Raw genomic sequence first — 54,046 nt, 5'->3', positions numbered from 1 at the left:
GCGCGTGCTGCGACACGGCGAGCACACGGTGCGGTCGAACCACCGGCGCTTCCAGGAGGGCCGCCCCGACGAGCAGGACATCGCGGATGCGCGGGCGATCCTGACGCCGCCGGTGACGTGGGAGCGGGCGAACGGGGAGCTTCGCGCCGCACGGGCCGCCGACCTGGTGGCCGCGACCGAGCGCCAGGAGCAGGCGCTGCAGTACTTCAGCGCGCACCCCCGACTGCTCGTCGAAGGCCCGGCCGGGACCGGCAAGACGAACGTCGCCGTGCGCGCCGCGCAGCAGCTGGCGAACCGCGACGAGCGCGTGCTGCTCACCTGCTTCAACACCCTGCTCGAGGCCGACCTGCAGCGCCGCTTGCGCGGTCGCGACGAGGTGACCGTGGCCCGCGTGCACCAGCTGATGCTCGCCTACAGCCAGCTGCCCGTTCCTGACGATGCCGACGATGCCTGGTGGAACGAGACGCTGCCCTCCGCCACGCTCTCCGTCACGCGCGCGCCCGGCTTCACTCCCCCGTTCACGAGCCTCGTGGCAGACGAGGCGCAGGATCTGGCTCGGGACTCGACCCTCGACGTGCTCGACAGCCTGCTCGTCAACGGGCTTGCCGGAGCCCGCGTCGTCCTTACGGGCGACTTCACGCGACAGGACATCTATCGCCCACGCGATCGCTCATCGGCCGCCGGGACGGCCCCCGCTCCGCTGGTCGAGGAGGCCGCGGACGAAGGCGGCACCCGACTCACGGCGATCCGAAGGCGCCTTCCCGACGCCGCCACCATGACCCTCGAGATCAACGTGCGCCAGACGCCGCCCCTCGCGCGCTTCGTCGAGTCGCTGCTCGAGGCCGACGTCTACACCGACTTCGGCCGCGAGGATGACGAGGCGGAGTGCGCGGATGTTTTCGTCTACCGCTCGCACGAGGAGCAGGCAGAGCTGCTCCAGCAGACGCTGCAGACCCTGTGGGCCGAGGGGTGGGACGCCGCGGACATCCTCGTCCTCGCCCCGAGACGCGACTCCGCGTGTGCTCGAGCGACCGGGGCGGTCGCGGATGCGCTCGCGCAGGCGGGCGGGACGCCCGGCATCCGATGGGGCACCATCCACCGCTACAAGGGCCTCGAGGCGCCCGCCGTCGTCCTCACCGACGTCGATGGTTCGTCGCAGGGGTGGCAGGACCTCCTCTACGTCGGTGCGACACGCGCGACCGAGCGGCTAGTCGTGCTCACTTCACGAAGCGAGCTTCGGGAGGGGCACTGAAGGTCAACGCACCAGCAACCGTATGAGGGGGCGGCCACCGCCCGAGGGACTTGGTGGTTCGCCTCGCCACCGACACCTCAACCCGATACTGGCTAGGCAGCGGCAAACTCCGCGTACTTGAGCGCCAGGAGATCACGTGCGGGCCAGTCAGCCTTCTTGGCAGGAAGGAGCAGCGCACGGTCCTGCATCTCCTGGATCCCATGCTTCAGCATCGGCCCGTCTACCTCGGCGAGTAGCGCTGGCTGAATCTCGACTCGATAGTCCGGTGTGATACCCAGCATGTTGCGATCGAACGCGGAATGATGAATCTTGCATAGGGCCAGACCATTCGAGGTGCGTGGGGCACCGAGCTCGTGCTTGTCTCCCATGATGTGCGCCGCATCGAGGAGAGACGCGTGGCCTAGTGAGCACACAGCACAGCGCTCGACATACGCCGACATCACCAGACCCCGAAAGGCCGGTTGGTGCACGCGCTGCCACATTCGACGCTCTACGTACGAACGATCGGGGTATGCCGACGGCACGCTGTCTTCGCCGAATAGCTCGACGCGCTCCATGGACAAATGCACCCGCCGCGCCGCTGGGTCATCGGTGACGTAGACGGGGTACGACGAGGTGTACCAGTTCGGCGATACCTTCGTGAAATAGACGATCGGCAGCTGCAACTCCGCAGCGGCTCGCAGCTTCAGGTTTGGACCACCTTCGCCAACTTGATAGGAGTAAGAGACGGTCCCAGTGACGAGGTCGACCGTATCTTCGTACTCTTGAGTGCGCCGCGCGTCCAGGCTCGTCATCACCGACAAAGTGCCAATGAGAGCGGCCGGGTTCCAAATGCCGCGGCTCTGGTCAACGAGCGGGATACGCTGCCCATCCAGCTCAATGCCCTGCCGCAGAAAGTCTCGATGATGGCGAGATTCACCGGCGAGCTTTCGCCGCGTCAACGCGAGGAATACCGCTTCCCGCACGGCCGCGTCCGCCGCTAACTGCAAGTCCGTCGCCATTTGATCCTCCGCATCAGACGCTAACCCAGGCATCGAGGAAAGCCAAGAATTACTCGAGTAGCCCGTCGATGCGGTACGTCTCGTCACGCAGCGTCACATGCTCGCGCCGCCGTTGCACGTGCGGGACAATGTCTGATAGCTCGTCGTCGTGGCCGAGCCAACCAGACCATCCCTCAGGGCGCCGACCGCGCCCCCGCTTGGAGTTCCATGATCTCGATCGAGCACGTCAGCCGCCGCTTCGGCGACGGCCCCGACGCCGTCGTCGCGCTCGACGACGTGTCGATCGAAGTGCCGCGCGGCTCGATCTTCGGGGTCGTCGGGCAGTCGGGCGCCGGCAAGTCGACGCTGCTGCGCACCGTCAACGCGCTCGAGCGGCCCGACTCCGGCCGGGTCGTCGTCGACGGCGTCGAGGTGACCGCGCTCGAGGGCAAGGCGCTGCTGCAGGCGCGCCACCAGATCGGCATGGTCTTCCAGCACTTCAACCTCGTCGGCAACCGCACCGTCGCGCAGAACGTCGAGTTCGCGCTCGAAGCGACCGGCGCCCCGAAGAAGGATCGCCGGCCGAAGGCGCTCGAGATGCTCGACCTCGTCGGCCTCGCGCACCGCGCCGACGACCGCCCCGGCCAGCTCTCCGGCGGCCAGCGGCAGCGCGTGGGGATCGCCCGCGCGCTCGCCTCCGGGCCGGATGTGCTGCTCAGCGACGAAGCCACCAGCGCGCTCGACCCCGAGACGACCCGCTCGATCCTCGAGCTCATCCAGCGCCTCAGCCGCGAGCTCGGCCTCACCGTGCTGCTCATCACCCACGAGATGGACGTCGTGAAGCGCATCTGCGACGCCGCCGCGCTCATGGAGACCGGCCGCGTCGTCGAGCAGGGCTCGCTCGACGACCTCATCCGCACACCCGGCAGCCGCGTCGCCGCCGAGCTGTTCCCCGTGGGCGAGGCGCACTACATCCCCCACCACCGCATCATCGACGTCACCTACACCGGGCTGAGCGCCGACCGCCCCGTGATCGCGCAGCTCGCGCGCGACTTCGGGCTCGACGTGTCGATCCTCGGTGCGGCGCTCGAGACCATCGGCGGCCACCAGGCCGGCCGCACCCGCCTCGCCGTGCCCGGGGACGCATCCGTCGCCCTCAAGGTGATCGACTCGCTCACCGCGCAGGGCGTCACCGCCTGGGAGGTGCTCGCATGATCGACCCCGCCGCCCCCGCCTTCTGGCCGCAGCTCATGCAGGTGCTGCTCGAGGGCACGTGGGAGACCGTCTACATGACGGCGATCGCGATGGCGATCACGTTCGTCGTCGGCCTGCCGCTCGGCATCATCCTCGTCGGCACCGAGCAGGGGCGCTTCCTGGAGGCGCCGTTCGGCTCGCGCGTGCTCGGCCGGGTCGTCAACGGGCTGCTCGGCTTCATCGTCAACCTGGGCCGCTCGGTGCCGTTCATCGTGCTGATGATCGCGCTCATCCCCGTCACCCGCTGGCTGCTCGGCTCGTTCATCGGCACCGGCCCCGCCATCGTGCCGCTCACGCTCGTCGCCATCCCGTTCTTCGTGCGCGTCGTCGAGATCGCCGTGCGCGAGGTCGACCCGGGGCTGTTCGAGGCAGCCGAGTCGCTCGGCGCCAGCCGCTGGCTGCTCGTGCGCCGCGTGCTGCTGCCGCAGGCGACCCCCGCGATCCTGCTCGGCACCGCCACCACCATCACGTCGATCATCAACTTCTCGGCGATGGTCGGCGTCGTCGGCGGCGGCGGCCTCGGCAACGTCGCCCTCACCTACGGCATGCAGCGCTACAGCTGGATCCACATCGTGTTCGTCGTCATCATCCTGTTCGCCCTCGTGCAGCTGATCCAGTGGGCGCTGACCGCGCTCGCGAAGCGGCTCGGCGCGCAGCCCACCCGTCGCGGCCCCAAGAAGGACGCGACGGCCGATGCGCAGGCCCACCTCGACGCCGACCTCGCCCTCCCCTCCTCCCGCACCCCGACGCATCCGTCGGGCAGCACCCCGTAAGGAACCACCATGACCAGCACCCTCCGTCGCCGCGTGGCGACCACCGTCGTCGCCGGCGCCGCCGCGCTCGCCCTCGCCGCCTGCTCGTCGGGCGCCCCCGCCGAGACCGAGGCGCCCGAGGACGGCTCGCTCGGCACGATCCGCGTCGGCGCCCTGCCCGTGCCGGCCGGCGACATGCTCACCTGGGTCGACGAGAACCTGGCCGCCGAGGCCGGGCTCGACATCGAGTGGGTCGAGTTCACCGACTACAACACCCCCAACCCGGCGCTCACCGACGGCTCGACCGAGGCCAACCTCTTCCAGAACGCGACGTTCATGGAGACGTACAACTCGCAGGCCGGCGGCTCGCTCGTCTCGGTCGGCGAGGTCTACCTGCCCGCCGCCGCCTTCTACTCCGAGTCGCTCACGTCGCTCGACGAGCTGGGCGAGGGCGCCACCATCGCCATCCCCAACGACCCGACCAACGAGGCGCGCGCGCTCGAGATCCTCGCGGCCGAGGGCCTCATCGAGATCGCCGACGACGCGACGAACCTCGACGGCATCACCGAGAACCCCTCGAACTTCCAGTTCACCGAGGTCGAGAACGCCACCCTGCCGCTCGCGCTGCCCGACAACGACGCGGTCTTCGTCACCGCCTCGTTCGCGCTGCCGGCCGGCCTCACGCAGGAGCAGGCGATCCTCACCGAGGGCGACGACTCCGAGTACTTCAACATCCTCGCCACCACGCCCGAGCTCGAGGACGACCCCCGCGTCGAGGCGCTCTACGAGCTGCTGACGTCGGAGGAGACGCAGGCGTACATCCTCGAGACGTGGGGCGGGCTCATCGTGCCCGTCTCGGAGTGACGCCCGCGCCGCATCCCGCTGCGGCGGGTGAGCCGGCGGGGGCCGCGATGGGCGGTCCCCGTCAGCTCGCCGCATCCGTGCCGATCCGCGCCGCCTCGAGCGGCGCGCAGATCGCCATCCCGATCCTCGCCGTCGCCGTCACCGGCGACATCGCGCTCGGCGCGCTGCTCGTGGCGCTGTCGATGCTGCCCGGCATCGTCGCGGCGCCGCTCGTCGGCGCCCTGCTCGACGGCGCCCGGCACCCGCGTGCGCTGATGATGGCGGCCGCGGCCGGCACCGGGCTCGCCTTCGGCGTCGCCGCCGGGCTCGGACCCGTGCCCGTCTGGGCGGTCGCGGCGGCGCTCGTCGTGAGCGGCCTGCTGACGCCCTTCGGCTTCGGCGGGCTCTCGAGCTTCGTGGCCCCACCGGGGTCGGATGCGCGGCGCGCGTACGCGCTCGACGCACTGAGCTACAACGTGAGCGGCGTCGCCGGCCCGGCAGCCGTCGCGGTGCTCGCCCCCACGCTCGGGCCGCGCGCGGCCCTCATCGCGATGGCGGTCGTCGCGCTCGCCTCGGCCGCCGCGTTCGCGCTGCTGCCCGTGCAGCCGCGCGCGGCGGAGCGCGCCGGACTGCTGCGCTCCATGGCGGCCGGCATCGTGGCGCTCTCGACGCGACGCACGCTCGCGGTCGTCACCGCATCCGGCACCCTGGCCGAGCTCGGCCGCGGCATCATGCCGATCGCGGCGCTCGGCATCGCGCTCGCCGCCACCGGCGACGCGTCGCTCAGCGCCCTGATCGTCGCGGCTTTCGCCGTCGGCGCGCTGCTCGGCGCCGCGCTCGAGCCGCTGCGGCCGCCGGTGCTCTCGGCGCACGCGACGATGGGCATCGGCTACGCCCTCACCGGCCTCGCCACGATCGCCGCCGCGCTCGACCTGGGCCTCTGGTGGACGATCGCGCTCGTCGGCCTCTCCGGCCTCTGCACCGCGGCGCCGACGGCCGCGATGCTGCTGCTGCGCCGCACCGAGGCCCCGGAGTCGGTGGTCGCCCAGGTGTTCACCGTGGGCGCGGCGCTGCGCGGTGCCGCGGCCGCGCTCGGCACGGCGATCGCGGGTGCGCTCGCCGGCGTCGAGCCGCTGCTGCTGCTCGCCGGCTCGGGCGCCGTCTGGGTGCTGAGCGGTGCGGTGATGCTGGCGTTCCCGCGGCGCGGGCGCGGGCTGACCGGGGCGCATCCGATCGTCGGGTAGCGCCGCCCGGTGCTCGTCGCTCGCAGCTGCCCGTTGCTCGACCGGCTCCATGCGAGGCCGACCGGATAGTCCGGCCGGACGCACGCGGAGCCGGTTGACGAACGGGTGGGGCTGGGCTCAGCGCGTCCTGCGGCGGTAGACGACGAGCGCGAGTGCGTAGGCGCCCACGAGCAGCCCGACGAGCCACGCGAGCGCGACCCAGATCTCGCCGCCGACCGGCTGCTCGGCGAGCAGCGCGCGGATCGTGTCGACGATCGACGTCACCGGCTGGTGCTCGGCGAACCACGCGACGGGGCCCGGCATGGAGTCGGTCGGCACGAACGCCGAGCTGATGAACGGCAGGAAGATCAGCGGGTAGCTGAAGGCGCTCGCGCCGTCGACCGTCTTGGCCGAGAGGCCGGCGATCACGGCGATCCACGTGAGCGCGAGCGTGAAGACGATGAGGATGCCGGCGACCGCGAGCCACGCGAGCGGCGAGGCGCCGCTGCGGAAGCCGATGAGCAGCGCGACCCCCACGACCACCGCGACCGACACCATGTTGGCGACCAGCGACGTCAGCACGTGCGCCCACAGCACGCTCGAGCGCGCGATCGGCATCGACTGGAAGCGCTCGAAGATGCCGCCCTGCAGGTCGAGGAACAGCCGGTAGGCCGTGTAGGCGATGCCCGAGGCGATCGTGATGAGCAGGATGCCCGGGAGCATGTAGTCGACGTACGAGGTGCCGGCGCCGGTGTCGATCGCGCCGCCGAGCACGAAGACGAACAGCAGCATGAGCGCGATCGGCGTGACCACGGTGGTCACGATCGTGTCGGGGCTGCGCAGGATGTGGCGCAGCGACCGGCCGGTCAGCACGCGGGTGTCGCTGAGGGCGTGAGTGGTCATCGCGGTTCCTCCGATGCGGTCGCGGATGCGTCGTCGTCGCCGACGAGGGTGAGGAAGACGTCCTCGAGGGAGGGGCGGCGCTCGACGTACTCGACCGTCGCGGGCGGCAGCAGCCGCTGCAGCTCGGCGAGCGTGCCCTCCTGGATGATCGTGCCGCGGTGCAGGATCGCGATCCGGTCGGCGAGCTGCTCGGCCTCCTCGAGGTGCTGCGTCGTGAGCAGCACGGTGGTGCCGCCCGCGGCGAGCGCCCGGATGGTCTGCCACACCTCGATGCGCGCCTGCGGGTCGAGGCCGGTCGTCGGCTCGTCGAGGAAGACGATCGGCGGGCTGCCGATCAGGCTCATCGCGATGTCGAGCCGCCGGCGCATGCCGCCCGAGTAGGTCGCGGCCATGCGGCCGCCGGCGTCGCCGAGCGAGAAGCGGGCGAGCAGCTCGTCGGCCACCGCGCTCGGGTGCGGCACGTGCCGCAGGCGGGCGATCAGCTGCAGGTTCTCCCGGCCGCTGAGACGCTCGTCGACCGCCGCGAACTGCCCCGTGAGGCTGATCGACTCGCGCACGCGGGCCGACTCCTCGACCACGTCGAAGCCGGCGACGCTCGCGACCCCCGCATCCGATCGCAGCAGCGTCGACAGGATGCGCACGAGCGTGGTCTTGCCGGCGCCGTTCGAGCCGAGGAGCGCGACCACGCTGCCCGCGGCCACGTCGAGGTCGACGCCCCGCAGCACATCCAGGCTCCCGAACGACTTCTCGATGCCGCGCACCCGGATGGCCGGGGGCGCGAGCGCGATGCCGCTCATGACTGCTCCTCGTCGGCGCGGTCGATCGCCTCGGTCAAACGCGAGCGCTCCTTCTGGATCCACTGCCCGTCGGCGTAGTTGCGGATGAACGTGTCGGCGAACTCGACCGGGTCGTCGCCGACGATCGCGCGGACGGGCGTGCCGTCGGCCGCCGCCTGCTCGAACAGGTCGGCGAGGTCGTCGAGCATGCGCATGATCACGTCGCCCTTGACGATCGCGCCGGCGTAGGTGATGTAGCGCTCGATGCCGTCGATCGCGGTGCGGTAGGCGGTCGGCAGCTGCTGCTTGCGTGCCTTGTAGCGGCGCCAGCGCCGCTTGTCGTCGAACGATCCGGTGACCAGCTCGATCCATCGTGCTGCCATGGTCAGGCTCCTTCGTCCTGCGGTGCTGCGGTGCGGGTGGTGCGGAGGTGCTCGATGCGCTCGGCCAGGAAGCTCCACGTCGACCAGAACTCCGCGAGGGCCTCGCGGCCGTGCGCGTTCAGCGAGTACACCTTGCGGGGCGGGCCCTTCTCCGACGGCACCTTCTCGACGTCGACGAAGCCCCGCTGCTCGATGCGCACGAGCAGCGCGTAGACGGTGCCCTCGGCGATGTCGGCGAAGCCCTCGTCGCGCAGCCGCGCGGTGATCTCGTAGCCGTGCGCCGGGCGCACGGCCAGGATCGCGAGGATCATCCCCTCGAGCGTGCCCTTGAGCATCTCGGTCGCCTGGCGGCCCACGGCGCCCCTCCGTCACTACTCAGTTATGCTGACTACTACTAGATAGTAACACTGAGTACCGCGAGCGCAAGAGGCGGCTCGGTCGTCAACCGGCTGGGTGCGACTCCGACCGGATGATCCGGTCCGGCGCACGCGGAGCCGGTCGACGAACGGCCGGCGGTGCGGCGCAGCTCAGGGCATCGCGTACTGGTCGACCGGCATGAGGTCAATGGTGGCCATCACGTCAAGGATGCGCGCGACGTCGTCCGATGCGAGGTACTCCTCGGCCTCGGCCTGCGAGCGGAAGATCGGGCGGTCCTGCCCCTGCTGGAAGACCAACGAGTGCAGGCGGCCAACGCTGTCGAAGCCCACGTACGACTCGGGCGATGGCTCCTGGCCGCCCGGCATGAGGGCGGTGTGCGCCTCGAACCGGCCGTCGCTCATGGCTCTCCAGTACGCGGTCGCGACGAACCCGTCGACCGTCTCCCTCGTCGCGACCGTGCCGACCTCCGACACCGCCCCGGCATCGCCCTCATGCCCGTCGTAGTAGTGCAGCGCCCCACCGCTCGGCGGCAGGAAGGCCACCACGTTCGCCCACTGCTCCCGCCCGTCGTGGTTGACGCGCAGCTCGCTCGTGTCCTCGACCGACCAGTCGGCCGGGATGCTGATGCGCATGGTGCCGTTCTGCGTCTCGAACGTCACGACCTCCGGCTCCTGCGTCGGGGTCGGGGTCGGGGTCGGGGTCGGGGTCGGGGTCGGGGTCGCCGACTGGGTGGCCGCGGCGGTCGGCTCGGGCGTCGCGGTGACGCTCGGGCCCGTCGACGGGACAGGCGCTCCGGGTGCCGTCTGCGCGCAGCCCGCGAGTCCGACGGCGGCCGCAGCCAGCGCGGCGACGACGGCCATCGGCCTCCGTCGCGATCGGGTGTGCAGCATCAAGGCTCCTCGCTCGCTCACGGCATCGCGTCGCGCGGCACGTCGACCTGCTCGAGCGACGCGAGCACGTCGAGCAGCTCGGCGACCGCCGGGCTCTCGAGGCAGGCCAGCGCATCCGCCTCGTCGACGACGTCCTGGCACGGCTCGAGCACCGTGAGGTCGGCCATGAAGTGCGCCAGGCGCGTGTCGCCCGCCGGGAAGATGCCCCACGGCGCCTCGTCGCCGGGCATCACCGAGACCTGCGCGAACACCTGCATGCCCGCCTCGTCGACGATCCACCAGCTCGCGGCGGCAGTGGCCAACCCCTCGTCGTGCGGCAGCGCCGACGCGATCGCGCGCTCCTCGACGACCGCCCACTCGTCGGTGACCGCGCCGATCGCGTCGACCGCGCCGTCGGTGTAGAGCAGCACCTCGCGCCCCTCACCGTCGAGCACGTGCACGGTGTTCATCCACTGGTCGCGCCCGTCGTGGTCCATGCGCACCGCGCTCGCGTCGCGCACGCTCCAGCCGGCGGGCAGCGCGAAGCTCGCGTTGCCGATCTGCGTCGTGAAGGTCTCGCCGGCCTCGGCGGACGGGGTGGCGGATGCCGTGGGCTCGGCCGTGGGCGCCGCGGACGTCGGGGCGGGCGGTGCAGACGTGGCCTCCGGGGCGGCCGGCGCGCTGCACCCGGCGAGGACCGTCGCGGCGAGGAGCAGGGCGCCGAGTGCGGCGGCGCTCGGCTGGGGGCTGGTGCGCATGCGGACCTCCTCGCTGGGGCCGACGGATGCTCGGCGTACCCAGGCATGTCCGGCAGCGCCGCGCAGGTCACATCCTGCCGTTCTCCGCCCGGTCGCGCGGCCTCAGTCGGGCGGCATCCGCGCCGGGTCGTCGTGCAGCGCGTCGAGCGAGGCGACCGTCAGCAGCATGAGCTCCTCGAGCTCGCTGTCGAACCACGCGACCGCGTGCTCCGCGCCGACGTCGTCGCCGGTGAGCGGGGCGCTGCCGAACGCGCGGCAGAGCGTGGGCCTGCACACCGTGCCGTGCGGCCACTGGCCGCCGCCCGCATCCGTCAGCCCGATGCCGACGAACGGGCGGTCGCCCTCTTGCTCGACCGCCCACGACGCCGCCTCCCAATTGTCGGCGGTCGGGCGCACCTCGCCGATGCGCCACTGGGGCCCCGGCGGTGCGCCCGGCGACAGGTGCGCCTCGTCGGCGTAGACGAGCACGGCCGTGCCGTCGGGCAGCGCGAGCGTGACCCGGTTGCGCCACAGCTCGCCGCCGCCCGCGGCCGCGACGCGCTCGCCCGCCACGTCGATGCGCCACTCCATCGGCACGAGCATGCTCGAGGTGCCGTTCGCCGTCTCGAACGGCAGCAGCGTCGTGCCGCCGGCGACGACGCCGACGTCGGCCGGCAGCGCGAAGGGGTCGACGAGGTCGAGGCGCACCGTCGCCATCACGTCGAGCGCGCCCGCCACCGCCGGCTGCGCGAGGTAGGCCTCGACCTGCGCCTGCGTCGCGAAGCGCGGCGTCTCCTCTTCGATCCAGAAGGTGAGGGCATGCGCGCGCTCGACGCCGTGGAACGCGACCGTCCCCGCGCTCGACGGTTCGGCGTCGGCGCGCAGCAGCGCGACGCACGGCACGAACATGCCGTCGGGCGGCTGCTCCCAGAAGGCGACGGCGATCAGCCCGCCCGCGACCCCGCGGCGCGCGACGACACCTGCGCGCGCATCCGTGGTCTCCGGCGGCGCCCCGACATCGTGCCCGTCGGCGTAGACGAACCGCTCGCCGCTCGGCCCCGTCACGATGAGCCGGTTGGTCCACTGCTGCCTGCCTTCGGCGCCGACCTCGAGGCCGCTGCGGTCGTCCACCTGCCAGCCCTCGGGCACGCGGATGCGCATGGTGCCGTTGCGCGTGGCGACCTCGGTGCCGTCGGCGGCGGGGGTCGGCGTCGCGGTCGGGCTGCTGCCGGGCGCGGCCGACGGCTCCGCCGACCGGCTGCCCGAGGGCACCGGCTCGACCCCCGGGCTCGGCACGCCCTGCGACTCGCCGGGCGCCGGCGGCGGCCCGCCGACCTGCGCGCACGCCCCCAGCCCCGTCGCCAGGCCGAACGCGATCGCCGCGAGCGTGATCGTCGCCACCCGGCGACGCGGCGGGGTGCGCATGGCTGGATTGTCCGCCCGGATCGGCCAGAGCGCACTCCCCCAGTTTCGCTCGGGCGGTCCGTCGCGTCACACCGTCACGGCATCGCGTCCCAGGGCACGTCGTGCAGCTCGAGCGACGCCAGCACAGCCACCGCAGCCACCGCCGCGGGACTCGACAGGCACCCCTCGGCCGACGCCGCATCCGCCATCGCGTCGCAGCCCTCGATCGCGCCGAGGTTCGCCGAGAACACCCCCAACCGCCCCTCGGCCTCCCGGATGTACGTGTTGGGCGGGCCGCTGTCGCTCGCCCCGGTGATAGCCGCCATGACCTGCAGCTCGCCGCCCGGCAGCTCCATCCACCACGACCTGGCCGCGAGCTCGCCGGTGCCGGGCGACCGGGCGATCGCGCGCTCCTCGACGACCCCCCAGGGGATCTCGCCCCAGCCGACGTCGGAGAGGTAGCCGTCGCGGTAGTGGAGACGCTCCCGGCCCTCGTCGTCGACGAGCACCACCTGGTTGACCCACTGCTCCTCGTTCGCGTAGTTGGTGCCGACGGTGCTGGTGTCCACGGCGCTCCAGTTCACGGGCAGCGTGAACGTCGCCGTGCCGTTCTGCGTGGTGAAGGATGCACCGGTGAGCGCGGGCTCGTCGTCCCTCGGCACGAGGTCGGCCGCCGGCGATGCCGAGGGCGCGGCTGTCGGCTCGGTGGTCGCTCGGGGCGGCGCGGCGGTCGCGGTCGGGTCGGCCCCGTCCGCGCTCGCCGACGGCCGGGGCGGCGCCGACGTGCTGGTCGCCTCGACGCCGGGGAGCGTGCAGCTCGCCACCAGCGTCACCACGACGACGAGGGTGCCGATCGCGCCGGCGATCGCGGCGGCGGCGGGTGCGTTCGTGCGCATGAGGGCCTCTTCTCTGCGGCCCGGCGGCCTGGGCGGCTCCGGTCTTGCTGAGACATGTCCGGCAGGGCGCTGCGGTCACAGCACGCGCCCCGGCCGGGCCCCGCGCAGCGCGCCGACCGGGCGCTACTGCAGCTGCAGGATGACCCAGAGCCTCGCTCCGGGCGGGCCGGTCAGCTGGGTGAGCGCATCGGCCGCGAGCACGTCGTCGATGACCGCCGCCTCGTTGGGCATGCACTCGGCCGTCGCCTCGCCGATGGCGATCGGGCCTGTCGTCGTGCCACACCACGCGACGACATCGACGAGGAGGACGTCGGTGGCGCCCAGCGCGGCGATCTGCTCCGCGGTGAAGCTGCCGCCGTGCGGGCGGCGCTCCACGAGCGGCATCCGCTCGCGCGGGCCGATCCGGGCGTACACCTGGGCGTCGGCGCCGGGAACGGCGTAGTCGATGAACCCACCGGTGTCGACGCCGCAGATCATCTGCCGCCAGCTGGCCTCCGACGCATCCGTCGCCGTGCCGTCGTCGATCCAGATCTCCATCGGGTTCGTGCAGCTGATGGCGAGGTCGTACAGCTGCCCGTCCTCCGGTGCCGGCCCGCCCGTCTCGAGCTCGACCACCTGCGGCTCCGGCGCGGTCGGCTCGTGCGCCGCCGTGGGCTCCGGTGCCGCGGTTGGCGGCGTCACCGTGCCCGGCCCCGCTGACGCGGTCGGGCCAGGGTCGTGCGCGACGATCGGCGTCGGCGACGGCGTCGCGGTCGCCGAGCCCGACGCAGCGGGCGGCGGCGGCGCCTCCCCGACCGGCGCCGAGCTGCCGGTGACCGCGGTGCCGGTCAGGGCGCATCTGGTCATCGTCATCGCAGCCACGAGCAGCGTGCCCAGGGCAGCGCCGATCGTGGCGGCAGGCGATTCGGTGGTGCGCATGGCGGGCTCCTCGAGCGTCGGTCGGCGTCGCGGCATCCGCCGCACTCCGACATGTCCGGCACTGACACCGCGGTCACAGCGCATCGCGCTCACGGCTCTCCGAAGAAGAGCGCGTAGCCCGGGAAGCGCACCGACGGCCCGAGCGGTGGCGGCGTCGCCAGCCCCTCGGTGGCGAGCAGGCCGTTCACGACTACCGGGCCGGGGATCGCCTCGCACGCCAGATCGCGGCCCACGGCGTCCGAGGGCGGGGGCACGCAGAGGATCTCCGCGACGACCGGGCCCTCGATGCCGCGCCCGAGCTCCGTCGCGGTGGGCACCGCACCCGGGTCGACGACCACCACCGTCGCCCAGTGCTCCTCGGGGTCTCGCGGCGTGTAGTACTGCTGCTCGACCACCGGCAGCGCGCCGGGCTCGACGGGCACGCCGTAGAGCACGAGGATCGGCGGCTGCTCGTCGATGGTCGCGAGCCCCGGCGCGCAGAGCACCTCGAGCCCGGCGACGCGCACCGCCCAGCCCACGGTGCAGGCCGCGTAGACGTCGACGGTGTCGGTCTGCAGCGAGGCGCGGACGACCGGCTCGGATGCGCGCCACTCCGGTTCGGAGTGATACGGGTTCGGCGGCGCCGACAGCGGCATGCTGGGGATCTCCGGCGGGGCCGGCGCGGTCAGCGGCGCCGCGGTGCCGGCCGACGCCTCGGGCTCGGGCGAGGGGGTGGCGCTCGGCGCAGGGCTCGGCGTGGACGGCGGAGTCGCGCTCGGTGTCGGCGAGGCGGCCGAGGGCGTCGGTGCCGGTGCCAATGCGCCCGGCTGGCCGCACGCGCTGAGCAGCAGCGTCGCGCCGAGCATGGCGCCCATGAGCATCCGGCGCGCATGCCCGGGAGCGGATCGCATGCCGCTCATCATCGCTCGATCACGAAGGTGATGAAGCCGTTGCGTTCCGTGATCCGCGGCACGAGCTCGTCGGGCCCGAACGGCACGCCCCACGCCGCCACCGACCGTGCCTGCTCGTCGTCGTCGCTCCACGAGCACTCGAAGCTGACGCCGCCGACCACCGTCGGGGCGTCGCCGAAGCAGATGACGTGCACGGTGGCGGTGCCGCCCGTGCCGGTGCCGGCGGGCGCCTCACCCGCGGGCACCTCGCGCACGACGCCGTCGAAGTCGTCGGACACGACCAGCTCGTCGTCGTCCCAGTCGGAGAAGTACGGGCGGTCGAGCTCCACGGCGACGGTGCCGGGCTGCAGCGTGGTGCAGTCGATCCACGGCTCGTCGCCGAGCGAGACGGTGCCGGTGCCCTCGCACAGCACGTAGATGTCGGTGCGGCGCTCGACCTGGCCTGGGTCGTAGCCGCCTCCTGCCCCCGCGTCGCCGCTCTCGAGCGGGATGGTGCTCGTGACGAGCGGCTCGCCGGCTGCGACGCCGTCGAAGCCCGGCGGAGGGGTCGGCTCGGCCGGGGCGCTCTCGGTCGGAGCGCTCTCGGTCGGCTCGGGCGCCTCGGTCGGCCCGGGTGCGGGCGGGGCCGTCGGCTCGGCAGTGGTCGACGTCCCCGGCCCGGCCATGTCCTGCTGCGCGGCGCCTCCCGCCAGCGCCTGCACGCCCAGCACCGTGCCCGCCGCGATCACGACGGCCGCGAGCGCCCCGCCCGCGATGGCTCGGTTGCGGGCCCGCTCGCGCATCCGCTCGCGCACCGCCATCGTCGACAGGCCCTGACGCATCCGCGCCTTGAACGCATCGCTCATCGGCTGCTCGTCGCTCATGCCGTCACCTCCTCGACGGCCGTGCTGATACCTGCGGCCTCGAGGCGGCCGCGCAGGCGCTGCTTCGCGCGGTGGATGCGGGTCTTCGCCGCCCCGTAGCCGACGCCGATCGCCGCGGCGGCGTCGGCGAGCGGCAGCCCCTCGAGCATCACGAGCGCGATCAGCCGCGCATCCGCATCCGGCAGCTCGCGCAGCGCCTGCGCGACCGCCGACCCGGCGTCGAGCCGCTCGAGGCGGTCGGCTGCGACATCCGCGGTGTCGGGCGCGTCGGGGCCGAGCGGGATGTGCGCGATGAGCCGCTCGTTGCGGCGGATGCTGCGGCGCGCGTTGCGCGCGCAGTTGGTCGTCGTGACGAGCAGCCACGGGAGCACCGAGTCGTCGACGATCCGCACGCGCGCCCGGCGCCGCCACGCCTCCGCGAACGCGGCGGCCGTGACGTCCTCGGTGTCCTGCCGGTGCTGCATCAGTCTCCAGGCGTGCCGCCACACGCGATCGCCGTGCCTGTCGAAGATCGCCGCGAACGCGACCCCGTCCCCTCGCACGACGGCGCGCCACAGCTGCGCGTCGGTCTGCGAGAGGTCCACATCCCGGATTGTCCAGGTCGCACCGATCGGTTACACGCGGGCGCGCCGCCCCGTCGGCACCGCGGCCTCGAGGGCGCCGATCCCCCTCCAGCACAACGCAAGCCCGCGCGGCCCACCCGGCGGCGGAACGCCGCCGCCCGACCCATCCGCCGCGGAACGCGGCTGGCGGGCTTGCGTTGTGCGCTGGGGAGCGCGGCGGCCGAGCCCCCGGGCGCGCCCCCACCCCACCCCTCCCCCGCCCGGCGGAGGCGACCCTGCGCATCCGCCCGCCGACGGAGGCGCGCCCGCGACGCGCGCACCTAGGCTCGGAAGGTGCGCCGAGCCCCCGATGCCAGATCGCTGCGATCCGACGCGATCCTCGCGATCGCGCTCGCGGCGGCCGGCTGCGTCATGGTCGCCCTCAGCGCCACGACCGGGCTGCAGCTCACCGAGGTGCCGCTGTGGGCGCCGATGCTCGCAGCCGTGCTGCTCGCCGCGCCCCTCGTGCTGCGCCGCCGCCACCCGGTGCCGGTCGCTGCGGCGCAGATCGTCATCTACATCGTCGCCGGCGAGGCGGGCGCCCTCGAGCTGTACGTGTCGCAGGTGGCGCTCTTCATGGGCATCTACTCGATCGGCGCGTGGGAGGCGAACCGCCGCCTCGCGCACTGGTCGCGCGTCGTGATCGTCGTCGCCATGGCGGTGTGGCTGGCGGTCTCGGCGATCCGCGGCTTCTCGGAGCCCGAGACCGGCGAGCGCGGCGTGGCCGCCTACTTCGCGCTGCTCATGATCCAGGTGGTCATCAACGCCGCCTACTTCGGCGGCGGCTGGATCTTCGGCGATCGCGCCTGGCGCGCCGCCCTCGAGCAGGAGCAGCTCGACGCCGCCCACGCCGAGATCCAGGCGCAGCAGGCGCTGCTCGCCGACCAGGCGGTCTCGCTCGAGCGGCTGCGCATCGCCCGCGAGCTGCACGACGTCGTCGCGCACCACGTCTCGGCGATGGGCGTGCAGGCCGGTGCCGCGCGGCGGGTGCTCGCGGCCGATCCCGAGCGGGCGGCGGATGCGCTGCGGCACGTCGAGCAGTCGGCTCGCGACGCGATCGGCGAGCTGCGGTCGCTCGTGGTGACGCTGCGCTCGGAGGACGAGCCCACCGGCGCGCCCGACCTCGACGCGCTGCCCGAGCTCGTCGCCTCAGCCGGCGCGAGCGGCCAGCGGGTGGCGCTGCAGACGATCGGCGAGCCGCGCCCGGTGACGCCGATGGTGGGGCTCGGCGCCTACCGGGTGGTGCAGGAGGCGCTCACGAACGCGCGCAAGCACGCAGGCCCGATGGCGCAGGTCGACGTGCGCGTGCGCTTCCTCGACGACGAGCTCGAAGTCGAGGTCGCCGACGACGGGCACGGCGGCGGACCGGGCTGGCACGGCGCGGGCGCCGGGCTCGTCGGCATGCGCGAGCGCATCGCGGCGCTCGGCGGCGCGCTCGAGGTGGGGCCGCGCTCGCGCGGCGGCTGGCTCGTTCGGGCACGGGTGCCGTCGCGCTGACGCGGGTCGGGCTCGGGCGCCGGCCGCCTCAGCAGCTCGTGTACCGCGCGGAGGCCTCCGAGATCGTCGGGGTGCCGCCGAGCACGAGCACGTCGTCGGGCATGAACGTGATGAGGGCGCTGCGCGTCGTGGCCGGCATGCAGCTCGGCCCGGTCAGCAGCAGCGGCGCACCGGTCGCGCCCGCGGCCGCGGCGCCGGCGAGCGCGTCGGGGAAGCCCGTGCCGCTCGCGACGTACGCCGAGCCGACGTCGCGGAACAGGCGCGAGAGCTGCACGGCGGTCGCGTAGCGGTCGCTGCCGGCGTAGCGCTGCACCGTGCGGCCGCCCGCGGCGAGGCCCGAGGCGATCCCCTGCGAGACTGAGGATGCGTCGCCGACCACCCCGGCCCATCCGACCCCCAGGCCCTGCAGCGTCGCGAGCGTGGCGGCGTCGGCCTGCGCCGACCGCCCGTCGACGAGCAGCACGGGGCCGTCGCGGAGCGCCGCGGCCGGGCCGGCAGCGAGCGCGTCGGGGAAGCGGATGCCCGTGGCGACGAAGGCCGACGCGGCGGAGTCGAAGGCGTGCTCGGCGATGAGCCGACTGGTCTCGTAGCGGTTGACGCCGCCGAGCCGCACGACTTCGCGGTTCGGATCGAGCGCCTGCACCGCGGTCTGCACCGCGGCCGACACCGACGGCTCGGCGCCGACGATGACGACCTTCGCGGGCCGCAGTCGCCGGATCTCGTCGAGCACCGCCTGCGGGATGGAGCCCTGGGGCGTGAGCAGCACCGGGCCGCCTTCGTGCGCGGCGGCGGGGCCTGCGGCGAGCCCGTCGGGAAAGTCCTGGCCGCTGGCGAGGTAGACGACCGGGGCGGTGGTCGCGAATGTGCGGCGCGAGATCTGCACGGCGGTGGCGTAGCGGTCGGCGCCCGAGACGCGCGTCGCCGTCGGCAGGGTGATCGTAGGGTCGCCGAACCAGTCGGTCCAGATGCGCCAGGTGTTGCGGTTGCCGTAGGCGGAGCAGGTGTCGCCCGAGCCGTAGAGGTTCGCGAGCGCCGCGGCGTTGGGCTGGTAGGGCGTGTAGTTGTAGAGGCCCGCGGTCGCGAGGTTCTCGATGTAGACGGGGCTCGAGCCGCAGGCGGCGTTCGGGTGGAAGAGCACCTGGTTGGTCTCGCCCGCCTGGTGGCGGTAGTTGTCGGGCAGCGCCGCATAGCGGTTGAACTGCCGGGCGGCGAAGTAGACCTGGTAGTAGAAGCCGCCGTAGGTGGAGTTGCAGGGCGACGTGTCGGGGCACGCGAACCCGGTCGCTCGCTCGTAGCGGATGCTCGTCGGCTTCGTGTGCGAGACCAGCGACTGCTCCTTCTCGAGCAGCACGAGCAGGAACCGCTGCGAGATGTCGCACGCGGCGCCCACGCGCGCGATGATGCTCGCCGCCGACTCGTCGCTCGTCGCCGCCAGCGCACCGCAGTACGCGTCGGCCGGGATCGCGACCGTGCTCTGCCGGTAGCGGTTGAGGCACGTGTAGCCCGCTTCGCACCCGCGGTGCTTCGACTCGATGAACGCCTGCACCTGCGCCGCGCTCATCGCGCCGCCGTCGTAGAGCTGCTGGTCGGAGACGAGGAAGCCTGGGTCGAAGTCGGCGGCCTCGGCCGCGACAGCCCGGTCGGCGATGCCCGTGGGCGGCGCGACGGTGAGCAGCGCGCCCATGAGGGCCGCAACCACCGCGGTGACGATCAGACGAGGTTTCGTGCGCATCCTGCAACCATTCCGTGGGGGCAAAGCTCTGACCAGAGTACCGGCCGGGCTCCGCGGCGCAACGGCCGATACCGTGGGCGCGTGACGCGCATCCTGCTGGTGGACGATCAGGCGCTCGTGCGCGCGGGCTTCGAGACGATCCTCACGAGCGAGCCCGGCTTCGAGGTCGTCGGCCAGGCGCGGGACGGCGCGGAGGGCGTGCGGCTCGCCGCCGAGCTGCGGCCCGACGTGATCTGCATGGACGTGCAGATGCCCGGCATGGACGGCCTCGCGGCGACGCGCGCGATCACCGCGACCTCGGCGCATCCGGCCGTGCTCATGCTCACGACCTTCGACCGCGAGGACTTCCTCTTCGAGGCGCTCTCGGCGGGCGCGAGCGGCTTCCTGCTGAAGACCGCCGAGCCCGAGCACCTCATCGACGCGGTGCACGCGCTCGCCCGCGGCGACGCGCTGCTGAGCCCCGAGGTGACGCGCCGGGTGATCGAGCGGTTCGCGGCGACGCCCGCCGCGCCCCCGGCCGACGCGACCGACGGCGCCGGCGCCCGCGAGGCATCCGCCCCGCCCGCGCTCGCGCAACTCACCGAGCGCGAGCGCGAGACGCTGCTGCTGCTGGCGCGCGGACGCTCGAACGCCGAGATCGCGAAGGAGCTCTTCGTCGGCGAGGCCACGGTGAAGACGCACGTGTCGAACGTGCTGCTGAAGCTCGGCATCCGCGACCGCATCCACGCCGTCATCTGGGCGTACGAGCACGGGGTGGTGGCGCCGCGTGGCTGACGAGCCGCGCTCAGGCGGACCAGCCGACCGCCCGGCGGCGCCGCGAGGGCCAGGGGTCGCGATCGCGTGGTTCGTGCTCTCGGCGGTCGGGCTCGTCGGCACCTGGTGGTTCAACATCGCCTTCATCGCCGAGGCGGGCGGGCTCGGCTACCTCGAGGGCTGGTTCGCGAACGCGGCCGCCTCGTCGGCCTCGGTCGACCTGCTCGTCGTCGCGGTCGCGGCGTCGATCTTCATGCTCGTGGAGGGCGCGCGGCTCGGCTGGGCACGCTGGGTGTGGGCGCTCGTGCTGCTGAGCGGGCTGACCGCGATCGCGTGCACCTTCCCGCTGTTCCTCGGGCTGCGCGAGCTCGCGCTGCGGCGCCGCGAGCGCGCCGCAGCCTCGCCCGTCACGCCCGCCTGACGCCCCCGCCTGACGCCCGCGCCGCCCGTTCGTCGACCGGCTCCGCATCACTCCGGCCGGACTATCCGGTCGGAGCGGCACCTGGCCGGTCGACGGACGACAGCGAGTCGGACGACGGCCGCTCCCCCGCCCGGCGGAGCCGCAAGTCCAGCCTCGCGGGGGAGGCCCGCCGGCGCTCGCGACCGTAGCGTCGGAGCATGCTCTCCATCCGCTCGATCTCCCGCTCGTTCCACGGGCACCAGGCGCTGCGCGACGTCTCCTTCGACGTGCACGACGGCCTCATGACCGGCTTCGTCGGCGCGAACGGCGCCGGCAAGACCACCGCGATGCGCATCATCCTCGGCGTGCTCGCGCCCGACAGCGGCTCGGTCGAGGTCGACGGCCGCCCGGTCACCGCCGACGACCGCGCGCAGTTCGGCTACATGCCCGAGGAGCGGGGGCTCTACCCCAAGATGCAGGTGCTCGAGCAGCTCGTCTACCTCGGCCGCCTGCACGGCATGAGCCGCATCGACGCCTCGCGCCGCGCCGACGCGCTGCTCGAGCAGCTCGGGCTCGCCGAGCGCCGCGCCGACACGCTCGAGTCGCTGAGCCTCGGCAACCAGCAGCGGGCGCAGATCGCCGCCGCGCTCGTGCACGAGCCCACCGCGCTCGTGCTCGACGAGCCCTTCTCCGGCCTCGACCCGATGGCCGTCGAGACGACGCTCGAGGTGCTGCGGGACGTCGCGCGCGCCGGGGCGCCCGTGCTGTTCTCGAGCCACCAGCTCGACGTCGTCGAGCGGCTCTGCGACTCGCTCGTCATCCTCGCCCACGGCGAGGTGCGCGCCGCCGGCACCCGCGAGCAGATCCGCGCGGCGCACGCCCGCCCCGAGTGGGTGCTGCAGACCGGCGACGCCGGCTTCGTGCGCGGCATCCCCGGCGTCGAGGTGCTCGAGTTCGACGGCGGCCACGTGCGCTTCACCGCCGCCACCGACGCCGACGCCGACCGCGTGCTGCGCGAGGCGATCGAGCGCGGCGCCGTGCGCAGCTTCTCCCCCGTCGCCCGCCCGCTCACCGAGATCTTCCAGGAGGTCGTCCGATGACCGCGCCCACCGCATCCGCCCCCCACCGCGGGCGCACGCCCTTCGCCCAGGCGGTCGGCATCGTCGCCGAGCGCGAGATCGTCACGAAGGTGCGGTCGAAGAGCTACCTCATCTCGACCGCGATCCTGCTCGCGCTCATCCTCGGCGCGGTGATCTTCTCGTCGGTCGGCCCCGAGCTGTTCGACCAGGACACCCGTGTCGCCACGACCGCCGAGCTCGCCTCGACCCTGCAGGGACTCGACGGGCTCGCCGTCGAGACGCTGCAGGGGGCGGATGCGGTGCGGCAGGCGGTGCTGGACGGCACGGCCGACGCCGGGGTCGTCCCCGGCGACGGGCCCTCCGGCCTCACGGTGCTCGCCGATCGCGAGGCGCCGAGCGACCTGTTGCAGCTGCTGAGCGTCGCACCCGCGCTCGAGCTGCTCGACCCCAACGCGCCCGACCCCATGCTCACCTACTTCATCGGGCTCGCCTTCGGCGTCGTCTTCTTCTCCTCCGCCATCACCTTCGGGCAGACGATCGCGCAGTCGGTCGTCGAGGAGAAGCAGTCGCGCATCGTCGAGATCATGCTCGCGACCGTGTCGGCGCGGGCGATCCTCGCGGGCAAGGTGCTCGGCAACTCGGTGCTCGCGTTCGCGCAGATCATCCTGATCGCCGCGGTCGTGCTGCTGGGCGGGGCGATCACCGGCTCGCAGCTGCTGCTCGACGGGCTTGGCATGCCGATCGTGTGGTTCGTGCTGCTCTTCACCGTCGGCTTCGTGATGCTCGCGGCGCTCTACGCGGCCGCCGCCGCGCTCGTCTCCCGCGCCGAGGACCTCGGCACCGCGACGAGCCCGATCATGATGCTCGTGATGATCCCGTACTTCCTCGTGATCATGTTCAACAACAACCCGCTGGCGCTGCAGATCATGTCGTACGTGCCGTTCTCGGCGCCCGTCGCGGTGCCGATGCGCGTCTACCTGCAGACGCAGCAGTGGTGGGAGCCGCTGCTGTCGCTCGCGGTGCTCGTCGCCTTCACCGTGCTGGTCATCGGCTTCGCGGCCCGCGTCTACGAGCGGTCGCTGCTGAAGACGGGCGCCGCGGTGAAGTGGAAGGACGCGCTGAGGGCGTAGCCGCGTCGCTCCGTCCGCAGCGCCCCTCCGCACAACGCAAGCCCGCCGGCTCCGCTCCGCGGCCTCCTCGCCCCTCGCGGCGCAGACGCCGCCGGATCGCGCCGGCGGGCTTGCGTTGTGCGCGCCCACGCCGCGCGCGGTGAGCCGGATCCAGCGACCCGCTTGACGACGCGCCGGTTCCATGGTTCATTAGTCGAGTAATGAACCAACGTGGTGAGCCGCGCAGCTCGCCCAGGATGTGCGCGCATCCGCCCCACCCACCCAAGGAGGCAGCCATGCTCGACGACAGCAAGCCGCTGTTCGTAGCCGTGGCGGAGCAGATCGAGGACGGCATCCTCGACGGCACCTACCCGGAGGACGGCCCCGTGCCCTCCACCAACGAGCTCGCCGCCTTCCTCCGCATCAACCCCGCGACCGCCGGCAAGGGCCTCGGCCTGCTCGTCGACGCGGAGGTGCTCATCAAGAGGAGAGGGATCGGCATGTTCGTCGCCCCCGGCGCCCGAGAGGCGCTCCGCCAACGACGCAGGCTCGCGTTCGAGGACCAGTACATCGCTCCCCTGCTGCGCGAGGCAGAGCAGCTCGGCATCAGCCCCGACGACCTCGCGCGCATGATCACGAAGGAGTTCGCGCGATGAGCGCCATCGTCACCACCGACCTCGCCAAGCACTACGACGACGTGCGCGCGCTCGACGGGGTCTCCGTCACCCTCGCCGAGCACCGCATCCACGGCCTGCTCGGGCGCAACGGGGCCGGCAAGACCACCCTCATGCAGCTGCTGACCGGCCAGGTGTTCGCCACCGCCGGCGAGATGCGGGTGCTCGGGCAGAGCCCGGTCGAGAACGCAGAGGTGCTCTCGCAGACGGCGTTCATCCAGGAGAGCCAGCGCTACCCCGACACGTTCCGTGCCGTCGACGTGCTGCGCATCGCGGCCGGCGCCTACCCGCACTGGGACCAGGCCTACGCCGACACCCTCGTCGCGCAGTTCCAGCTGCCCGAGCGGCGCATGATCAAGAAGCTCTCGCGCGGCCAGCTCTCGGCGATCGGCATCGTCATCGGGCTCGCCTCCCGGGCGCCGATCACGTTCTTCGACGAGCCCTACCTCGGCCTCGACGCAGTGGCCAGGCGGATGTTCTACGACCGCCTGCTCGCCGACTTCAGCGAGCACCCCCGCACCGTCGTGCTCTCCACGCACCACATCGACGAGGTCGCGAACCTCCTCGAGCACGTCGTCATCCTCGACCAGGGCCGCGTGCTGCTCGACGCCGACACCGACGAGCTGCACGACGCGGCTATCACCGTCTCGGGCCGCGCGGCCGACGTCGACGCGTTCCTCGCCGGGCGCGAGGCGCTCGACCGCACGCAGCTCGGCGGGCTCGCGACCGCCACGCTCTCCACGCGCGACGGCGACGAGCGCGCAGCCCGCGAGGCGGGGCTCGACGTCTCGCCCGTCTCCCTCCAGGAGCTCTTCGTGCACCTGACCACCGCATCCGCCACCGCTCCGGCCACCGCCGGCGCCGACCCCGCGACCGACGTCGCGACCGTCTGAGGAGCCGCCATGCGCATCCGCAACGTCGTGCAGCTGCACACCGTCAACCGCCTGCAGGCCTTCGGCTGGCCGCTCATCATCATGTCGCTCTCGCTCTCGCTCGTGCTCATCGTCGGCGCGCTCGTGGTCGGCGTCGGCGGCGCCGACGCGCGCACCGGCATGAACACCGGCATGCAGTGGAACGGCGCGATCTTCGCGCTGCTCGGGCCGCTCATCGGCTTCGGATTCACGGCGATGGGGCAGTACTTCCCGCTCGCGCTCGGCCTCGGCCTCACCCGCCGCGAGTTCGCCGCCGGCACCGCGCTCGTCTTCGTCGGCAACGCCGCCTTCTACGCCGTCGTCGTGACGATCGGCAAGGTCGTCGAGGTCGCGACCGGCGGCTTCGGGCTCGGCGTGCGCTTCTTCGACACCTTCTACACGGGCATCGGCGCGTGGTGGCAGACGCTCGTGCAGACCTTCCTGCTCATCCTCGCGGTGATGCTGGTCGGCGCGGCGATCACCACCGCGTTCCACCGCTGGGGGCAGTCGTTCCTCTGGGTGTTCTGGATCGGGCTCGCCGCGGTCGTGCTCGCGGTGGTCGCGGGGGCGCTGCTGTCGGATGCGTTCCGGGCGGCGGCGATGGATGTCCTCGGCATGGGCTGGGGCGGCTGGATGGTCGTGATCGCCGGCTTCGCTGCGCTCGGCGCGGCGGTCTGGCTGACGCTCGTGCGGCGGGCGCAGGCCCGCTAGTCGGGGCGGCCGCGGCGCCCGGCGCCGCGCACCCCGCGCACAACGCAAGCCCGCAGGCCGCGTTCCGCGGCGTCCCGGCCGCCCTCGGCCGGAGCGCCGCAGGATCGCCGCGGCGGGCTTGCGTTGTGCATCCCCTCGCGCAGCGCGGCGGGGCGCGGCGGGCGGCCGGCGGGCGCCCGGGTCAGCGCTTGACGGCGGCGAGGCGCGCGAGCGCCTCCTCCCGCTCGGCCTTGTGGTCGAGGATGCGCTCCGGGTAGCCGTGCGCGGAGCCGTCGGGCACCCTCCACGGCTCGTGCACCGCGGCGCCCGCGATGTGCCGCAGCTCGGGCACCCAGCGGCGCACGTAGTCGCCGTCCGGATCGAAGCGCTGGCCCTGCAGCACCGGGTTGAAGACGCGGAAGTAGGGAGCCGCGTCGGTGCCGGTGCCGGCCGTCCACTGCCAGCCGTGGTTGTTGGACGCGAGATCGCCGTCGGCGAGGTGCCGCAGGAAGTGGCGGGCGCCGTGCAGCCACCACACGTGGAGGTCCTTCGTGAGGAAGCTGGCCGTCACCATGCGCACGCGGTTGTGCATCCAGCCCTCGGCGAGCAGCTGGCGCATGCCGGCGTCGACGAACGGGAAGCCGGTGCGCCCCTCGCACCACGCCTCGAAGAGCTCGCCCGGCTCGTCGTAGGCGATGCCGCGCAGCTGGTCGCCGTAGTCGTGCCAGGCCGAGCGCGGGTGGTGCAGCAGCACGTCGGCGTAGAACTCCCGCCAGGCGAGCTCGGTCTGGTAGCGCTTCAGCGAGCGCTGCGCCGCCGCGCTGCGGCTCGGTGCAATGCGGTCGAGGTCGGCGAGCAGCGTGCGCGGATGCACGGCGCCGAGCTTGAGCGCGATCGACAGGCGGGAGGTGCCGTCGAGATCGGCGCGGTCGCGGGCGGTGTCGTAGTCGTCGATCGCGTCGTCGAGGAACTCGTGCCACCGCTCGAGCGCGCCCTCCTCGCTCGCCCAGCCGAGCTCGGCCGACGTCTCGGGCGGCTCGGGCAGCGGCTCGCCCTCGGCCCGGCGCACCCAGCGGGTGCCGGCCGGCAGCTCGGCGGGCGCCCGCCATCCGTGCTCGAGCCACGCCTTCGAGAAGGGCGTGAAGACGCGGAACGGCTCGCCGTCGCGCTTGCGCACGCGCCCCGGCGAGACGGCGTACGGGGTGCCGGTCGCCACGAGCGGCACGTCGAGCCCCGCCTCGACGCGGGCGTCGCGCCGACGGCCACCGGGCGTCGCCTCGCCCGAGACGTGCACCGCATCCGCCCCCACCTCGGCGGCGAGCGCGGGGATGACCTGCTCGGGCCGGCCGCTGCGCACGATGAGGGCGCCGTCGGTGGCGCGGTGCAGCGCGGCGAGCGCGGTGCGCAAGGCCGCGGTGCGCGGCACGCCCGCATCCTCGAACGCCGGATCGACGACGAAGACGGGCAGCACCTCGCCGGCCTCGGCGGCGGCGGTGAGCGCCGGGTGGTCGTGCACCCGCAGGTCACGGCGGAACCACACGATCTGCGCACCCATGCGGGCAGGCTACGCGGCCCGGCTCGACGTCAGCCGTTGGGCCCTGACGACCGGCGGCCGGGCGGACGCGGATGCGCGCGCCCGGCCACCGGGGCGTCGTCGCGTCAGCCGAGCGGGTCGGCCTGCTCCTGCTCGTCGGGCGCCGGCACGGGGTGCGGGTGCACGCCCGCGTCGAGGTGGCGCGTCGCGCCGGGCACGTCGGCGCCGTCGTGCGGCCTGAGGCCCTCGGCCTCGCTCGCGACGTCCTCCGCCCCGTGGTCGGCGACGGGCTGGTCCGGTCGCTGCTCGGCGAACTCGAACTCGCCCGGGTCGGTCGGGCGCTCGTCGGGCACGTGCTGGTCGGTCGGGTGCTGTCCTGCGTCCATGCGCTCGGGCATCCGGTCTCCCTTCCTCGCGGTCGGCGCCGGAGGGCGCCGCTGCTCCCGCGCCCGGCAGTGTGGTCGCTCGACCTGTGCCGACCCTGAGCGGGCGCGCCGCGCGGCGGGACCCGACCCCGTCGGGGCTGGGTCCCGCCTGTGGTCAGTGGCGCGGGTCGTGCCGCTCGGCCTCGTCGACGACGGCGGGACCGGTGCCGTGCTCGGGCGAGTCGGCGTCCTGCACGGGCGAGCCCTCGCCCGTGGGCGACGGGCCGAGGCCCTGCGCGGGCGAGGCGGCATCCTGTGTGGCGCCGTCCCCGGCGGATCCGCGTGCGCCCTCAGCCGGCGAGGCGGCGTCGCGCACCGGCGAGCCGGAGCCGTCGGACTGCGAGCCGAGCCCTTCGACCGGCGAGTCGGCGTCGTCGTCGAGGTGCGTGCCGGCCACGTGGTGGCCGTGCTCGTCGTGGTGGCCGTGCTCGCCGTGGTGCTCGTGCCCCTCGTGGCCGTGCTCGCCGTGCTCGTGCTCGTGCTCGTCGTGCCGGCCGTGCTCCCCGGGCTGCGATGCGTGGTTCATGCGCTCCTCCAATCGTCGCGCGGCTCCGGCGTCGTCGCCGGCCCGCGGGTCTCCCTGCTCCGCATTCTGTCGCGAAGCTCCTGCACGCGCACCCATCAGCTCGTCTGCGAGGATCGTCCCGTGCAGCAGCTCCACGACGCGGATCGCCGCGGGTTCGCCTCCGACAACTACTCCGGCGTGCACCCCGCCGTGCTCGCGGCCGTCGCCGCGGCCAACGGGGGCCACCAGACCGCCTACGGCGCCGACGACTACACGGCGCGGCTGCAGGAGGTCGTGCGCGGCCACTTCGGCGACGCCGCCGAGGCGTTCCCGGTCTTCAACGGCACCGGCGCGAACGTGCTCGCGCTGCAGTCGCTCCTGCCCCGGTGGGGCGCGGTGATCGCGGCGAAGAGCGCGCACATCAACGTCGACGAGGGCGGCGCTCCCGAGCGCGTCGGCGGCATGAAGCTGCTCACCGTGCCGACGCCCGACGGCAAGCTCACGCCTGCGCTCATCGACCTCGAGGCGTGGGGCTGGGGCGACGAGCACCGGGCCCAGCCGCTCGCGGTCTCGATCACGCAGTCGACCGAGCTCGGCACGCTCTACACCCCCGACGAGATCCGGGCGATCGCGGACCACGCGCACGAGCGCGGCATGCTGCTGCACGTCGACGGCGCGCGGCTGTCGAACGCGGCGGTCTCGCTCGGCACCGACCTGCGCGCGTTCACGACCGACGCGGGCGTCGACATCCTCTCCCTCGGCGGCACGAAGAACGGCGCGATGGGCGCCGAGGCGGTCGTCGTGCTCTCGGAGGGCGCTGGCGAGGGCCTCCTGTACCTCCGCAAGCTCAACATGCAGCTCGCGTCGAAGATGCGCTTCATCTCGGCGCAGCTCGTCGCGCTCTTCGAGGGCGACCTGTGGCGCGAGAGCGCCGCGCACGCCAACGCCATGGCGACGCGCCTGCGGACCGCGGTCGAGCAGGTGCCCGGCGTCGGGTTCGCCTACCCCACGCAGGCGAACGGCGTCTTCGCGCGGCTGCCCGAGGGCGTCGCCGACCGGGTGCGCGAGCGCTTCTTCTTCTACGACTGGGACGCCCCGGCCGGCGAGGTGCGCTGGATGTGCACGTGGGACACGACCGAGGACGACGTGGATGCGCTGGCGCAGGCCGTGCGGGAGGCCGTCGGCGCGTAGGCGCGCGCCCGTCCGGCGCGACGCGGCCGGCGCACGACGAGGCCCCGGCGGTCCTCCGCCGGGGCCTCGGGTCGTGCGGCGGAGCGGCTAGCGCTGCGCCTCGTCCTGCACGTGCTGACGGGCGCGCTGCGCGTCGTCCTGCACGTCCTTGGCGGCCGACTGCGCGTCGCCCTTGATGTGCTCGCCGGCCTGCTGCGCCGTGTCCTTCACGGACTGCGCCGCCTGCTGCGCGGGCTCCTTCAGGTGCTCGCCCATCTCCTGGGCGACATCCTTCGCGCCGTCGACGAGGGGCTGCGCGCCCTCCTTCACCTTGCTCGCGACCTCCTTCTCCTTGTCGCTCGCGGGGATGAGGGAGGCGACGAGCGCGCCGACGCCGAAGGCGATGAGTCCGACGGCGAGCGGGTTGCCCTTCGCCTTGCGGACGGCCCGGTCGGCGCCGTCACGGACGCTCTCGCCGGCGTGGCCGATCGCGCCCTGCACGTCGTCGCCCATCCGCCCGACGGCTCCGGGGTCGTGGTCGTCGACGCCGAACACGCGGTCCTTGACGTCGCCGAACCGGCCCTTGATGCGCTCGGTCTGGCGACCGACCATGCCGCTCGGCGACACCTTCTCGCCCAGTGCGTCGACGTCGCCGCTGACCTCGGCGCGGGTGCGCTCGATCCGCGCGCGGATCTCCTCAGGTGTCTCGTTCATCGGTTCTCCTCCTTCGTGTGCGTGATGTCGGGGATGTGCTTGACGGAGTCGACCGTCTCGGGCATGGGCTCGACCTTCGCGAGCTCCTTGCGGCCCTGCGTGTAGAGCACGGCGGCGACGATCGCCCAGAGCACGCCCACGATGAGCGCGCCCCAGCCGAGGTGCTCGAGCCAGTCGCCGAGCGCGAACATGAGCGCGAGCGACAGGAACAGGATGACGAGGCCGCCTGCGTAGCCGGCGCCGCCGAGCATCCCCGCGCCCTTGCCCGCACGGGTCGCCTGCTCCTTGGCCTCGGCCTTCGCCAGGGCGATCTCCTGGCGCATGAGGGTCGAGGTGTCGCGCATCAGGTCGCCGACGATGTCGCCGAGCGACTGCGAGGCCGCCCGCTCCTCCGCGGGCGTCTCGGCCGCCGCGACGGCGGGATCCTCATGCGCGGCGTGCGCTCCGCGCATGCCGGTGGTGGGGTCGGTCACAGTCCGCCCTCCCTCCGCGTGGTCGGGTCGCCCTGGCTGCCGGGGACACCGGTGCCCGTCGTCGGGACGCCGCTGGGCGTGGCCGTCGGCACGCCGGTGGCCGGCGGGATGCCCGTGCTGCCCGGCATGCCGGTGCTCGCGGGGATGCCGGTGCCGTGCGGCTGGTGGCCCGTCTGCGCCGGGACGTCCCAGTCGGTGACGACGCCCTGCGTCGAGCCGCCGGGCCGGGCCTCCGGCGAGCGGATGCCCGCGACCGAGGTGGAGTCGGCGTGGCGGGCGGTCGAGGTGCCCTTCGCCTGGTCCTGCGCGTCGCCGATCATGCCGCGCGTGAGCCGGCCGACGACGAGTCCGGCGACGCCCGCGATGGCGATGAAGGTGCCGGGGTGCTGGCGCGCGTAGCGCTTGACCTCGTCGAGCAGGTCGGCGGGCTCGCGCCCGTCGAGCCAGTTGGCCGCCGCGTCGACGCGGTCGCCGACCTCGCCGGCGAGCTGCGCTGCGAGGCCCTGCTGGCCGGACTCCGAGGCCATCTTGCGCAGGTCGCCGCCGAAGGTGTGCATGCCGTCGGCCGCGCGCTGCGTCTGCGCCTTCGCCTGGCCCCGCGCCTCGTGCATCGTCTGGTCCCACAGGTGGCGCGCCTGCTGCTTCGCCTCGCCGGCGACGTTGCGGGCCTCCTCCTTGGCGGTGCCGGCGACGTTGCGGCCCGCTTCCGCGGCGGTGTCGCGCACGTGCGCGGCCTCCTCCTTCGCCGTGTCCTTCGTGCTGTGCTCCGACTGACCGGGCGCTCGCGTCGGCGGCACGGTCGGGGTTCCGAAGACCGGCTCCGCCTCGGGCGGGATGCCGCCGGGTCGGTGGAGCTGGTCGTTGGGCTGGTATGCGTCGGTCATGATCCATCCATTCCGTCTGACGTGGAGGCGGTGCCTCCGATGGCACTGACTTGTCCCCCATAGTCGTCCCCCCTTCCTGGAAGTCAACTGGCTGTCTCCCAGGGTTCAACTCCAGGTCGCAGGTCGGTGCGATGCTGAGCGCATGGCCAGCGACGCATCCGCACGCATCGGCACACCGGGCGGCTCGGCCGAGCGCCCGGCGGTGTTCTTCCGCGACGCGGCCGAGTTCCGCGCGTGGCTCGAGGCGCATCACGAGACCGCCGCCGAGCTCTGGATGGGGCTCAACGCCAAGCACGTCGAGCCGCGCGGCCCCACGTGGGCCGAGGCGGTGCCGGAGGCCCTCTGCTTCGGCTGGATCGACTCGCTCTCGCAGCGCATCGACGGCGACGCGCGCCGCCAGCGCTGGACGCCCAGGAAGCGCTCGTCGACCTGGTCGGCGGTGAACGTCGCGCACGTCGAGCGGCTGCTGGCCGAGGGGCGGATGCGCCCGGTCGGCATCGCGGCGTTCGAGGCGAGGAGGGAGGAGGCGACGGGCGTCTACGCGTACGAGCGCGGCGAGCAGCGGCTGCCGCCCGAGCTGCAGCAGCACCTCGACGCGTCGGCGGCGGCGCGCGCGTTCCTCGCCGAGGCGCCGGCCGGCTACCGCCGCACGGCGGTCGCCTGGGTGCTCGGCGCCAAGCGCGAGGCGACGCGAGAGCAGCGCGCGCGGCAGCTCGCCGACGACTCCGCCGCGGGCCGGCTCATCCCGCCGCAGCGCTACGGCGAGACGCCGCGCTGGGTCGAGCGCGCCGCGGCCGCCGCCGGAGCAGCCAGCGCCGACTGAGCGCCGCTGCCGCGGCCGGCGGCCCCGCTAGTCGCCCCGCTGCCCCTCGAGGTACGCCGCGAGCTTCGCGAGCGACTGGCCGAGCCCCAGCTCGTGGTCCTCGGGCGAGATGCCCGGCGGCACGTCGGCCGCCGAGACCGTGACCCGCGTGCCCGCCGCGACCGGCTGCATCCGCCACGTCATGAGCATGTCGCCGCGGAAGCGCTCCTCGGCCGACTCGAAGGCGACCCGCTGCACCACGAGCTCGTGCGGCACGAGCTCGACGAACGTGACGCGCGACGCATCCGTCGCCTCGTCGGTCTTCGGGTCGACCGGGTCGTCGAAGCGCAGCACGGCGCGGAAGCCGCCGCCCTCGCGCGCGTCGAGCCCCTCGATCACGGCGGTCGCACCTTCGGGCGGCAGCCACGCGGTGAGCGCCTCGGCGTCGAGCAGCGCCGCGTAGACGCGGTCGGGCGCCGCCGCGATGACGGTGCCGGCGCGGTCGACGCGCGGCGCCTCGCGCGCGTGCTCGTGCGCCGCGCTGTCCCCGTGCGCGATCGAGCGCACGGCGGCCGCGAGCCCGAGCGCGAGGTCGTCGAAGGTGAGCCGCCTGCCCTCGTGGGTGATGGCGGATGCGTCGGCCGAGGCGCCGGGGTCGGTCTCGTCGCCGACGCCCGCGGTGCCCCTCGTGCGCACCGCCGGCACGTGCACGAAGCCGCCCGGCACGTCGAGCCCGGCGACGAGGTAGGCGACGTGGTTGCAGAGGAACCGGCCCGCGTCGTCGCTCGCGTCGGCGGGGAGGCCCACCGCGAGGATGGCCCCGACGAGCGCGTCGACGTCGAAGCCGGAGGGCCGCCCGGCCGGGCCCGCGGGGTCGATCGGGGTGCCGCGCGGCTGGTCGCCCGCGTTGTCGGGGATGCGCGCGTCGTCCTCGTTGACCGCCCACCGCTCGGGCGTGATCGCGCGGCGGCCGCCCGCCTCGCCCACCGCGAGCACGGCATCCGGCCGGTGCTCGTCGACGAGCGCCCGCAGCGCCGGGCCGGCGGCGCCGAAGGCGACCGGGAGCGTGCCGGTGACGAGCTCGGCGCCCGGCTGCGGGTCGGCCGCCCACGCGTCGGCGAGCCGCCGCACCGCCTCGAGGCTCGCGTTCTCCGGGTCGCCGCCGAACGGCTCGAACGCTGTCACCAGGATCCGCATGGCTCCAGTGTGCCCGGGCGGCGCGAGCCGCGCATCCCGTCGGGCGGGCCGGCGGGCGGCCCGCGGCCGCTAGAAGTCGACGACGACCGGCAGGTGGTCGGAGAACGCCGGGCGCGGCGCGCGCGCCTGCCGGGACGGCGGCAGCTGGTCGGCGCTCAGCACGTGGTCGAGCTGCACGAGCGGGCGGTGCGAGGGGTAGGTCGCGCCCCGGGCCAGCAGCCGCGCGCGCGCCACGCGACGTGCCATCCCGGGCGGCAGGTTCAGGTCGCCCATGAGCACGCGCGGTCCGGGCAGCGTGCGCAGCCACCGCATCCCGTGGCGCAGCTGCTGCGCGTTCGTGCCCTGCACGAAGGTCAGGTGCGCCGACGCGATCGTCCAGACGCCGTGCGGCGCGCGGATCGTCGCCGCGACGATCGCGCGCGGCTCGTCGCGCAGCCACACCACGCGGTGCGTCTCGGGGTCGACGACCGGGGCACGGAACATCGGCGCGGGCGGCAGCCGGTGCACGTGCCAGCGCAGCACCGGGTAGCGCGACAGCAGCGCGATGCCGTAGGCGTCGGCGGTCGCGTCGAGGTCGTCGTCGCCCGCAGGCCGCCAGGGCCGTGCGGGATCGCCGATGACGGTCGGCACGAAGCGCGACGCCGTGGCGCCCATGGCCTCCGCCGCGACCGCGGTGAGGTCGATGTGGCCCGAGCGCGACTGGCCGCGGTCGACCTCCTGCAGCGCGAGCACGTCGGCGTCGAGGTCGGCGATCGCGCGGCGGAACCGGTCCTCGTCGACGGCGGGGTCGGCGTGGGTCCTGCCGTGCAGGATGTTCCAGGTCGCCAGCCGCATGGGGCCATCCTGCCGCCTGCGGGCCCGGAGGCGAGGGATGCTCGGGCGCGGCGCGCGGATGCGTCGTCGGCGGATGCGACGCCCGGGCCGCGCGAGCGCTGCGGCACGGCAGGATGGGAGCGTGACGATCGCAGGCCTCGACGTGGGCGGGACGAAGATCGCGGGGGTGGCGCTCGCCGCGCGCCCCGGCGGCGGCGCCTCGGCGACCTCTGCCCGCGGGCTCGACGACGTGCTCGTGCGCACCCACCGGCCCCACCGCATCCACGGCCCCGAGGCGCTGCTCGACGCGCTCGAGGGCGCCGTCCGCGAGCTCGACGCGCAGCTCGCCGACCTCGGCCGCCCGCCCGTCGCCGCCGTCGGCCTCGCGATCGCCGCGTGGATGCCGCGCGACCGCGAGTCGATCATCTGGGCCGCGCACCTCGGCGTGCGCGACTTCGCGCTGCGCTCGGCGCTCGCCGAGCGGCTCGGCGTGCCGGTCACGATCGACAACGACGCCAACGGCTACCTCGTCGGCGAGGCGGCGATGGGCGCGGCGGCGGATGCGTCGTCGTCGATCCTCATCGCGCTCGGCACCGGGGTGGGCGGCGCGTTCGTCGCCCACGGGCGGCCGCTGCTCGGCGCGCACGGCCTCGCGGGCGAGCTCGGCCACGTGACGGTCGACGAGTCGGGGCCGGTGTGCTCGTGCACGGCGCGCGGCTGCATCGAGGCCTACGCGGGCGGCAACGCGCTCGCGCGCGACGCGGCGGCGGTGCCGGCGGCGGTGGCGCTCGCGCCGGGCGGCCGCCCGACGGCGCTGCACCTCGAGCGCGCGGCGCGGGCCGGGGATGCGACGGCGCTCGCCGTCATGGAGCGGGCCGGATGGGCCGTGGCGGCGGGGCTCCGCCGCCTGCTGCCCGCCTTCGACCCGGAGGTCGTCGTGCTCGGCGGCCGCGTCATGCTCGCCGCCGCCGACCTGCTGCTGCCGGTGATCGAGCGCGAGCTCGCCGCGCACGCGCCGCTGCAGGGCGTGCCGCAGCCGCGCCGGCTCGAGCTCGCGCGCCTCGGCGACCACGCGGCGGCGATCGGCGCGGCGGTGCTCGCGGCGCGCTGAGCCGGGAGGCGCGCCTCCCGCACCTCGCGCGGCTGCCGCCCTCCGCTGCGCCGCAACGCACCTCGCCTCCCCACAGATATAGGGCCAAGTGCTCGCATCACCCCGCGATGACAGCCACTGCCCCTACATCTGCGCCCGCGGACGCGGAACGGCCCCCGGCGGTGAGCCGAGGGCCGTTCCGTGCGCGGATGCGCGGGGTGCGGTGGGGCGTCAGCCCTGCGCGCGGCGCGGGGCGCGGCGGGCGCCGCCGCCGGCGCTGCCGCCGGACTGCAGCGAGCCGCCGCCGGTCGACGACCACGCCACGGACGAGCCGCCGCGGGGTGCGCCGCCCTGGCCGCCGGAGCGGCCGCCCTGGCGGGCCGGCTGACCGGAACGGGCGCCGCCCGAGCGGGCGCCGCCGCCCTGGCCGCCGCGGCCGCCGGCAGCGCCGGCGCCGCCCTTGGTCTCGGGACGACCCGAGCGGTCCTTGCGGGGGCGCTCGGAGCGGGCGGTGCCGGCGCCGGCGCCGTGCGCGCCGGAGCCCGCGACGCCGTCACGGCTGCCGCGACCGCGACCGCGGCCGCCGCCCGAGCGGCCGGCGCCCTGCGGCTGCTGGATCTCGTTGCCGGAGCCGGGGCCGCCCGGGACCGGCGCCACGTGCGGGGCGTACGGTCCGACGAGCTGGTCGACCGCATCCGACGACGCCGTGACGATCTGCGCGGGCACCGAGATCTCGGCCTTGCGCAGCAGCGTCATCGTGTCGCGGCGCTGCGCGGGCAGCATCACGGTCGCGACGTCGCCCTCCGAGCCCGCGCGCGCCGTGCGGCCCGAGCGGTGCAGGTAGGCCTTGTGCTCCATGGGCGGGTCGACGTGCACCACGAGCTCGACGTTGTCGACGTGCACGCCGCGGGCGGCGACATCCGTCGCCACGAGCACGCGCACGGTGCCGTCGGAGAACTGCGCGAGGTTGCGGTCGCGGGCGTTCTGCGACAGGTTGCCGTGCAGGTCGACGGCGGGGATGCCCGACGCGGTGAGGTGCTTCGCGAGCTTCTTCGCCTGGTGCTTCGTGCGGGTGAAGAGGATGCGGCGGCCCTCGCCCGAGGCGAGGCGGCGCACGAGCAGGTTCTTGTCGTCGGGCGCGACCTCGAACACGTGGTGCGTCATCGCGGCGACGGGCGAGTGCGCCTCGTCGACCGAGTGCATGACCTGGTTCTGCAGGAAGCGCTTGACGAGCTTGTCGACCCCGTTGTCGAGGGTCGCCGAGAACAGCATGCGCTGGCCGCCGGAGGGGGTCTTGTCGAGGATCTTCGTGACGACCGGCAGGAAGCCGAGGTCGGCCATGTGGTCGGCCTCGTCGATGACGGTCATCTCGATCGCCGAGAGCGATGCGACGCCCTGGTTGATGAGGTCCTCGAGGCGACCCGGGCAGGCGACGATGATGTCGACGCCGGCGCGGAGCGCCTGCTCCTGCGGGCGCTGCGAGACGCCGCCGAAGATGGTGGTGACGGTGAGGCCGGATGCCTTGGCGAGCGGTGCGATCGTCGCCGCGATCTGGGTGGCGAGCTCGCGGGTCGGCGCGAGCACCAGGCCGAGCGGCAGGCCCTTGCGGCGGCCGCCGCCGGCGAGCTCGCCCGAGAGGCGGGCGACCAGCGGGATGGCGAACGCGAGGGTCTTGCCGGAGCCGGTCTTGCCGCGGCCGAGCACGTCGCGGCCTGCGAGCGTGTCGGGCAGGGTGTCGGCCTGGATCGGGAACGGGTGCTCGCGGTCCATCGCCTTGAGGGCCGTGACGAGCTTGGCGGGCACGCCCAGCTCGGCGAAGGTCGGCGTGGGCGCGGTGGTGGTGATGTCGGTCAAGGTTGCTCTTTCTGTGAGCGTGCGCGCGCATCCGTGGTCGCTGCACACTCGTGCAGGCGGATTCTTGGGTGGATGCGTCGACGCAGATTCGGCGAGCGCGGCGGTGGCCGCGATCGTTCGCCGTGGAAGGTTCATCGACATCCGGGAGCCGGATGGAGAGAGGAGCGTTCAACGACGCAGGTGAGGGGCTTCGACGCCCGGCTCACGCAGTGCGACCAGCCTAGCAGGTGGGGTCTGACATCGGCCAGGGCCGACGCCGGAGGCCGCTCGGGGCGCGGTCAGGCGGCAGGGCTAGCGTCGGGCGGGACGGAAGGACGGACCCCATGGCGAACGCCCCCACCTCCGACGACACCCTCGCGTTCGTCGCGAAGGGCTACGACTTCGGCGCCCACATCTGGCGCCGCGCCCGCGGGGCGGCCGCCCGGGCGGTGCCCCTGCGGCTGCTCGGCCGGCCCTCGCTGCTCGTGCGCGGCGCCGAGGGCGTCGACCTGTTCTACGACGAGGAGCGGATGCGCCGGCACGGCGCGATGCCGGCGTTCGTGCAGGAGACGCTCTTCGGGCACGGCTCGGTGCACTCCCTCGATGGGGCGGCGCACCGCCACCGCAAGGCGACGTTCCTCGACGTCGCCTACGAGGACGCGCAGGTCGAGCGCCTGCTGCCCCACCTCGAGCGGGAGTGGCGGGCGGAGGTCGACGCGTGGGTCGCGGGCGGCGAGCGCTCCGCCTACGACGCCGCGGTCGGCGCGCTCGGCCGCGCGATCATGCGCTGGGCCGGCCTGCCCGGCACCGCCGAGGCGAAGACGCGCTGGGCGGCGCGCGAGGCGCAGATCGTCGACGGGTTCGGCGTGCCCTACTCGCCGGAGTTCCTGCTCGCCGCGCTCAACCGGCGGTGGTGCGACCGGCACGCGGAGGAGCTGATCGAGGCGGCGCGCGCCGGCACGATCGAGGCCGCCGAGGGCACCGCGCTCCACGAGTGGGCGTGGCACCGCGGGCCCGACGGCGAGCTGCTCGCGGCGCGGCTCGCGGGCGTCGAGCTGCAGAACGTGCTGCGGCCGACGATCGCGGTCGCGCGGTTCGTCGCGTTCGCCGCGAAGGAGCTGCACGACCGGCCGGCCTGGCGCGAGCGCATCGCCGCCGAGACCGCCGAGCGCGGCCGCCTGACCGAGGGCCCGCTCGCGACCGCCTTCGCGCAGGAGGTGCGCCGCACCGCCCCGTTCGTGCCGATGCTGCCGGCCGAGGCGATCGTCGACGTCGAGCTCGACGGCGAGCGGCTCGAGGCGGGCGGGCGCGTCTTCATCGACATCCTCGGCACCGACACCGACGAGCGCTCGTGGGAGCGGGCCGACGAGTTCGACCCCGAGCGCTTCGTCGGCGTCGACGACTTCGAGGCGATCGCCGCCTTCATCCCGCACGGCGGCGGGCACCCGTCGACCGGCCACCGCTGCCCGGGCGAGAAGATCGCCATCGCGGGACTCGCCGCCGCGATCGCCGCGCTCAGCGACCCGCGGCTGTCGATCCTCGGCGAGCGGCTGCACGTGAGCCGGCGCCGCCTGCCCACGAAGCCCGCCTCCGGCGGCGTCGTGCGCGCCGCATCCGCCGCCCGGTCGGGCTCGCGCTGCCCGTTCCACTGACGCGCGGTCAGCGGCGGCGCGCGAGCGGCCTGCCGGCGGCGAGCTCGTGCTCGAGCCGCTCGAGCGAGCGGCCGCGCGTCTCGGGCACCTGCGTGGCGATGAACGCGAGCGCGACCGCGCCGACGGCCGCGAAGAGGAAGAACGTGCCGGTGATCCCGACCGCCCCGATGAGCGACGGGAAGCCGAGCGCGATCGCGCCGTTCGCGAGCCAGTGCGCGAAGACGGCGATGCCGATGCCGAGCCCGCGCATGCGCTGCGGGAAGACCTCCGAGAGGTAGACCCAGGTCGCGACGTTGAGGAACGTCTGCATCGCGCCGACGAAGGCCACCACGAGCGCGAGGATCACGAAGGGGCGGATGGGGTGCCCCGGCTCGAGCGCGACCGAGGCGACCCCGATGAGCACGTGGCACAGCGTGGTGAGCGAGAAGCCGATGAGCAGCGTCGTGCGGCGGTCGAGGCGATCCATCATCGCGAGCGCCACGAGGCCGCCGACCACCGCGATGACGCCCGGGGCGACGTTGGCGATGAGCGCCGCCTGGGCCGAGAAGCCCGACTCCACGAGCACCGTCTGGCCGTAGTACATGATCGAGTTGATGCCGGTGAGCTGCTGCGCGACGCCCACCCCGATGCCGATGAGCAGGATGCGGCGGAGCCACGGGATGCGCAGCACCTCGGCGAGGCGGAGCCGGTCGCGGCGGCTCCCGTCGGGCAGCGCGCCCGCACGCTCGATCTGGGCGAGCTCGGCGACCGCGCGGTCGTCGGCGCGCACCGTGCGCAGCACCGCGAGCGCCTCGTCGTGCCGGCCGCGGGCCGCGAGCCAGCGGGGCGACTCGGGCATGCGCAGCATGCCGACGAAGAGCGCGATCGCGGGCAGCGCGCAGACGGCGAACATGATGCGCCAGACGCCGTCGAGGTGGCCGAGCGCGCTCCCGAGGATCGCGTTCACGACGAAGGCCGCGAGCTGGCCGACGACGATCGCGACCTCGTTGCGGCCCGAGATCGAGCCGCGGATCTCGAAGGGCGCGAGCTCGGCGAGGTACACCGGCACGACGGTCGACGCGCCGCCGACCGCGAGGCCGAGCAGCACCCGGCCGGCCACGACCGCCTCGAAGCCGGGCGCGAGCACGAGCACGACCGTGCCGACGAAGAACACGACCGCGAGGGCGACGAGCATCCGGCGCCGGCCGAGCGCATCCGAGAGCCGTCCGCCGACGAGCGCGCCGACGGCAGCGGCGAAGACGAGCGAGCTCGTGACGACGCCCTCGGTGAGCGCGTCGAGGCCGAGCGCCGCGCTCATCGGCCGCAGCGCACCGTTGATGACGCCCGTGTCGTAGCCGAACAGCAGCCCGCCGAAGCACGCGACGATCGAGATGACGCCCAGCCGGGCGCGGTGCGGGCCGGGTGTGAGCGGCGGCAGGGCGACCTCGGCATCGAGGTGCGAGGCGACGGCCACGATCGTTCCTCCGGTTCCCGTGCGCTGGCGCACCCGAACGATCATGCCGTGTCGTGGGCGGTGCCGCGTCCCGGCGCCTCCCACCCGCGGCGCACAACGCAAGCCCGCGGTGCCCGATCAGCGGCGCGCAAGCCCGCCCGCCGGATCCTGCCGCAGGATCCGGCGGGCGGGCTTGCGTTGTGCTGAGGCGCGGCGGCGCCGCGCGTCAGCGGTCGTCGTCGAGCGGCTCGCCCTCCACCACGTCGATGTCGTCGACGTCGTCGACCGTGTCGGCGTCGAACGACCATTGCGCGGGGCGCTCGGCGCCGGCCGGGCCCACCCACAGGCCCGAGCCGCCCGGCGCGACGTCGACCACGACCGTGTCGCCGTCGCGCACGACGCCGCCGAGCAGCGCCCGCGCCAGCCGGTCGTCGATCTCGCGCTGCATGAGCCTGCGCAGCGGCCGCGCGCCGTACATCGGGTCGTAGCCGCGCTCCCCCAGCCACTGCCTCGCCGCATCCGTCACCTCCACGGTGAGCCTGCGCTCGCGCAGGCGCCGGTCGAGGCCGTGCACCTGGATGTCGACGATCGCGCCGAGCTCGTCGGGCGAGAGCGCGTCGAAGATCACGATGTCGTCGAGGCGGTTGACGAACTCCGGCTTGAACGCGGCGCGCACCGCGCCCATCACCTGCTCGCGGCCCTGCGCCTTCGGCACCGTCGGGTCGGTGAGGAACGCCGAGCCGAGGTTGGACGTGAGGATGAGGATGGTGTTGCGGAAGTCGACCGTGCGGCCCTGGCCATCGGTGAGCCGGCCGTCGTCGAGCACCTGCAGCAGCAGGTCGAAGACCTCGGGGTGGGCCTTCTCGACCTCGTCCATGAGGATCACCGAGTAGGGGCGGCGACGCACCGCCTCGGTGAGCTGCCCGCCCTGCTCGTAGCCGATGTAGCCGGGAGGGGCGCCGACGAGGCGCGCGACCGAGTGCTTCTCGCCGTACTCCGACATGTCGATGCGCACGAGCGCCTTCTCGTCGTCGAAGAGCAGCTCGGCGAGCGCCTTCGCGAGCTCGGTCTTGCCGACGCCGGTGGGACCGAGGAAGAGGAACGAGCCGGTGGGCTTGTCGGGGTCGGAGACGCCCGCGCGGGTGCGGCGCACCGCATCCGCGACCGCCGAGACCGCCTCGCGCTGGCCGACGACGCGCTCGGCCAGCTCGTCCTCCAGCCGCAGCAGCTTCTCGGTCTCGCCCTGCAGCAGGCGCCCGACGGGGATGCCCGTCCACGCCGCGACCACGGAGGCGATGTCGTCGGCGCTCACCTGGTCGCCGACCATGCGCGCACCGGCCTCGGCCGCGCTCGTCTCGGCGGCCTTCAGCTGCGCCTCGACCTGCGGGATCTCGCCGTACAGCAGCCGAGAGGCGCGCTCGAGGTCGCCCTCGCGCTGCGCCCGCTCGGCGCGGCTGCGCAGCTCGTCGAGCTGCTCGCGCAGCCCGCCGATGCGGTTGAGGCTCGAGCGCTCGGCCTGCCAGCGCTGGTCGAGCTCGGCGAGCTCGGCGCGCAGGCCCGCGAGGGTCTCCTCGAGCTGCGCGAGGCGCTCCTTCGAGGCGTCGTCCTTCTCGCGCTTGAGCGCGAGCCGCTCGATCTCCATGCGGTCGACGGTGCGGCGCAGCTGGTCGATCTCGGTCGGCGCCGAGTCGATCTCCATGCGCAGCCGGCTCGCCGCCTCGTCGATGAGGTCGATCGCCTTGTCGGGCAGCTGCCGGGCGGTGATGTAGCGGTTCGAGAGGGATGCGGCGGCGACGAGGGCGCTGTCGGCGATCGTCACCTTGTGGTGGGCCTCGTAGCGCTCCTTGAGCCCGCGCAGGATCGCGACGGTGTCCTCGACACTCGGCTCGCCCACGTACACCTGCTGGAAGCGCCGCTCCATCGCGGCGTCCTTCTCGATGAACTCGCGGTACTCGTCGAGCGTGGTCGCGCCGATCATGCGCAGCTCACCGCGCGCGAGCATCGGCTTGAGCATGTTGCTCGCGCCCTGGCTGCCCTCGGCGGCGCCGGCGCCCATGATGATGTGCAGCTCGTCGATGAACGTGATGATGCGGCCCTCGGCCTTCGCGATCTCGGCGAGCACGTTCTTCATGCGCTCCTCGAAGTCGCCGCGGTACTTGCTGCCGGCGATCATCGCGTTGACGTCGAGCGAGACGAGCGACTTGCCCTTGAGGCTCTCGGGCACGTCGCCGGCGACGATGCGCTGCGCGAGGCCCTCGACGACGGCGGTCTTGCCGACGCCGGGCTCGCCGATGAGCACGGGGTTGTTCTTCGTGCGCCGCGACAGCACTTGGCTGATGCGCCGGATCTCGCTGTCGCGCCCGATCACCGGGTCGAGCCGGCCTGCGCGCGCGATCGCGGTCAGGTCGGTGCCGAACTGCTCCAGCGCCGACTGCTGGTCGTCCTGGCCGGGCATCATGCCGCCCATCCGTGCCATGTGGTTCCCCCTTCGTGCGCTGCCCGCCTCCCCCGGCGACCCTCGCATCCAAACTTGAGTGGTGTTGACTCAAGTTTACTCCGGATGGGGTGCGTTGCCTAGAGGGATGTCTGGCGCGCGAGCGCGGGGCGTCGCCCGAGCCTGGACGCCGTCTGGGAAAACGGGGCGGGAGCCGCCCCGCGCCCGATACTGGGGGACACGACGCCGTCCACGACGGCCGATCGAGCACGCAGACGTGCACGAGGCGAGGAGAGCGACATGACCACCACCGGCCCTGAGGACCCCGCCCGTCGGGGCGAGCCCTACCCCTCCGATGCAGACCGGCGCGCCGCCGGCCACCCAACCGACCGGCCGCTCGACCCGACCGACGACCGCGACCGCCGCATCGCGGCCGAGCACGACGAGCGCACGCGCGAGCTGCCGCGGCACGACCGCGACCTCGACCGCGACGGCGTCCCCGACGAGCGCGAGCGCAGGCACGGGCTGGCCGACCGCGACGGCGACGGCGTCGCCGACGTGCGCGAGCGACGGCACGACCTCGCCGACCGCGACGGCGACGGCGTCGCCGACGTGCGCGAGCGACGGGTCGTCGACGAGCCGCTGGGCGTCGACCCGCGGCACGACCGCGAGGTCGTCGTCGCGCGCGAGCGCGAGCGGTTCGGCGGCGTCAAGGTCGGCTCGGCCTTCTTCGGCTGGCTCACCGCCACCGGCGCGGTCGTGCTGCTCACCGCGCTCGCCGCGGCGATCGTGGCGCTCGTCGCATCGCTGTCGGGCGGCGTCGACGACGTCGTCGAGGACGCGCAGCAGAACCTCGACACGACCGGCATCTGGGGCATCGTCATCCTGCTGGCGATCTGGTTCGTCGGCTACTACTGCGGCGGGTACGTGGCCGGGCGGATGGCCCGGTTCGACGGCGCGAAGCAGGGCGTCGCCGTGTGGGTGTGGGCCGTGGTCATCGCGATCCTCGCCGCGATCGTCGGCCTCGTCGCGGGCCAGAACTTCGCGGTTCCGCCGGGCTCGATGCCGACGCTGCCGCTGCCCGAGGACCAGGCGACGACCGCCACGATCATCTCGGCGCTCGTCGTCGCCGTCGTGGCGCTCATCGGCGCCGTGCTCGGCGGCCTCGCCGGCATGCGCTTCCACCGCCGGGTCGACCGCGCGGGCTTCGAGGTGGGCTCCACCGCGCGCAGGTAGCGGCCACGCACCCGGATGCCGGTCGGCGAGGGCTTCGCCGACCGGCATCCGCACGCTGTGGACGGCATCCGCATCCGCGCGCGGTCGCTCCTCAAGATCGCCTCAAGCCGACCTCAACGCGGCGGACACCGGCTCGGAGCCGCGCGGCGCCCCTCCTAGGGTGAGGTGGATGACTGTCAAGGAAGACGTCCGCGTCACGAGCGACCTCCGCAGCCGCACGCTCCTCACGGCGCGCCTCGGCATGGCGGCCCTGATCGCAGCCGCGCTCCTCGGGCAGCTGCTGACGAGCCTGCAGTTCTGGGGCGAGCGCGGGGCGACCGACCTCGCCGTGAACCTCGTCGCGTACGGCTCACTCTTCACCGTGCTGTCGAACACGGCGTCGATGGCCCTGCTCGTCGCCCTCGCCCTCGCGCAGGCCCGGCCCGTCCGGCTCGGTCGCCGCTTCGACGTCGTGCTGCTGGCGACGACCACCTGCATGGTCGTCACGGGCGTCGTCTACAACGCGCTCATGCGCCCGATCGAGCTGCCGGACGGCGCGACCCTCGTGTGGGCGAACGAGGTGCTGCACGTCATCGCGCCGGCGTGGATGCTCGTCGACTGGGCCGTGACCGCGGGTGCGCGCGCCGTGCACCGGCGCGATCTCGCGGCCGTCGTGGTGTTCCCGGCGACGTGGCTCGGCTACACGCTGCTGCGCGCCCCGAGCACGCCCGAGGAGGCGGCGAGCAACCCGTACTGGTATCCGCACCTGGATCCCGCGACCTACGACAACGGCGCCTTCGGGGTCGCCACGACGTGCCTCGCGATCACGGCCGCGCTGCTGCTCGTCGCCGGCGGCCTCATCGGCATCGCGCGCCGGCGGTCGCTCCACCGCGGCTGACCCGGCCACGGCGACGCGGGCTAGGCTCGCGGGAGACGTGCCAGGGCGCCCGCCCTCGACGCCGTGCCGAGCCCAGGAGCGCGCATGACGACCTCGCAGACGCAGGCGACCACGCCCGTCCGGGCCTCGCGCATCCGCCGCCTCCTGCTCGTCGGCCGCGCCGTCATGGCGCTCGCGATCCTCGCGGCCATCGTCGGACAGCTCATGACGAGCATCGCCTTCTGGACCGCGCGCGGCGACGCGTCGATCCCGCTCGACCTGCTCAACTTCTTCAGCTTCTTCACGATCGAGTCGAACGTGCTGGCCATGGTCGTGCTCGCGGTGCTCGTCGCCGCGCAGCTCGGGCGCCCGCGCATCGGTCGGCGCTTCGACGTGCTGGTGCTGTGCGCGACGACGTACATGGTCGTGACCGGCATCGTCTACAACACGCTGCTGCGCGGCATCGAGCTGCCGCAGGGCGCGACGCTCGGCTGGTCGAACGAGGTGCTGCACCTCGTGGCGCCGGTGTGGATGCTCGTCGACTGGCTCGCGAGCCGCCCGCGCCAGGTGCGCTTCGCCGACCTGGCGATCGTCGCGGTCTTCCCCGTCGTGTGGCTCGCCTACACCCTGCTGCGGGGGCCCGCCACGCTCGACCAGGCGACCGGCAACCCGTACTGGTACCCGTACCCGTTCCTCGATCCGGCCGGCTACGACACCGGCTACGGCGGGGTCGCGATCATGAGCGCCGTCATCGCGGCGACCGTGCTGCTCGGCGGCGCCGCCCTCGTCGCGATCGCGCGCGCCCGGGCGCGGCGCTCCCGCGCCGCGTGAGCGGATCCTCCGGAGGAGACCCCTCGCCCCGCGGCCCGGCGCGGCGTAGGATCACCGCCGACGGCCGCCGATGCGGCCTCGAGGTCACGATCGAGCCGGCCAGCGGCCGCCATGGAAGTGCATCCGATCCGATGAAGGAGCAGCCATGATCCGCAAGGTCCTCGCGACGACCGCCCTGGCGGCCGCGCTCGTGCTGGGCGGCCCGCTCGCCGCCGACGCGCACAGCCAGGTGGTTGACCCTCCGGGCGACGTCGGCCCCACGGTCACCGGCCCGATCAGCCAGGCATGGGCCCAGGCGCACTGCAGCGCCGCCTCGCCGGGCGTCGTCTGGGAGGCGTCCAACGGCGTCGTCACGTTCCTGCCGATGGACAACATCCCGTGCCCTGCGGTGCCGAACCCTGGGGGCCAGGTCACACCCTGACGGCTACCGTGGAGCCATGACGACGGGCGACCTCCACACGACCCGCCTGGGCGAGCAGGGGTCGCCCGTGCTCTTCTGCCACGGCCTCTTCGGCCAGGGCCGCAACTGGATGCAGATCGGCAAGGCGCTCGCCGACCGGCACCGCGTGACGCTCGTCGACATGCCGAACCACGGCCGCTCGCCGTGGACGGAGCGGGTCGACTACGCCGAGATGGCCGACGCGGTCGCCGCGACCATCGACGAGCCGGCCGCGCTCGTCGGCCACTCGATGGGCGGCAAGGCGGCGATGCTCGCCGCGCTCCGCCACCCCGAGCGGGTCGAGCGGCTCTGCGTCGTCGACGTCTCGCCCGTCTCCTACCGATCGAGCGACGAGTTCCGCGGCTTCATGGACGCCATGCTCGGCATGGACCTCGCCGCGATCGCCTCCCGCGCCGACGCCGACGCCGCCCTCGCGCCCGCCGTGCCCGACCCGGGCATCCGCGCCTTCCTGCTGCAGAACCTGCAGCGCGACGGCGACGGCTGGCGCTGGCTGCCGAACCTCGAGGTGCTGCGGCGCGACCTCGATGCGCTGCGCGGCTTCCCCGAGACCGACGCGGTCTACGAGGGGCCGGTGCTGTGGATCGCGGGCGCCGACTCCGGCTACGTGCGCGACGAGTTCCGCGACGAGATGGAGGCGCGGTTCCCGCGCGTGCGCCGGGTGACGGTCAAGGGCGCGGGGCACTGGGTGCACTCCGAGCAGCCCGCCGTGATGACGGGCCTCCTCGAGCGCTTCCTCGACGACGCGGACTGAGCCGGCCGCCGCGCGGCGGGCCGCGCACAACGCAAGCCCGATCCGGCGATTCCGCGGAGGGTGCGGGGCGGTCGCCCCGATCGCCGCCGACACGGCCCCGCGGGCTTGCGTTGTGCGCGGCGGCGGCAGGGCGCGCGGGCGCGCGGCGGCGGCGGGCGGGGCGGCCACGGCGGCGGCAGCGCCCGCCCCGCCGTGGGAAGATGGAGCCCATGCCCTCCGACGCCGAGCCCCTCGCGCGCGTCGTGCTCATCGGCGGGGCCTCCGGCTCCGGCAAGTCGCGCATCGCCGAGCGCTCGGGGCTGCCGCTGCTGCGGCTCGACGACTACTACCGCGAGGGCGACGACCCCGAGCTCCCCCGGCTCGAGACCGGTGAGGTCGACTGGGACCACCCGGGCTCGTGGCACCGCGACCGCGCGCTCGCCGCGCTCGAGGAGCTCGCCCGCACCGGCCGCACTGCCGCGCCCGTCTACGACATCTCCCGCAGCGCATCGGCCGGCGTGCACGAGGTGGCGCTCGAGGGCGCCTCGCTCTTCGTGGCCGAGGGCATCTTCGTCGCCGAGGTCGTGGCCGAGGCCGAGCGGCGCGGCATCCTCGCGGATGCGATCTGCGTGCGCCGCTCGCGCTGGGTGACGATGGGCCTGCGCTTCGCGCGCGACCTCCGCGAGCGCCGCAAGAGCCCCGCGTTCCTCGTGAAGCGCGGGCTCATCCTCGCGAGCCGCGAGCCGGCGATCGTCAAGGGGCTGACGGATGCGGGCTGCCGACCCGTGCGCGTGCGCTCGGCCGGGCGCCTGCTCGCGCGGGCCGCGCGCGGCGACTGACGCGGGCGGCACCGACCCGGACGGCCGACGCCGGCTACTCCTCGACCATGACCTCCTTGCCGTCGACCACCTCGTAGGTCGCGGTGCGGAACGGCGCCGGCGTGAGCGTCATCGCCACCGCGCCGCTCGGCGCGACCCGTGCATCCGCCACCTCGAAGCCCGACGGGCGCTGCACGTCGTCGAAGAGCCGCTTGCCGCGCCCGACGACCACAGGGAAGACGATGAGGCGCAGCTCGTCGAGCAGCGCCTCGTCGAGCAGCGTCTGCAGCAGCTGCCACGAGCCGTGCACCTGCAGCTCGCCGTCGCCGAGCGCCTTGAGATCGCGGATGCGCTGCGGCACGTCGGCGGCGATGACCGACGCCGTGCGCTCCCACGGGGCGTCCTCGAGGCGCAGCGTCGTCGAGACGACGTGCTTCGGCGCGGTGTTGAGCCGCTGCGCGACCGGGTCGGCGAGGTCGGTCACGAGCGGCCAGTAGGCGGCCATCATGTCGTAGGTCGTGCGGCCGAACAGCAGCTCGTCGGTGCGCTCGAACCAGCCGGTGACGACCGAGCTGACGGTCTCGTCGAACGCCGGTGCGACCCATCCGCCCCACCGGAAGCCGCCCGCGGTGTCCTCCTCGGCGCCGCCTGGGCCCTGCATGACGCCGTCGAGCGTCATGAACTCGTGCGCGACCAGTCGCATGCTCGGCCCCCTCGCCTCGGTGCCGCGCCCGTGCCCGAGCGCGGCGACGGTATCGAGCATGGGCGGCGAGGCGCCCGCGCGCAAGGGTGGGAGCAGACTGCGAGACCTGGCACTCTCCCACCGAGAGTGCTAAAATCGAGGCGCTCCGCGGGGCACGCTCCGAGGGGCTGCCACAGACACCGGGGACCGTCGCATGGGGGCGACGGCCCGAAGCTGAGGAGGTGGTTGTCATGGCACTGACCTTCGATCCCTTCCGCGAGATGGACCGCATGGCCGCCCGCCTGCTGACGAGCGGAGGCACCGAGCGCTCGTCGAGCTGGATGCCGATGGATCTCTACCGCGCAGGAGACCACTACATCGTCAACGTCGACCTGCCGGGCGTCGACCCGGGCTCGATCGACCTCGACGTCGATGCGAACACGCTGACGATCCAGGCCGAGCGCACGATCGGCTCCGCCGACGGCGCGCAGTGGCTCGCGCAGGAGCGGCCCGCCGGCCGCTACATGCGGCAGCTGGGCCTCGGCAGCGACGTCGACCTCGAGAGGATCGAGGCGTCGTACGAGCACGGCGTGCTCATGCTCACGATCCCGGTCGCCGAGCGCGCGAAGCCGCGCAAGATCACGGTGGAGCAGCGCGACCGCCAGTCGCAGCTCAGCGCGGGCGGCTCGGGCGAGAACCAGGCACCGTCGAGCCAGACGCCGGCGGCCGCGGGCTCCAGCACCGAGTCCTGACTCGGCCGTGACGCGGTCCTGACGCGGCGGATGCGGCGCCCTCGTCTGCGGACGGGGGCGCCGCGTCATGTCCGGAGCATCCCCGCCGCTGCGGGATCCCGTTCGGATTACCCCGGCGGCAGCACGCTCGGCCGGGATCCCTCGGGCGCCGCCGCCGCCGCGGTCGCGGCCGCCCGCCGCGCCTCGCGCCGCGCGATCGCGAGCCACGTGCGCGGCCCGGCGAGCCAGCCGATGAGCGCCGACAGCGCAGCCCCGGCCACCACCCAGAGCGCCGCGACGATCCAGGCGCCGACCACGCCGGTGAGCAGCACGAGCAGCCCGAGCAGCCAGCTCGACAGCGTCGACAGCACCGCCTGCAGGCCGGTGCCGAGGGCCGCGCCCCGCAGCGTGACCGCGGCCGCGCCGACGACGCCGGCCCGGCGCATCCGCCGCGTGCTCCACCAGCAGCCGAGCGCGATGAGGCCCACCGCGAGCAGCACGAGCGCGAGCACGATCGGCACGAGCCACGACGCGTCGAGCCCCTCGATCCAGCGCACGACCGCCATGCCCCACTCGCGGTCGTCGAACAGGTCGATGACCGCCGCGCGCAGCACCGCGAGCGCGATAGCGACGACGAGCAGCCCCCACGCGAGGCCCGCTCCCGTGGCGACGAGCGCGAGGCCCGTCGCGCCGGCCGCGCGCACCGCGGCGCGCTGCTCGGGGCGCAGCGGATCCGGCCGCGCCGCCGTGCGCGGGCGTGGGCTCACGCGGGCTCCCCGCGCAGCCGCACGGCCGTGAGCTCGGCCTCGTCGGCGGCCCGCTGCCGCGCCTCCTCCTCGGCCATGAGGCCCACGAGGTCGACCCGCGGCCTCGCGGTCGAGAGGAACAGCCAGCCGAACAGCAGCCCGACGAGCCCCGTCAGCACCACCGCGAGCGCCATCGCCCAGAACAGCATCGACCACATCGACCCGATCGTGAGCGACGACGACGAGCTCGCGATCACCGAGATCATGCCGCCGAACAGCACGAGCGGCCACAGCATGATGCCGACGAAGCCGGTCGCCGCAGTCGTGCACAGCCACGCGAGCCACGCGGAGCGGTGCGGCTTCGCGAGCCCCGCCGAGCGCGCCCAGAGGGCGCTCAGCAGCCAGCCGAGCGCGAGCCCGACGCCGCCGAGCAGCAGGCCGATGAGCGCGGTCGCCCACACCCGGTCGGGCATCGACCAGCGCGAGACGATCGCCGTCCACGAGTCGGCCTCGAACTCGTCGACCGGCTCGCCCGAGATGTGCAGCAGGAACGCGAACCCGACGATGAGCACGAACGCGGTGAGGAAGTGCGTCGCGAGCGCCATGACCGTCTGGCCCGCCCACGAGCCGAGGATCGCGGCGCGGCGCTGCGGGGTCGTCCAGCGGATGCGCGGGGGCACGATGAAGACCGGCGCGGGCGGGTAAAGCCCGGCGCCGTAGGGCCCGGGCGAGGAGGGGCCGGTCGGGTAGGGCGCCGCGCCGTAGGGCCCGGGCTGACCCGGCTGGCGCGCGTACGCGGCGGATGCCACGGCGAAGGTGCCCTGCTGCGGCCCGGTGGGAGGCGCGCCGTACGGCGCTCCGCCGTAGACCATCCCGTACGGCCCGGGCTGCGGCCCCCACTGCTGCGGCACGAGCCGCGGCGGCATCGAGTCGGCGACCGCCGGCACGAGGCCGGGCGGCATCACCCGCGCTCCCCCGGCCATGCCGGCCGCGGGGTTGGGCACGGGCGGCGCCGCGCCGGGCACGAAGGCGCCGGAGACGACCGAGCCGTGCACGACGGAGCCGGCCCCGACCATCCCCGGCATGCTGAGGCGCTCGCGCCGCAGCCGTGCGCGCTCGGCGGCGCGGCTCTCGAGCGCGGTCGCGGGCACGAGCCGATCACGGCCCGGCGCCGACGCCGCCGACACCTGCCGAGCGCGACCCGCGGCGGCCGCGCGCGCCGCGGCGTCCGTCGGCACCGGGGTGTCGGTGCCCGGCGGCGGCGGGGCTGCGGGGTCGGTCACGGTCAGCATCATGGCATCCGGCCCGCATCTCCGGCCCAGGATCCGCTCGCCTCGCGGGCAGGGAACGCGCGGGTTTCCGGTACCGATCCGCGGGTGCCCGTCCGGGAGACCCGCAGATCGGTACCGGAAGTCCGGATGCGCCGGCCGAGTGACCGGGACCCGGCAGGGCCGGCTACCCGCGCCCGCCGCGCCAGAGCACGATCGAGCCGGGCTTCGACGGGCGCGCGCCCGCGCGGATCGTGGTGATGCCGGTCGCGCCGGCGGCGAAGACGCGGCGTCCCTGCTGCTGCATCACCGCATCCGCGAGCGCCGACTCGAGCTCGCGCACGCGCGCGCGCAGCTCGCGGTTCTCGTCGCTCATCGCGAGGATGCGCCGGATGCCCTCGAGCGAGACGCCCTCGGCCGACAGCAGCTGCACCTGCCGCAGCCGGCCGACGTCGCGCATCGAGTAGCGGCGCGTGTTGCCGGCGGTGCGTGCGGGCTCGACGAGCCCGAGCCGGTCGTACTGCCGCAGCGTCTGCGCGTGCAGGCCGGCGAGCTCGGCGGCCGCCGCGATCGAGAAGATCGGCGACGTCTCGTCGAGGCCCTCCGGCACGCCGCGCATCAGTCGGTCCGTGCCTTCGCGAGCAGGTCGGCGCGCGGCGACTCGCTCGGCCCCGCGGCCACGAACGCCTCGAGGTGCTCGACCTGCTCCTTGGTGAGGTGCGTCGGCACCGCCACCTGGATGGTGGCGAGCAGGTCGCCCGTGCCCTTCTTGCCGGCCACGCCGCGACCCTTGACGCGCAGCACGCGGCCCGAGGGGGTGCCCGGCGCGACCTTGAGCCGCACCGGGTTGCCGCCGAGCGTGGGCACCTCGATCGTCGCCCCGAGCGCCGCCTCGGCGAACGTCACGGGCACGTCGAGGCGCAGGTTGAGGCCGTCCATGGTGAAGACCGGATGCGGCCGCACCTGCACCGTGAGGATGAGGTCGCCGGGCTCGCCGCCGGTGGGCGACGGGTCGCCCTTGCCGGCCAGCTTGATCTTCTGCCCGTCGTGCACGCCCGCGGGCACCTTCACCGTCATGGTGCGGCCGCCGACCGTGAGCTTGAGGGTGTCGCCCTGCACCGCCGACGTGAAGTCGAGCGCGGCCCGCGCGGTGACGTCGCGGCCCTTGGCCGGCCGGCGCGCGCCGAAGCCGCCCGCGCCGCCGAAGCCGCCGGCCCCGCCGAACATGCCGCCGAGCAGATCCTCGAAGTCGCCCTGCGAGTACTGCACGCGCGGGCCGCCGCCGAAGCCGCCGAAGACGTCCTCGAAGCCGCCCGCGCCGCCCGGCGCGAACCGAGGACGACCACCGGCCATCGCGCGGATCGCGTCGTACTCCTGCCGCTGCTTCGGGTCGGAGAGCACGGCGTGCGCCTCGGAGATCTCCTTGAAGCGCGCCTCCGCGGCCGCGTCGCCCGGGTTGGAGTCGGGGTGGAACTGGCGGGCGAGCTTGCGGTACTGCTTCTTGAGGTCGGCGGCGCTGACGTCCTTGGCGACGCCGAGCACCGCGTAGAAGTCCTTGTCGAACCAGTCGTTGCTAGCCATGCCTCACCTCCCTCGGCTCCGGGCCCTGCTCGGGTGCGTGCCTCACTCTGCCGGGACGAACACCGCGACCTTGGCGGCGCGCAGCATCCGGTCGCCGATGCGGTAGCCCGCCTGCACGACGTCGGCGACGACCATCTCGGTCACCTCCGGGTTCGGCAGCTGGGCGACGGCCTCGTGCTTGTCGATGTCGAACGCCTCGCCGACCTCGCCCAGCCGCACGACGCCGAGCTGGTCGAACGACGCGCGCAGCTTCTGCGCGACGATCGCCAGCGGCCCCTCGGCCAGGTCGCCGTGCTTCTCGGCGAGGTCGAGGTCGTCGAGCGCCGGCAGCATCGTCCTGATGACGGATGCCGTGGTCGCGTCGCGGTCGCCCGCGCGGTCGCGCTCGGTGCGGTTGCGGTAGTTGACGAACTCGGCGCGCAGGCGCTGCAGCTCGTCGAGCTGCTGCGCCGACTTCGCCTCGAACGCGGCCCGCTCCGCCTCGATCGCCGCGGCCTCGCCCTCGAGCAGGGCGCGGTCCTCGTCGCTCAAGTCGTCGGATGCGGCGCCCGCGTCGGGCGCGCCCGCGGCGGCGGGGACGGGCTCGCCGCCCTCCGCCGCCGGGGCATCGCCCGAGGCCGCCTCGCGGGGCTCGCCCGTCTCCGGGTCGATCTTCCGCGACGGGTCGCCAGACCCGTCGGCCTGCCCTGAGCCTGTCGAAGGGTCGGTGACCTTCGGCTCGTCCTGGCCCTCGGGCGATGCCGCGTCGCGGCCCTCGTCGTCGGCGCCGGGCACCGGGAACTCCTCGTGCTCGGCCACGGCTACTTCTTCTCGTCCTCGTCGTCGACGACCTCGGCGTCGACCACGTCGTCGTCCTCCGACGACGCACCGGCCTGCGGCTCCTCAGCACCCGCGCCGGGCTGCTCGCCCTGCGCCTGCTGCTGGTAGATCGCCTCGCCGAGCTTCGACTGCGACTGCTGCAGCTTCTCGACCGACGTCTTGACCGCCTCGTCGTCGTCGCCCGCGAGGGCCGACTTCACCGCATCCACATCGGCCTGCACCTCGGTCTTCACGTCGTCGGGCAGCTGCTCGCCGTTGTCGGTCAGCACCTTCTCGACCGAGTAGACGAGGGTCTCGCCGGTGTTGCGCATCTCGGCGGCCTCGCGACGGGCGTGGTCGGCCGCCGCGTGCTCCTCGGCGTCCTTCACCATGCGCTCGATGTCCTCCTTCGAGAGGCTCGAGCCGCCGGTGATCGTCATCGACTGCTCCTTGCCGGTGCCCTTGTCCTTGGCGGACACGTGCACGATGCCGTTCGCGTCGATGTCGAAGGTCACCTCGACCTGCGGCACGCCGCGGGGCGCCGGCGCGATGCCGGTGAGCTCGAACGTGCCGAGCGGCTTGTTGTCGCGGGTGAAGTCGCGCTCGCCCTGGAAGACCTGGATGGCGACCGAGGGCTGGTTGTCCTCGGCGGTCGTGAACGTCTCGGAGCGCTTCGTCGGGATGGCGGTGTTGCGCTCGATGAGCTTCGTCATCATGCCGCCCTTGGTCTCGATGCCGAGCGAGAGCGGGGTGACGTCGATGAGCAGCACGTCCTTGCGCTCGCCCTTCAGCACGCCGGCCTGGAGGGCAGCGCCCACGGCGACGACCTCATCCGGGTTGACGCCCTTGTTGGGCTCCTTGCCGCCGGTGAGCTGCTTGACGAGCTCCGTGACGGCGGGCATGCGGGTCGAGCCGCCGACGAGCACGACGTGCGCGATGTCGTCGACCTTGATGCCGGCCTCGCGGATGACGTCCTCGAAGGGCTTGCGGGTGCGCTCGAGCAGGTCCTTCGTCATGTTCTCGAACTGGGCGCGCGTCAGCGACTCCTCGAGGTTGGCGGGGCCGTTCTCGGTGAGCGAGAAGTACGGGAGCTGGATGCTCGTGTTCGACGACGAGGAGAGCTCCTTCTTGGCCTGCTCGGCGGCCTCCTTGAGGCGGCGCATGGCGATCTTGTCGTTCGAGACGTCGACGCCGGTCTGGTCCTTGAAGCGCTGCTTGAGCCACTCGACGATCCGGTCGTCCCAGTCGTCGCCGCCGAGGCGGTTGTCGCCCGCGGTCGAGCGCACCTGGATGGTGGAGAAGTCGTCGTCCTTGCCCACCTCGAGGAGGGAGACGTCGAAGGTGCCGCCGCCGAGGTCGAAGACGAGGATGAGCTCGTCCTCCTTGCCCTTGTCGAGGCCGTAGGCGAGCGCGGCCGCGGTGGGCTCGTTGATGATGCGCAGCACGTTGAGGCCGGAGATCTCGCCGGCCTCCTTCGTGGCCTGGCGCTCGGCGTCGTTGAAGTACGCGGGGACGGTGATGACCGCGTCGGTCACCTTCTCGCCGAGGTACGTCTCGGCGTCGCGCTTGAGCTTGCCGAGGAT

56 protein-coding genes (2 of these 56 running past the window's edge) are annotated in these 54,046 nt (G+C 74.0%); 24 read left to right on the top strand and 32 right to left on the bottom strand.

What is annotated here, in order from left to right:
* Nucleotides 1-1,252, top strand: partial view of an NERD domain-containing protein gene (locus J2X49_RS05965; protein ID WP_310123720.1) — the 3' portion only. It extends 491 nt beyond the left edge of the window; the window shows 1,252 of its 1,743 coding nt (coding positions 492-1,743); the start codon falls outside the window, past its left edge; its stop codon occupies nt 1,250-1,252.
* A gap of 92 nt (nt 1,253-1,344) precedes the next feature.
* Here J2X49_RS05965 and J2X49_RS05960 read toward each other — a convergent pair whose 3' ends face one another.
* A complete protein-coding gene (locus tag J2X49_RS05960; protein ID WP_310123717.1) occupies nt 1,345-2,253 on the bottom strand; it encodes an HNH endonuclease in 909 nt (302 codons plus the stop codon).
* A gap of 207 nt (nt 2,254-2,460) precedes the next feature.
* On the opposite strand from J2X49_RS05960, the gene J2X49_RS05955 reads away from it, so the two are divergent.
* Genes J2X49_RS05955 through J2X49_RS05940 form a run of 4 tightly spaced genes read left to right on the top strand, consistent with a single transcriptional unit; the run spans nt 2,461 to nt 6,325 of the window.
* Entirely contained in the window at nt 2,461-3,447 is a 987-nt protein-coding gene (locus J2X49_RS05955) for an ATP-binding cassette domain-containing protein (RefSeq protein WP_310123715.1), read from the top strand.
* Nucleotides 3,444-4,259, top strand: coding sequence for a methionine ABC transporter permease (locus tag J2X49_RS05950; protein ID WP_310123713.1), 816 nt, complete (start codon nt 3,444-3,446; stop codon nt 4,257-4,259). The genes J2X49_RS05955 and J2X49_RS05950 overlap by 4 nt, the downstream gene beginning before the upstream one ends.
* Nucleotides 4,260-4,268: 9 nt before the next feature.
* On the top strand, nt 4,269-5,102 hold the full coding sequence (locus J2X49_RS05945; RefSeq protein WP_310123710.1) for a MetQ/NlpA family ABC transporter substrate-binding protein: 834 nt from the start codon (nt 4,269-4,271) through the stop codon (nt 5,100-5,102).
* A 47-nt stretch (nt 5,103-5,149) separates the two neighbouring features.
* A complete protein-coding gene (locus J2X49_RS05940; RefSeq protein WP_310123707.1) occupies nt 5,150-6,325 on the top strand; it encodes a hypothetical protein in 1,176 nt (391 codons plus the stop codon).
* 117 nt (nt 6,326-6,442) lie between these two features.
* Here J2X49_RS05940 and J2X49_RS05935 read toward each other — a convergent pair whose 3' ends face one another.
* The 12 genes from J2X49_RS05935 to J2X49_RS05880 all read right to left on the bottom strand — a co-directional run bounded on the left by J2X49_RS05935 (nt 6,443) and on the right by J2X49_RS05880 (nt 15,905).
* Nucleotides 6,443-7,207 carry an ABC transporter permease gene (locus J2X49_RS05935; protein ID WP_310123703.1) on the bottom strand — a complete coding sequence of 255 codons (765 nt, stop codon included), beginning with the start codon at nt 7,205-7,207 and terminating at the stop codon, nt 6,443-6,445.
* Nucleotides 7,204-8,004 (bottom strand): ATP-binding cassette domain-containing protein, encoded by an 801-nt coding sequence (locus J2X49_RS05930; RefSeq protein ID WP_310123701.1) that lies wholly within the window; start codon nt 8,002-8,004, stop codon nt 7,204-7,206. The genes J2X49_RS05935 and J2X49_RS05930 overlap by 4 nt, the downstream gene beginning before the upstream one ends.
* Entirely contained in the window at nt 8,001-8,366 is a 366-nt protein-coding gene (locus J2X49_RS05925; protein ID WP_310123699.1) for a DUF1048 domain-containing protein, read from the bottom strand. Before J2X49_RS05925 ends, J2X49_RS05930 begins: the two co-directional genes overlap by 4 nt.
* Nucleotides 8,367-8,368: 2 nt before the next feature.
* Nucleotides 8,369-8,722, bottom strand: coding sequence for a PadR family transcriptional regulator (locus J2X49_RS05920; RefSeq protein WP_310123696.1), 354 nt, complete (start codon nt 8,720-8,722; stop codon nt 8,369-8,371).
* A gap of 171 nt (nt 8,723-8,893) precedes the next feature.
* The gene (locus tag J2X49_RS05915) at nt 8,894-9,634 is read right to left on the bottom strand and encodes a hypothetical protein (protein WP_310123695.1); all 741 of its coding nucleotides are present in this window, start codon (nt 9,632-9,634) and stop codon (nt 8,894-8,896) included.
* 17 nt (nt 9,635-9,651) lie between these two features.
* A complete protein-coding gene (locus tag J2X49_RS05910; protein ID WP_310123692.1) occupies nt 9,652-10,371 on the bottom strand; it encodes a hypothetical protein in 720 nt (239 codons plus the stop codon).
* 102 nt (nt 10,372-10,473) lie between these two features.
* Nucleotides 10,474-11,775 (bottom strand): hypothetical protein, encoded by a 1,302-nt coding sequence (locus J2X49_RS05905; RefSeq protein WP_310123690.1) that lies wholly within the window; start codon nt 11,773-11,775, stop codon nt 10,474-10,476.
* A 74-nt stretch (nt 11,776-11,849) separates the two neighbouring features.
* Nucleotides 11,850-12,650, bottom strand: a complete 801-nt coding sequence (locus J2X49_RS05900) for a hypothetical protein (RefSeq protein ID WP_310123688.1) — start codon at nt 12,648-12,650, stop codon at nt 11,850-11,852.
* Between the two features lie 123 nt (nt 12,651-12,773).
* A complete protein-coding gene (locus J2X49_RS05895) occupies nt 12,774-13,568 on the bottom strand; it encodes a hypothetical protein (protein ID WP_310123685.1) in 795 nt (264 codons plus the stop codon).
* 89 nt (nt 13,569-13,657) lie between these two features.
* Complete coding sequence (locus tag J2X49_RS05890; RefSeq protein WP_310123682.1) at nt 13,658-14,458, bottom strand: hypothetical protein; 801 nt, start codon at nt 14,456-14,458, stop codon at nt 13,658-13,660.
* 8 nt (nt 14,459-14,466) lie between these two features.
* Complete coding sequence (locus J2X49_RS05885; RefSeq protein WP_310123679.1) at nt 14,467-15,321, bottom strand: hypothetical protein; 855 nt, start codon at nt 15,319-15,321, stop codon at nt 14,467-14,469.
* Nucleotides 15,318-15,905, bottom strand: a complete 588-nt coding sequence (locus J2X49_RS05880) for an RNA polymerase sigma factor (protein WP_310123677.1) — start codon at nt 15,903-15,905, stop codon at nt 15,318-15,320. The genes J2X49_RS05885 and J2X49_RS05880 overlap by 4 nt, the downstream gene beginning before the upstream one ends.
* A gap of 312 nt (nt 15,906-16,217) precedes the next feature.
* Here J2X49_RS05880 and J2X49_RS05875 point away from each other — a divergent pair, with 312 nt between their 5' ends.
* Nucleotides 16,218-17,420, top strand: a complete 1,203-nt coding sequence (locus tag J2X49_RS05875; RefSeq protein ID WP_310123675.1) for a histidine kinase — start codon at nt 16,218-16,220, stop codon at nt 17,418-17,420.
* 28 nt (nt 17,421-17,448) lie between these two features.
* Here the strand turns inward: J2X49_RS05875 and J2X49_RS05870 are convergent, their stop codons facing one another.
* Nucleotides 17,449-19,152 (bottom strand): cell wall-binding repeat-containing protein, encoded by a 1,704-nt coding sequence (locus tag J2X49_RS05870; protein WP_310123673.1) that lies wholly within the window; start codon nt 19,150-19,152, stop codon nt 17,449-17,451.
* A gap of 81 nt (nt 19,153-19,233) precedes the next feature.
* Here J2X49_RS05870 and J2X49_RS05865 point away from each other — a divergent pair, with 81 nt between their 5' ends.
* From J2X49_RS05865 to J2X49_RS05835, 7 genes are all read left to right on the top strand, one after another.
* On the top strand, nt 19,234-19,926 hold the full coding sequence (locus tag J2X49_RS05865; RefSeq protein ID WP_310123669.1) for a response regulator transcription factor: 693 nt from the start codon (nt 19,234-19,236) through the stop codon (nt 19,924-19,926).
* Nucleotides 19,919-20,326 carry a DUF2834 domain-containing protein gene (locus J2X49_RS05860; RefSeq protein WP_310123666.1) on the top strand — a complete coding sequence of 136 codons (408 nt, stop codon included), beginning with the start codon at nt 19,919-19,921 and terminating at the stop codon, nt 20,324-20,326. Before J2X49_RS05865 ends, J2X49_RS05860 begins: the two co-directional genes overlap by 8 nt.
* A gap of 197 nt (nt 20,327-20,523) precedes the next feature.
* Complete coding sequence (locus J2X49_RS05855) at nt 20,524-21,405, top strand: ATP-binding cassette domain-containing protein (RefSeq protein WP_310123663.1); 882 nt, start codon at nt 20,524-20,526, stop codon at nt 21,403-21,405.
* Nucleotides 21,402-22,514 carry an ABC transporter permease gene (locus J2X49_RS05850; RefSeq protein ID WP_310123661.1) on the top strand — a complete coding sequence of 371 codons (1,113 nt, stop codon included), beginning with the start codon at nt 21,402-21,404 and terminating at the stop codon, nt 22,512-22,514. The genes J2X49_RS05855 and J2X49_RS05850 overlap by 4 nt, the downstream gene beginning before the upstream one ends.
* 275 nt (nt 22,515-22,789) lie before the next feature.
* Nucleotides 22,790-23,149, top strand: a complete 360-nt coding sequence (locus tag J2X49_RS05845) for a GntR family transcriptional regulator (protein WP_310123658.1) — start codon at nt 22,790-22,792, stop codon at nt 23,147-23,149.
* Complete coding sequence (locus J2X49_RS05840) at nt 23,146-24,060, top strand: ABC transporter ATP-binding protein (RefSeq protein WP_310123655.1); 915 nt, start codon at nt 23,146-23,148, stop codon at nt 24,058-24,060. The genes J2X49_RS05845 and J2X49_RS05840 overlap by 4 nt, the downstream gene beginning before the upstream one ends.
* Nucleotides 24,061-24,069: 9 nt before the next feature.
* Nucleotides 24,070-24,789 (top strand): hypothetical protein, encoded by a 720-nt coding sequence (locus J2X49_RS05835; protein ID WP_310123652.1) that lies wholly within the window; start codon nt 24,070-24,072, stop codon nt 24,787-24,789.
* A gap of 181 nt (nt 24,790-24,970) precedes the next feature.
* Here J2X49_RS05835 and J2X49_RS05830 read toward each other — a convergent pair whose 3' ends face one another.
* The 3 genes from J2X49_RS05830 to J2X49_RS05820 form a co-directional block, all read right to left on the bottom strand.
* On the bottom strand, nt 24,971-26,323 hold the full coding sequence (locus J2X49_RS05830) for a deoxyribodipyrimidine photo-lyase (RefSeq protein WP_310123650.1): 1,353 nt from the start codon (nt 26,321-26,323) through the stop codon (nt 24,971-24,973).
* Between the two features lie 104 nt (nt 26,324-26,427).
* Nucleotides 26,428-26,700 (bottom strand): hypothetical protein, encoded by a 273-nt coding sequence (locus J2X49_RS05825; protein WP_128190696.1) that lies wholly within the window; start codon nt 26,698-26,700, stop codon nt 26,428-26,430.
* Nucleotides 26,701-26,842: 142 nt separating this feature from the next.
* Nucleotides 26,843-27,253, bottom strand: coding sequence for a hypothetical protein (locus tag J2X49_RS05820; protein ID WP_310123648.1), 411 nt, complete (start codon nt 27,251-27,253; stop codon nt 26,843-26,845).
* Between the two features lie 120 nt (nt 27,254-27,373).
* On the opposite strand from J2X49_RS05820, the gene J2X49_RS05815 reads away from it, so the two are divergent.
* Nucleotides 27,374-28,423, top strand: coding sequence for a low specificity L-threonine aldolase (locus tag J2X49_RS05815; RefSeq protein WP_310123645.1), 1,050 nt, complete (start codon nt 27,374-27,376; stop codon nt 28,421-28,423).
* Between the two features lie 87 nt (nt 28,424-28,510).
* Here J2X49_RS05815 and J2X49_RS05810 read toward each other — a convergent pair whose 3' ends face one another.
* Genes J2X49_RS05810 through J2X49_RS05800 form a run of 3 tightly spaced genes read right to left on the bottom strand, consistent with a single transcriptional unit; the run spans nt 28,511 to nt 30,473 of the window.
* Nucleotides 28,511-29,116, bottom strand: a complete 606-nt coding sequence (locus tag J2X49_RS05810) for a DUF3618 domain-containing protein (RefSeq protein WP_128190723.1) — start codon at nt 29,114-29,116, stop codon at nt 28,511-28,513.
* Nucleotides 29,113-29,568 (bottom strand): phage holin family protein, encoded by a 456-nt coding sequence (locus J2X49_RS05805; RefSeq protein ID WP_246993425.1) that lies wholly within the window; start codon nt 29,566-29,568, stop codon nt 29,113-29,115. Before J2X49_RS05805 ends, J2X49_RS05810 begins: the two co-directional genes overlap by 4 nt.
* A 17-nt stretch (nt 29,569-29,585) precedes the next feature.
* On the bottom strand, nt 29,586-30,473 hold the full coding sequence (locus tag J2X49_RS05800; RefSeq protein ID WP_310123639.1) for a hypothetical protein: 888 nt from the start codon (nt 30,471-30,473) through the stop codon (nt 29,586-29,588).
* A 142-nt stretch (nt 30,474-30,615) separates the two neighbouring features.
* Here J2X49_RS05800 and J2X49_RS05795 point away from each other — a divergent pair, with 142 nt between their 5' ends.
* Nucleotides 30,616-31,296 carry a YdeI/OmpD-associated family protein gene (locus J2X49_RS05795; RefSeq protein ID WP_310123637.1) on the top strand — a complete coding sequence of 227 codons (681 nt, stop codon included), beginning with the start codon at nt 30,616-30,618 and terminating at the stop codon, nt 31,294-31,296.
* A gap of 27 nt (nt 31,297-31,323) precedes the next feature.
* Here J2X49_RS05795 and J2X49_RS05790 read toward each other — a convergent pair whose 3' ends face one another.
* Together J2X49_RS05790 and J2X49_RS05785 are read right to left on the bottom strand one after the other, a co-directional pair.
* On the bottom strand, nt 31,324-32,472 hold the full coding sequence (locus J2X49_RS05790; RefSeq protein WP_310123634.1) for an SRPBCC domain-containing protein: 1,149 nt from the start codon (nt 32,470-32,472) through the stop codon (nt 31,324-31,326).
* 69 nt (nt 32,473-32,541) lie between these two features.
* The gene (locus J2X49_RS05785; protein ID WP_310123632.1) at nt 32,542-33,306 is read right to left on the bottom strand and encodes an endonuclease/exonuclease/phosphatase family protein; all 765 of its coding nucleotides are present in this window, start codon (nt 33,304-33,306) and stop codon (nt 32,542-32,544) included.
* A 121-nt stretch (nt 33,307-33,427) separates the two neighbouring features.
* On the opposite strand from J2X49_RS05785, the gene J2X49_RS05780 reads away from it, so the two are divergent.
* Nucleotides 33,428-34,396, top strand: coding sequence for an ROK family protein (locus tag J2X49_RS05780; protein WP_310123630.1), 969 nt, complete (start codon nt 33,428-33,430; stop codon nt 34,394-34,396).
* A 210-nt stretch (nt 34,397-34,606) separates the two neighbouring features.
* Here the strand turns inward: J2X49_RS05780 and J2X49_RS05775 are convergent, their stop codons facing one another.
* The gene (locus J2X49_RS05775) at nt 34,607-36,145 is read right to left on the bottom strand and encodes a DEAD/DEAH box helicase (protein ID WP_310123986.1); all 1,539 of its coding nucleotides are present in this window, start codon (nt 36,143-36,145) and stop codon (nt 34,607-34,609) included.
* Nucleotides 36,146-36,552: 407 nt separating this feature from the next.
* On the opposite strand from J2X49_RS05775, the gene J2X49_RS05770 reads away from it, so the two are divergent.
* A complete protein-coding gene (locus J2X49_RS05770) occupies nt 36,553-37,860 on the top strand; it encodes a cytochrome P450 (protein ID WP_246992570.1) in 1,308 nt (435 codons plus the stop codon).
* A gap of 7 nt (nt 37,861-37,867) precedes the next feature.
* Here the strand turns inward: J2X49_RS05770 and J2X49_RS05765 are convergent, their stop codons facing one another.
* Together J2X49_RS05765 and J2X49_RS05760 are read right to left on the bottom strand one after the other, a co-directional pair.
* Entirely contained in the window at nt 37,868-39,313 is a 1,446-nt protein-coding gene (locus tag J2X49_RS05765) for a sugar porter family MFS transporter (protein WP_240671425.1), read from the bottom strand.
* A gap of 205 nt (nt 39,314-39,518) precedes the next feature.
* Nucleotides 39,519-41,768 carry an ATP-dependent Clp protease ATP-binding subunit gene (locus J2X49_RS05760; protein ID WP_281440018.1) on the bottom strand — a complete coding sequence of 750 codons (2,250 nt, stop codon included), beginning with the start codon at nt 41,766-41,768 and terminating at the stop codon, nt 39,519-39,521.
* A 258-nt stretch (nt 41,769-42,026) separates the two neighbouring features.
* Between J2X49_RS05760 and J2X49_RS05755 the strand changes: the two genes are divergently transcribed.
* From J2X49_RS05755 to J2X49_RS05730, 6 genes are all read left to right on the top strand, one after another.
* Nucleotides 42,027-42,962: a hypothetical protein gene (locus tag J2X49_RS05755; RefSeq protein WP_310123615.1), complete on the top strand. Its 936-nt coding sequence runs from the start codon at nt 42,027-42,029 to the stop codon at nt 42,960-42,962.
* A gap of 169 nt (nt 42,963-43,131) precedes the next feature.
* On the top strand, nt 43,132-43,839 hold the full coding sequence (locus tag J2X49_RS05750; protein WP_310123613.1) for a Pr6Pr family membrane protein: 708 nt from the start codon (nt 43,132-43,134) through the stop codon (nt 43,837-43,839).
* Between the two features lie 84 nt (nt 43,840-43,923).
* Nucleotides 43,924-44,649: a Pr6Pr family membrane protein gene (locus J2X49_RS05745; RefSeq protein WP_310123611.1), complete on the top strand. Its 726-nt coding sequence runs from the start codon at nt 43,924-43,926 to the stop codon at nt 44,647-44,649.
* Nucleotides 44,650-44,794: 145 nt separating this feature from the next.
* Nucleotides 44,795-45,070 carry a hypothetical protein gene (locus tag J2X49_RS05740; protein WP_310123608.1) on the top strand — a complete coding sequence of 92 codons (276 nt, stop codon included), beginning with the start codon at nt 44,795-44,797 and terminating at the stop codon, nt 45,068-45,070.
* A gap of 16 nt (nt 45,071-45,086) precedes the next feature.
* A complete protein-coding gene (locus J2X49_RS05735) occupies nt 45,087-45,860 on the top strand; it encodes an alpha/beta fold hydrolase (RefSeq protein WP_310123607.1) in 774 nt (257 codons plus the stop codon).
* 209 nt (nt 45,861-46,069) lie between these two features.
* Nucleotides 46,070-46,678 carry an ATP-binding protein gene (locus tag J2X49_RS05730; RefSeq protein WP_310123604.1) on the top strand — a complete coding sequence of 203 codons (609 nt, stop codon included), beginning with the start codon at nt 46,070-46,072 and terminating at the stop codon, nt 46,676-46,678.
* A gap of 34 nt (nt 46,679-46,712) precedes the next feature.
* Here the strand turns inward: J2X49_RS05730 and J2X49_RS05725 are convergent, their stop codons facing one another.
* Complete coding sequence (locus J2X49_RS05725) at nt 46,713-47,360, bottom strand: dihydrofolate reductase family protein (RefSeq protein WP_310123601.1); 648 nt, start codon at nt 47,358-47,360, stop codon at nt 46,713-46,715.
* 230 nt (nt 47,361-47,590) lie between these two features.
* Between J2X49_RS05725 and J2X49_RS05720 the strand changes: the two genes are divergently transcribed.
* Complete coding sequence (locus J2X49_RS05720) at nt 47,591-48,091, top strand: Hsp20/alpha crystallin family protein (RefSeq protein WP_310123598.1); 501 nt, start codon at nt 47,591-47,593, stop codon at nt 48,089-48,091.
* 107 nt (nt 48,092-48,198) lie between these two features.
* On the opposite strand, the gene J2X49_RS05715 is transcribed toward J2X49_RS05720, so the two are convergent.
* The 6 genes from J2X49_RS05715 to dnaK form a co-directional block, all read right to left on the bottom strand.
* Nucleotides 48,199-48,837 (bottom strand): hypothetical protein, encoded by a 639-nt coding sequence (locus J2X49_RS05715; protein WP_310123596.1) that lies wholly within the window; start codon nt 48,835-48,837, stop codon nt 48,199-48,201.
* Entirely contained in the window at nt 48,834-50,099 is a 1,266-nt protein-coding gene (locus J2X49_RS05710) for a hypothetical protein (protein ID WP_310123595.1), read from the bottom strand. Before J2X49_RS05710 ends, J2X49_RS05715 begins: the two co-directional genes overlap by 4 nt.
* A 172-nt stretch (nt 50,100-50,271) precedes the next feature.
* A complete protein-coding gene (locus tag J2X49_RS05705) occupies nt 50,272-50,703 on the bottom strand; it encodes a heat shock protein transcriptional repressor HspR (RefSeq protein ID WP_310123592.1) in 432 nt (143 codons plus the stop codon).
* A complete protein-coding gene (locus J2X49_RS05700) occupies nt 50,703-51,665 on the bottom strand; it encodes a DnaJ C-terminal domain-containing protein (RefSeq protein WP_310123591.1) in 963 nt (320 codons plus the stop codon). Before J2X49_RS05700 ends, J2X49_RS05705 begins: the two co-directional genes overlap by 1 nt.
* 42 nt (nt 51,666-51,707) lie before the next feature.
* On the bottom strand, nt 51,708-52,463 hold the full coding sequence (locus tag J2X49_RS05695; protein ID WP_310123588.1) for a nucleotide exchange factor GrpE: 756 nt from the start codon (nt 52,461-52,463) through the stop codon (nt 51,708-51,710).
* Nucleotides 52,464-52,465: 2 nt separating this feature from the next.
* On the bottom strand, nt 52,466-54,046 hold the 3' portion of the coding sequence (dnaK, locus tag J2X49_RS05690; protein WP_128188941.1) for a molecular chaperone DnaK. It continues 282 nt past the right edge of the window; the window shows 1,581 of its 1,863 coding nt (coding positions 283-1,863); the start codon falls outside the window, past its right edge; its stop codon occupies nt 52,466-52,468.

Origin of the sequence: Agrococcus sp. BE272 (genome assembly GCF_031457935.1) — a bacterium.
Classification (GTDB): domain Bacteria; phylum Actinomycetota; class Actinomycetes; order Actinomycetales; family Microbacteriaceae; genus Agrococcus; species Agrococcus sediminis.
This window is presented reverse-complemented; position numbering and strand designations above follow the sequence as displayed.

What these genes read in the sequence shown, in the direction of transcription:
- J2X49_RS05800 (WP_310123639.1), bottom strand. Translation starts at nt 30,473, where the DNA reads ATGACCGACGCATACCAGCCCAACGACCAGCTCCACCGACCCGGCGGC.
- J2X49_RS05705 (WP_310123592.1), bottom strand. Translation starts at nt 50,703, where the DNA reads ATGCGCGGCGTGCCGGAGGGCCTCGACGAGACGTCGCCGATCTTCTCG.
- J2X49_RS05790 (WP_310123634.1), bottom strand. Translation starts at nt 32,472, where the DNA reads ATGCGGATCCTGGTGACAGCGTTCGAGCCGTTCGGCGGCGACCCGGAG.
- J2X49_RS05770 (WP_246992570.1), top strand. Translation starts at nt 36,553, where the DNA reads ATGGCGAACGCCCCCACCTCCGACGACACCCTCGCGTTCGTCGCGAAG.
- J2X49_RS05725 (WP_310123601.1), bottom strand. Translation starts at nt 47,360, where the DNA reads ATGCGACTGGTCGCGCACGAGTTCATGACGCTCGACGGCGTCATGCAG.
- J2X49_RS05745 (WP_310123611.1), top strand. Translation starts at nt 43,924, where the DNA reads ATGACGACCTCGCAGACGCAGGCGACCACGCCCGTCCGGGCCTCGCGC.
- J2X49_RS05740 (WP_310123608.1), top strand. Translation starts at nt 44,795, where the DNA reads ATGATCCGCAAGGTCCTCGCGACGACCGCCCTGGCGGCCGCGCTCGTG.
- J2X49_RS05735 (WP_310123607.1), top strand. Translation starts at nt 45,087, where the DNA reads ATGACGACGGGCGACCTCCACACGACCCGCCTGGGCGAGCAGGGGTCG.
- J2X49_RS05890 (WP_310123682.1), bottom strand. Translation starts at nt 14,458, where the DNA reads ATGCGATCCGCTCCCGGGCATGCGCGCCGGATGCTCATGGGCGCCATG.
- J2X49_RS05930 (WP_310123701.1), bottom strand. Translation starts at nt 8,004, where the DNA reads ATGAGCGGCATCGCGCTCGCGCCCCCGGCCATCCGGGTGCGCGGCATC.
- J2X49_RS05750 (WP_310123613.1), top strand. Translation starts at nt 43,132, where the DNA reads ATGACTGTCAAGGAAGACGTCCGCGTCACGAGCGACCTCCGCAGCCGC.
- J2X49_RS05785 (WP_310123632.1), bottom strand. Translation starts at nt 33,306, where the DNA reads ATGCGGCTGGCGACCTGGAACATCCTGCACGGCAGGACCCACGCCGAC.
- J2X49_RS05825 (WP_128190696.1), bottom strand. Translation starts at nt 26,700, where the DNA reads ATGCCCGAGCGCATGGACGCAGGACAGCACCCGACCGACCAGCACGTG.
- J2X49_RS05840 (WP_310123655.1), top strand. Translation starts at nt 23,146, where the DNA reads ATGAGCGCCATCGTCACCACCGACCTCGCCAAGCACTACGACGACGTG.
- J2X49_RS05850 (WP_310123661.1), top strand. Translation starts at nt 21,402, where the DNA reads ATGACCGCGCCCACCGCATCCGCCCCCCACCGCGGGCGCACGCCCTTC.
- J2X49_RS05910 (WP_310123692.1), bottom strand. Translation starts at nt 10,371, where the DNA reads ATGCGCACCAGCCCCCAGCCGAGCGCCGCCGCACTCGGCGCCCTGCTC.
- J2X49_RS05935 (WP_310123703.1), bottom strand. Translation starts at nt 7,207, where the DNA reads ATGACCACTCACGCCCTCAGCGACACCCGCGTGCTGACCGGCCGGTCG.
- J2X49_RS05885 (WP_310123679.1), bottom strand. Translation starts at nt 15,321, where the DNA reads ATGAGCGACGAGCAGCCGATGAGCGATGCGTTCAAGGCGCGGATGCGT.
- J2X49_RS05795 (WP_310123637.1), top strand. Translation starts at nt 30,616, where the DNA reads ATGGCCAGCGACGCATCCGCACGCATCGGCACACCGGGCGGCTCGGCC.
- J2X49_RS05805 (WP_246993425.1), bottom strand. Translation starts at nt 29,568, where the DNA reads ATGCGCGGAGCGCACGCCGCGCATGAGGATCCCGCCGTCGCGGCGGCC.
- J2X49_RS05945 (WP_310123710.1), top strand. Translation starts at nt 4,269, where the DNA reads ATGACCAGCACCCTCCGTCGCCGCGTGGCGACCACCGTCGTCGCCGGC.
- J2X49_RS05730 (WP_310123604.1), top strand. Translation starts at nt 46,070, where the DNA reads ATGCCCTCCGACGCCGAGCCCCTCGCGCGCGTCGTGCTCATCGGCGGG.
- J2X49_RS05925 (WP_310123699.1), bottom strand. Translation starts at nt 8,366, where the DNA reads ATGGCAGCACGATGGATCGAGCTGGTCACCGGATCGTTCGACGACAAG.
- J2X49_RS05915 (WP_310123695.1), bottom strand. Translation starts at nt 9,634, where the DNA reads ATGCTGCACACCCGATCGCGACGGAGGCCGATGGCCGTCGTCGCCGCG.
- J2X49_RS05960 (WP_310123717.1), bottom strand. Translation starts at nt 2,253, where the DNA reads ATGGCGACGGACTTGCAGTTAGCGGCGGACGCGGCCGTGCGGGAAGCG.
- J2X49_RS05755 (WP_310123615.1), top strand. Translation starts at nt 42,027, where the DNA reads ATGACCACCACCGGCCCTGAGGACCCCGCCCGTCGGGGCGAGCCCTAC.
- J2X49_RS05895 (WP_310123685.1), bottom strand. Translation starts at nt 13,568, where the DNA reads ATGCGCACCACCGAATCGCCTGCCGCCACGATCGGCGCTGCCCTGGGC.
- J2X49_RS05870 (WP_310123673.1), bottom strand. Translation starts at nt 19,152, where the DNA reads ATGCGCACGAAACCTCGTCTGATCGTCACCGCGGTGGTTGCGGCCCTC.
- J2X49_RS05720 (WP_310123598.1), top strand. Translation starts at nt 47,591, where the DNA reads ATGGCACTGACCTTCGATCCCTTCCGCGAGATGGACCGCATGGCCGCC.
- J2X49_RS05940 (WP_310123707.1), top strand. Translation starts at nt 5,150, where the DNA reads ATGGGCGGTCCCCGTCAGCTCGCCGCATCCGTGCCGATCCGCGCCGCC.
- J2X49_RS05905 (WP_310123690.1), bottom strand. Translation starts at nt 11,775, where the DNA reads ATGCGCACCCCGCCGCGTCGCCGGGTGGCGACGATCACGCTCGCGGCG.
- J2X49_RS05835 (WP_310123652.1), top strand. Translation starts at nt 24,070, where the DNA reads ATGCGCATCCGCAACGTCGTGCAGCTGCACACCGTCAACCGCCTGCAG.
- J2X49_RS05775 (WP_310123986.1), bottom strand. Translation starts at nt 36,145, where the DNA reads ATGGACCGCGAGCACCCGTTCCCGATCCAGGCCGACACCCTGCCCGAC.
- J2X49_RS05700 (WP_310123591.1), bottom strand. Translation starts at nt 51,665, where the DNA reads ATGGCTAGCAACGACTGGTTCGACAAGGACTTCTACGCGGTGCTCGGC.
- J2X49_RS05955 (WP_310123715.1), top strand. Translation starts at nt 2,461, where the DNA reads ATGATCTCGATCGAGCACGTCAGCCGCCGCTTCGGCGACGGCCCCGAC.
- J2X49_RS05760 (WP_281440018.1), bottom strand. Translation starts at nt 41,768, where the DNA reads ATGGCACGGATGGGCGGCATGATGCCCGGCCAGGACGACCAGCAGTCG.
- J2X49_RS05810 (WP_128190723.1), bottom strand. Translation starts at nt 29,116, where the DNA reads ATGAACGAGACACCTGAGGAGATCCGCGCGCGGATCGAGCGCACCCGC.
- J2X49_RS05900 (WP_310123688.1), bottom strand. Translation starts at nt 12,650, where the DNA reads ATGCGCACGAACGCACCCGCCGCCGCCGCGATCGCCGGCGCGATCGGC.
- J2X49_RS05820 (WP_310123648.1), bottom strand. Translation starts at nt 27,253, where the DNA reads ATGAACCACGCATCGCAGCCCGGGGAGCACGGCCGGCACGACGAGCAC.
- J2X49_RS05950 (WP_310123713.1), top strand. Translation starts at nt 3,444, where the DNA reads ATGATCGACCCCGCCGCCCCCGCCTTCTGGCCGCAGCTCATGCAGGTG.
- J2X49_RS05830 (WP_310123650.1), bottom strand. Translation starts at nt 26,323, where the DNA reads ATGGGTGCGCAGATCGTGTGGTTCCGCCGTGACCTGCGGGTGCACGAC.
- J2X49_RS05845 (WP_310123658.1), top strand. Translation starts at nt 22,790, where the DNA reads ATGCTCGACGACAGCAAGCCGCTGTTCGTAGCCGTGGCGGAGCAGATC.
- J2X49_RS05855 (WP_310123663.1), top strand. Translation starts at nt 20,524, where the DNA reads ATGCTCTCCATCCGCTCGATCTCCCGCTCGTTCCACGGGCACCAGGCG.